Source organism: Cohaesibacter marisflavi, from assembly GCF_900115225.1.
Classification (GTDB): domain Bacteria; phylum Pseudomonadota; class Alphaproteobacteria; order Rhizobiales; family Cohaesibacteraceae; genus Cohaesibacter; species Cohaesibacter marisflavi.
Genome location: NZ_FOVR01000004.1, coordinates 1 through 57,671 on the forward strand (window position 1 = coordinate 1; position 57,671 = coordinate 57,671).

Consider the following 57,671-nt stretch of genomic DNA (forward strand, 5'->3'; position numbering starts at 1 on the left):
CCCAGCAGAACAGAGGCTTCCGATAAAAAATCTCGTTCCACAACCAATTGGCCGATCTTGGCATGCAGCCGGGCAATCTCGGCATCATTACCCTGATGCTCGGTTTCCTTGCCCTTTGAAAAGCCTGACGCCATATTCTCAATCGCAGTTCGCTTCCAAGCGCTGATCATGTTGGGATGGACATCATACTTCTTCGACAGCTCTGAAAGCGTCAATTCTTCGCGGATTGCTTCAAGCGTAACCTTGGCCTTGAAGTCGGCAGAGTAGCGTTTTCTCTTCGTCATTTCGGATCGTCTTTCTGTTCAGGCGATCCACCTTAACACATGGTCCAAATGCCTGGGACCAGCTCTGAATACTGCGCTCATCCGGCAAGCCGAAATCGAAAAGCAGGTTTCTGTCCATGACGCAAATATAGAAACTACGCAGAATAACTCACCCGTCTCCTTCGCGGGGTTGGCCGATGACCTGCAAGCTATCTGGAATGCACCAACCACAGACGCTCGGCTTAAAAAACGCATCGTGCGCACTGTCATTCATGAGGTTGTCGCCGATATTGACGATGATACTGTAGAGATTGTTCTCGTCATCCACTGGGTGGGGGGAGCCCATACCGAACTTCGCCTTCCTAAAAGGCGACGCGGGCAACGCAATAGCACGCCACTGGAAACCGTTGAAGCTGTCAAACAGCTCACTTTGATCGCCAAAGACGATCTGATCGCAGGCCTATTAAATAGAAATGGGCTACTCACCGGAAACGGCAATCGCTGGACACGGGAGCGTGTGTGCGCATTGCGCTCACACCGAAAAATCCCGGCATTCCACGCCGCGCAGAATGGTATGGAGCCTTGGCTTAATCTGACCAATGCAGCAAAATATTTGAACATAAGTCAGAAAACGCTCAAGCGGGCAGTCTTGGCCGGAGAAATAGCTGCCTTACATCCTCTTCCTGACGGTCCATGGATTTTTGAACGCTCTGATTTAGACAAACCTACAGGTCAAGCTATCGCTGAAAGGGTCAAAAACAAGGAAAACCACCCCGCAGGACACATAGTAGATCAACAAAACTTATTTACATCAACAACATAGAGAGATGGGCGTTATGGAACAGGATTGTACAATACCGAGCGGCCTCATTCCGCGCTTGATCGGCGAACCCCGGACGAAGCATACTGGGACGGTAGCGGAGAGCAAAAAGCAGCATGAAACCTAAACCCGATACACCTTAGAAACGCTGCAAACCTGTCCAAAAAACCGGGACCACCTCACATTTACGTACTCCCACTCTTCCTAACTCGTTATACAGCTGCAAATTGGCATTTCAAGAGATTGCGTTATAGGGAGTGACCAAATGAAACGAAGAAGCACATTGTAGATCCCAGCGAACTCTTAAATTCTGACGTTTTGAGTTCTGAGCGATGATCGCGCTCTGAGATTTTTTGAATGGCCGCTTCGGTTGGTAACATCTGAGATCTCGCATCTTCGGCAAATGGCTGCTTCCCGCCCAGTTTACCACTTAGGCTTTTTTTCATCAGAGAAAGTCGGTTCAGCCCTTCATCAGGGACAATGTAGGAGGCAGCTTGAAGTATCCAGAAATAGCAGACAGAATTTCTTTGATCTTACTGCGCTGCGCTTCCGACAAGCAAATCAAGCGAACTGTGTTAGCTAGTATCAAAAACTGTAGTTTGGCATCTGAAACCGCTCATTTTGACTACAAAACTACATGTAATTTTTACTCTTGTTAAAAATCCACATCTACGTCTTGCATAAATTATTGAATTAAATAAAAAAAATTTAAGTCAGTCAGTCAGTGAAGAAAATTTCAATGCGAGAAATAATACATTATGCGAATTATTGATATAAACAAACGGCGGTGTCATGGATGCCTCACACGCATCATCGTTTAAACGGCATTGGCTATAGCCCCTCCCTCGACATGATATAAAAAAGCCGCCAGAGCTCAAACGCTGGCGGCCTGTATGATTGCCTTGAACTGTAGCCCAGATTGCCGGCGCTTACTTCTGGCCCCAAGCTTTGCCATTGAGATGGCTTGACGCCTCAAAGGAGTCTGGTAGCTTCAATGTAGGCTCCAGCTTGGCAAGCCGCTCAACAGAAACCTGAGCGATGGCATGGGCCAAGCCAAAGCCAATCTTGAAACCACCTGTCGCAGCAAAGATGCTTTTCGAGCCCGGCAAGAAGCCAACCATTGGATCGCGCTTTGTGGCCTTGGGACGAATTCCGGCCCAGCGCTGCATGATTTCGGCCCCTTCTAACATCGGACACAGATTGAGCGCCTTGGCCCAGATTTCATCGCAGCGATCATCTGTGCTGTGTTCATCGTCCCATTCTTCCTCTGTGGTGCTACCAATGGCACAGACGCCATCATCATGCGGAACCACATAGACAGTACGGTCATACAAAACCGGCAGACCGGGTTTTTGTCCTACCTTGGCAATCAGCGCCTGCCCCTTAACGCCGATACCAAGATCCTCTTTGCCTGTCAGTGCCTCGATCATCGGGAAACTCTTATAGCCCGCAGACAGCACCACAAGACCAGCCGAGAGCGTTTCTCCGCTGGCGAGCGTCACCTGAGCGCCTTCGCCCAGATCTTTGATGTCGACCACTTCAGCATTCTCCATGACAACGCCACCGCGCTTGATGACAGACGCCCGAGCAGCCTCGCAATAAGCACGAGGATTGGCGCGCCCCGAGAAATTGTCAAACGCATATCCTTCCGGGCACAGCTCAGCATTAAGCCAACCGCCCAGATCATCCTGCGGGAAAACCTTGTGATAATAGCCGGTCTCGGCGCCATGCCAGAGCACTTCTGCTTCTTTGGATCGCACCTCATGGCGCTCTCTCAGCGCCTCGGTACCGAGCGGCACGACGCGTCCGCAGCGATCATAACCGATGGAAAGACCAGTCTCTTCTTCAAGTAATACTTTAACTTCAGAAAGATTTTTTAATGCATTGAATTGAAACTCTTTTTTCTCATTCCATCTCTCTGACATATGGGGCAAAAGTGCTCCCAGAAGACCATAGCTTGCGCCCTGCCCGATCTCTTGTTTATCGACCAGCGCAACGCTCATGCCTTCGCCCAAACAGGCTCTGGCAATGGAAAGACCAAACACGCCACCGCCGACAACGAGGCAATCATAATGAGTGGATGATGAGGAATTGAGAGGACTTGGCATAGCTCATATTTCTTCTTATGAAAGGAAGCGGCATGATGCCGGACACCACGCTCTAGGCTTCCACAGTTAAGGTTGCCGTACCCTAATCGATCGAACGGAAAATTGATATGGCGAAGCCTCCTGAACTCGTCTGGCTTGACAATTTGACCCCTAAATCCACACGCTTTGACGACACCTATTACACGCGGGAAAACGGCCTTGATGAAACGCGCTATGTTTTCATAGATGGCAACAGGCTGCCGGAGCGCTGGCTCAATGGACAATCCGTCACCATCGGCGAGCTCGGCTTTGGAACGGGACTCAATTTTCTAGCCACCTGGCAAGCGTGGCACGATACGTTGAACGACTGCACCATGTCGCAAGGAACCAATGCCCCATCACTCACTTACATCTCCTTTGAGAAATATCCGCTCGACCAAGAGAGCCTTGCCAAAGCACTTTCGCCCTGGCCGGATCTCGCTGAGCTCGCTAATAAACTGGTTGAAGAATGGAAGCCAAATAGTGAAGGCTGGCTAAAATTCGACTTTAACTCTGTCGCGCTTCATCTCTATATCGGAGATGCCGCCGATGGGATCAAGACGATCCCCTCTTCCATCGATGCGTGGTTTCTCGATGGATTCAACCCCAAGACCAATCCCGAACTTTGGTCCGAAACCCTGATGCAATCGGTCTATGATGCGTCCAACCCTGAAGCCACTCTCGCCAGCTACACGGCTGCAGGCTGGGTAAGGCGCAACCTGCAATCAGCAGGTTTCTCCATTGCAAAGCGCAAAGGCTTTGGGCATAAACGGGACATGATCACCGGCTCAAGGTGAGTCATTCCATACGCCACAAAAGGCGCCCCACCTCAAATAAGTCTTGAGTTCAAAAATGACAATTCAACCCTCACGCGACATAGCAACGCTTGTCGAAATCATGGCCCGCCTTCGTGACAAGGAGACTGGTTGCCCCTGGGACATCGAACAGGATTTCGCCTCCATCATCCCTTACACCATCGAAGAAGCGTATGAAGTGCAGGACGCCATCGAGCGGAACGACCTCTATGACATGCGTGATGAGTTGGGGGATCTTTTGTTGCAGGTTGTTTTCCACGCGCAGATGGCCAAGGAAATGGAAGACCACCCGGCCAGCTTCGATTTTGGCGACGTCGTTTTAGCCAGCACCAAGAAAATGATCCGGCGCCACCCGCACGTATTTGGCGACACAGACGCCCGTGACAAAGGCATGGTCCGCAAGGCATGGGAAGCCATCAAGGCCGAGGAAAAAGCCGAGCGCGCAAGTGAACGCCAGGCGCTGGGTTTGACTGACGAGGACAAAACCTTTCTTTCTGCTGTACCGCGCGGCATGCCAACCATGAAGGCGGCCGTCAAACTACAAAAGCAAGCCAGCAAGGTTGGCTTCGATTGGAACGATCCGCTGCTTGTTCTGGACAAGATTGCCGAAGAAGTGGAAGAAGTGCGCAACGAGCTCATCCTTCATGAAATGGATGAAAAGGCTGTACGCAACGAGATCGGCGACCTGCTTTTCGCAGTTGCCAACCTCGCCCGCCATCTCGATGTAGACCCGGATGAAGCGCTGGCTTATACGAACCAGAAATTCCGCGATCGCTTCGGCCATATCGAAAACGAACTTTCCGAGCGCGGAGGCAGTCTGGAAAATGCCAGCCTGGACGAAATGGAAGATCTCTGGCAGGAAGCCAAAAAAGAACGCGATTGAGCCCAACAAAAAGGCCCCGCCCAAAATGGACGAGGCCTTTTGAATTTCGTGACGATGCGGTATCTAAACAGCATCTTTGCCGGTAATCAATCGACGTCAAACCGGTTGCGCAGTTCGGCTTCCACCTTGTCTTGCGCCCGCACATGCAAATCAATGCCCTCTTCTCCATCCGATCGGTCCAGAACGTCGCAATGGCGATAGAGCCATGCCAGCCCCTCCCCATCTTCAAAGCCCAGATGCAGCGTGAGAATATTGTCATCCTCGCCGAGCTTGTCTTCAATCTCGGCTAACAGAACATCTGTCCCCTGCCCGGAAACAGCTGAAACGGCCACAGGCTGCAATTGCCCCGTTGCACGCGATGGCTGCTGAGAGGCTGCGCGCTCCATGACAGTTTGCCGTTCTTCCTCGGGCAACAGATCAATCTTATTCCAGACTTCAATCACGCGTGGATCTTCGTCGATCTCGATACCAAGATCATGCAAAACGTTGGCAACATCTTCCGCTTGCGCATTGGTGTCTTCATGCACGATATCGCGCACATGCAATATCACGTCCGCTTCGAGCACTTCTTCCAGCGTCGCGCGGAAGGCTGCAATCAGATGTGTTGGAAGATCGGAAATAAACCCGACCGTATCTGACAGGATAACCGGACGCCCGTGAGGCAGAACCATCGTGCGCAAGGTCGGGTCGAGCGTTGCAAACAACAGATCCTTGGCAAAGATGCCTGACCCGGTCAACAGATTGAACAATGTCGATTTGCCCGCGTTCGTATAGCCGACAAGCGCAACGATCGGATGCGGAACTTTCTGGCGATTGGATCGATGCAGCCCGCGCGTCCGGCGCACTTGCTCGAGATCCTTCTCCAGACGATTGATTTTTTCTTGCAGGGCTCTTCGGTCAGCCTCAATCTGCGTTTCACCGGGACCGCCCATGAAACCGATACCGCCGCGCTGTCTTTCAAGGTGGGTCCAGCTACGAACCAGCCGGCCTTTTTGATAATTGAGATGCGCAAGTTCGACCTGCAGCCGACCTTCTTTGGTCTGGGCGCGACGTCCGAAAATTTCGAGAATGAGCCCGGTTCTATCCAGAACCTTGGTATCCCATTCCTTTTCAAGGTTGCGCTGCTGAATAGGGGATAGTGGATGATCGATAATAATCAGATCAACCTTCTCCCTATCAATAATATCCCAGATATCTTCCAGCTTCCCCTTCCCGATCAGGGTCGAGGGGCGAATGGCATTGAGCGGTACGCGCAAAACATCGACAACATCCAGCTCGATGGCAGCAGCAAGTCCTGCCGCCTCTTCCAGACGTGACTCATCCGTCCGGCGGATAATACGCCCTTCGGAAGCAGCCTTATTCTGCAAATGTTGCGATAGAATGGGAACCAGAACGAGAGTACGCGTTGCCACGGCACCACGCTCGATCATCTTGCGCGGACCTTTACGCTCGTCCTGCCCTTCGAATTCACCTGAATCTGACAATCAGCCTTCAGCCTTTTCGCCAGTCTCACCGCCTTCAAACAGACTCAGCGGCCCATTCGGCATAATCGTCGAGATGGCATGCTTGTAAACCAGCTGAGAATGACCATCACGGCGCAGAAGTACGCAGAAATTATCAAACCAGGTTACAACGCCTTGCAGCTTGACCCCGTTGACCAGAAAAATAGTCAAAGGTGTCTTTGTTTTTCTGACATGATTGAGAAAGGTATCTTGGAGGTTCTGGGCTCGTTCTGCCATGTGTCCTGCCTTATTTTCTTTTAATTCAACACTCGGTCTTATTCCAACCTAGTTTGAACCATCACTATGACGTAGTCCGTAAGATTAAACCAGTCTGAGCATAACTCTTTTATTTAAGCAATGCCGCAAAGTCTGGATTGTCCACACATCTTGGGGGAAAATGATGAATGATTGCTAGACTGTCCCCCACAAACCGTCTTAACAACCGCGCCATTCAAACTCGAGAGTATCAAACGATAACGATTCTCAAGCCCTCAGTTTAAACAAAACCACCTGCTTGCCAAGTCGCAATCGCAACCAATTCATGCATTCCTACCAAAAACCAACCATTGTGTTGCGTTATAAAGCACTATCTGTACCAGAATTTGAAATTTAACGCCCCCAGCAGGACAACAATTTCCATCCGCCCGATAAGCATCGTCCCTGCCAGAACATATTTGACAAGCGGCGTCATTTCATAATAGCGCGGCCAATCAGCCGTCTGCGCCCAGCTCGTGCTGTAGAGCGGCCCGATATTGGCAAAGCTCGAAATCGTAGCGATGAGGCCACCTTCAAGATAGCCTGTGCTGGTCGTAACGACACCAGAGACGATGGCAATCAGAATGATAGAGAGCAGAAGCGATGTCCAAACGCCATTCATGAATTGGATTGTTGGTTTGGCATGACCGATCCAGCCCTTGCGGATTTTGTTGGGATGGAAAAGCCGGCTCACTTCGCTGACGAGTTGCATGAAGAGCGCAAACATACGGTAGATTTTCAGCCCCCCTGCCGTGGAAAAAGAAGTCGCGCCCATCATGGCAAGACTGATGACCAAAAGGCCAGGGAAGACTGTGACGTCCGCATGGCGCAACTCGAACCCTGTCGTTGATATCAACGAAATGGCGGCAAAGAAGCCCTGCCGCAAGGCCGCCCCCGGAGCCAGAACGCTAGCGCCACCGGCCAGTTGGAACAAGGTGATGGAGTAGACAAGCCCGGCGCCAAACATCAGAATGAAAAGAATATAGCTTTCTCTATGTTCAACCAGAAAACGCAGCTTATTCCGCACAGCCATGCGATGCCACACAATGCTCGACGCACCGGCCATCATCCCCATTGCGATGATGAACTCGGCCATTCGGTTGTTATAATGCTCACCGATAGCCCCATCCACGGGCAAAAAGCCTCCCGTTGAAATAGTCGAAAAGGCAATGCAGGTGGAATCAAAAGGCGGTATCCCCGCAACGACCAACAGAACCACAAGCGTAAGTGTTACCAGACCATACGCACTACCAACCTGCCTTAAAACGTTGAATGTCCAACCAATTTCATCGCCAAGGCTCTGCTCCATAAACTTGCTGTAGGTGTCTCGGATCACGCCCACGCCACTAGGGGCCAAAATCAGAAGAAAGCTCAACAGCGTGAGAAATCCACCAAACCATTGCAGAATGGCCCGCCAGAAGATAATCGCCTTTGGCACGCTCTCCAGCGTTTGCAATATGGTCGCACCCGTCGTACTGATGCCCGATGCCGCCTCGAAGAAGGCATCGACCCATTCCATTTGTCCGGTCAGAACGAAAGGAAAGGCGCCAGCAACAGGCAGCCCCAACCAGGCCAGAACGCAGAGAAGAAAGGTCTGCTGATTGAGCATCTCCCTTTCCTGCCCGCGCAAGGCAAAATAGACCCCGCCCGAGAGAAAGCCCGTCAGGCCGGATGTGAGCAAAAAGCCTTCCGCAAGTTCAGTATCACCAGCACTCAGTGCGACGAGCGCAGTGGGCAGCATTAGCCCACCGAGCGCACCAAGCAAAATGGAGAGGTAATAGAGAATAGCGGTCATCCGCGCACAGCCTCAATCAGAACTCAGAAAAATTCAAAGCTGACGCGGAACAGCAGTTCCACTTGTTTCACACGGTCGGCCAGCGCAAAGAGGATTACCCTGTCACCAGCCTGAATGGTGGTGTCACCATCCGGCATCAAAACCGCATTGCGCCGGAAAATGGCCCCCACGCGCACGCCATCCGGAAACTCGACGCTTCGCAATGGGCGCCCAACCAGTGGTGATGTTTCCAGCGCTTCAGCCTCAATGCCCTCGGCCGCCCCATCTTCAACCGCATGAACCCCGCGAATACGCCCGCGGCGCACATGCTGCAGGATCTTTGAAATGGTCACCGAGCGCGGATTAACGTTTGAATCGATGCCCAGATCATGCACCAGATCCGAATAGTGGGAATCGTTGAGCAGGGCCATAGTGCGTGCACAGCCCAACCTTTTGGCCATGGCACAGCTAAGAATATTGACCTGATCATTGTTCGTCAGCGCAATCATCGTATCGGTTTCGCGAATGTCGGCTTCTTTCAGGATGTCCTGATCAAGCGCGCTGCCCTGCAACACGATTGTGTCTTCGAAATCGTTGGCAATCTTGATCGCGCGATCCCGATCAAATTCGATGACCTTGGCGCGGGTGCGCTTTCTGCGCTCTTCAATGGCCAGCGCCACATAGCGTCCGATATTGCCACCACCAGCGATAACAACCTTGTTTGCCTGATCCTCATCATGACCAAAGATGCTCAGAGTACGCCAGACCTGCTCACGCGCCACAACCACATAAGCCAGATCGCCAGCTTGCAGATGATCCTCGGCATGAGGCACGTAAAGCTGCCCGTCCCGCCGGATGCCAACGACGACCGCTTTAAGGTCAGGGAAAAGCTCGGTCAGCTGACGCAATGGCGTATCGACAACAGGGCATTCTTCCTCGCAATCAATCGCGATCATCAGCACTTCACCATCGGCAAACCGCACGGTATCTTCCGCTCCTGGCATCGCCATGCGCGACAGCACCATTTCCCCCACTTCCACTTCTGGCGAAATGATCACGTCAATCGGCAGATGCTCGCGAGAGAACAGATCCGCATAATGCTTTTCAAGATAGGATTGCGCACGCACACGCGCCACTTTGGTTGGCACATTGAAAATGGAGTGCGCCACCTGACAGGCGACCATATTGACTTCATCATAAAGCGTGACAGCAATGATCATGTCAGCTTCTTTAGCGCCGGCTCGCGCCAGGATATCGGGATGAGCCCCATGGCCCACATAGCCACGCACATCCAGCGTGTCCCGAATGGCCGCAACCAGCCGCGGAGAACTATCAATCACCGTAACGTCATTCTGCTCCGATGACAGATGCTTGGCGATGCCGTAACCGACCTGTCCTGCGCCGCAAATCACCACTTTCATAACTGACCGCTTTCATTTATCGCCAGACCACCGCGCGCGGCAGGCAAAGGCGAATTGAACTCGATGCCCCAAGGCGCCGGCCCCAAAGGTCAGCTTCCATGAGAAATGTCATCCGGGCTTTATTGCATATTTTCACACCAAGCCCAATGAAAGAAACGCATAGCTCTCTTCATATAAGAAGGCAATAGGCGCAAACAGAGCCAAATCGAGCGCTGGTTGGCCACTTCTAGACCACACCGAGGCTCTTGAGTTTACGATGCAGCGCCGAGCGTTCCATGCCGACAAACTCAGCTGTACGCGAGACATTTCCGCCAAATCGAGCGATCTGCGCCTTGAGATATTCACGCTCGAACACCTCACGCGCCTTTTTGAGCGGTAGAGACATAATCTGCTCTCCAGCTTCTCCACCTCCAGGAATGCTCGGAACAGTTTCCCCCACCTCATTAGGCAGCAGATCAGCGGTGATCACCGCATTCTCATCCCCTTTGGTCAGAATCAGCAACCGTTCGATATTATTGCGCAACTGGCGAATATTGCCCGGCCAGTTATGCGCCTGCAAAATGGCCATGGCATCTTCGCCAATCTTGCGCGCAGGCAGGCCAGAGGTCGAGGAAAGCTGCTCCATAAAATGCAAAACGAGTTCAGGGATATCTTCGCGTCGCTCAGCCAGAGGCGGCACGGCAAGCGGCACCACACTCAGACGATGGAATAAATCTTCACGGAACACGCCTTCTGAAATAAGCCCCTCCATGTTACGCGACGTGGAAGAAATCACTCGCACATCAACCTGAACAGCTTTGCTGCCGCCAACACGAATGAACTTGCCGGTGGTCAATACCCGAGTCAGTTTGCTTTGCATTTCATGGGGCAGATCGGAAATCTCCTCCAGATAAAGAGTGCCGCCGTGAGCCTCTTCCAGAGCCCCCACCTTGCGCTGGGTTGCCCCATCGGCCTCTGTACCGAAAAGCTGAAACTCCAGATCATCCATAGCAAACTGAATGGAGGAAAAAATCACGAAAGGCGCTTCGGAGCGCGGCGATTGCTGGTGAATGCAACGTGCGACCAGTTCCTTGCCCGAACCGGACTGACCAGAGATCAATACGCGGCTGTTGGTCGGGCCAACGCGCTGAATCATCTGACGCAGATTGTTCATCGGGCTTGACGAGCCGACTAGCTTGGTCTCCCCGCCGCTGCGCGACTGCAGATCTTTCACCTTGCGCTTCAGGCTTGAGGCTTCCAGCGCCCGCTCGGCGACCAGAATGAGACGATCAGCCTTGAAGGGCTTTTCGATAAAGTCATAAGCACCACGCTTGATGGCAGCCACCGCCGTTTCGACACCACCATGACCGGAAATCATGACAACCGGCAGTTCGGGATGCTTTTGTTTGATGACCGCCAACAAGGCAAGCCCATCAAGGCGAGAGCCCTGCAGCCAGATATCAAGAAAGATCAGGGATGGTCGCCGCTGCTCGATCAGCTCCAACGCCTCATCGCTGTGTGACGCCATGCGTGTGTCATAGCCTTCATCTTCCAGAAGCCCTGCAACAAGCTCACGAATATCGACCTCGTCGTCGACTACGAGAATATCAGCCGCCATCTTCAGACCTCCGTTTCACTATTTGATTGATCGGAAAGAGCCAAACCGGAATTGTGATTCTGTTCAGCCCTCTCATCAGATTCACCGGACGTATCCTGCTCCACTCCCTCTTTGGGCAGGCGAATTTCGATGCATGCACCCTGCTCGAATTCAGTCACTTCGCTGGCATCTCTCAGTTGAATGCCGCCACCATGCTCGCGCAAGATCTTGCGAACGATAGCAAGCCCCAGACCGCTGCCTTTTTCTCGGGTCGTCATATAGGGCTCAAGCAGGCGCTGCCGGTTATTGGCGGGAAAGCCAATGCCATTATCTATAATACGGACGCAATAATTCACGCCTTCTTCTTCCGCCTTCACGATCACCTGACCATCAATATCCTGCCGATCTTCTCGTCCGGCAATCGCCTCGGTGGCATTCTTGATGATGTTGGCCATAGCCTGGGAAATGAGCCGATGATCAAAGGAAACCGGCATCTTTTCCGGAATATCGGTATCAAACTTGATGTCATGGTTGGCCACCTCAATCAAGAAGACCGATTCCTTGATGATCTCCGACAGATCCCCATGCTCGAACACCGGTTTGGGCATACGGGCAAAGGAGGAGAATTCATCGACCATGCGACCGATATCCCCCACCTGCCTGACGATGGTATTGACGCATTGCTCAAAGACCTTCTGATCATCTTCGGCGATTTTCTTGCCATAGCGCCGACGCAGGCGTTCCGCGGAAAGCTGGATCGGTGTCAGCGGGTTCTTGATTTCATGCGCAATGCGGCGTGCTACATCAGCCCATGCGGCAGAGCGCTGCGCGCTGACCAGTTCGGTAATATCATCCAGGGTGACAACATATGAGTGGCTTTCGTCCTCATTGCTACGCTCGAGGGTTACGCGCACACGCAAGGCATATTCGATACCATTCCGCACCAGCGTAATCTGGCCTTCCTTGTGTGCCTCGGTCAGATGATCTGCTTCGTCCACCAGCGACGCAATCTCGGGCAGCACATTGTCGAGATCTTCGCCTAGCAAATCCCGCTCTTTGAGACCGAGGATCTTCAACACAGACGGGTTGGCCAGCGTGATCTCTCCGGTCTCATCAACACCGATCACCCCGGCGCTGACACCCTGTAACATCGCTTCGGTAAAGCGCCGTCTGGCATCAATGGCATCGCGCGCCAGAATGAGTTCGTCCCGCTGGGACCGCAACTCTGTTGTCATGGTGTTGAAGGTCTCATTCAGATTTCCAAAATCAGACGAGCCCTTGTCTACCGGCAGACGCACATAGAGATCCCCATGTCGCACGCGCTCGGCCGCTCCGATCAACCGCCGGATGGGCGCGACCAGCCGATTGGAAAAACCGATAGCAAACCAAGTCGTCGAGAGCAGAACGATCAACCCTGCCCCTGTATAAAGCATGGCAAATGCAGCCTGAATATTGGATCGGCTATCAAAGAAGGCTCGATATTCCTGCGCATTCTCCGACGTCATCCGCAGAAAATTTGATACAACAGGGTCGATTACCCGCAAGACAAACAGATAGGCGTCGTTGAATTCCTCAAGCCGAGAAATACCGGCAACAAGGTTAGAGTCGCCGAGAGCAATGAAGACAGGCTGACTGTGGGCCTGTTCCAACAATTCCGGCCCGGGCATCTTGGGCGCAGGCTGATCAAGCCGGCTTGGCGACGCCATCAACTGCTCACCGGCCCCGTTGACCACAAAGGCCGCAGGAATGCCGCGAATGCGGGTCTGTCGCGAGAAGATGGCACGAAAGCGATCAGAATCAAGCAGAAAATAGGGTTCGGCCTCATTCAGTGCCTGCGAAATGCCCAGCAATTCATTGCGCAATACGCGGGCATGCTCCTTGGTATAGGCCGAGGCAACCGTTTGCGAGCTATTGATAATCGCCTGCGTACGCGAGGAAAACCAGCGATCCAAACCACGGTCCAGCGTAATGCTTGCAAAGATCGCCACAAGGATCGTTGGCACCGTTGCCACCAGAGCGAACAGCCCCATGACGCGAATATGCAACCGCGCGCCAGCCCGTCCCTTTTTGCGAGCCCGCAATACGGCACAGGCTTCCAGAAAAATGATCAGCGCCAGCATGAACAGCAGCACGCCATTCACGATCATCGCTATTCTGATGACATCATCGGTCGGCTCGATTGATGTCAATCCCAACAGGATGACAAAGGACGTCACGCCTGAAACAACCGAAAGCACAACGCTAATCAGGCCGATATAACGCAATCGGCTTCTTTTTTCTGGTTTCTCAGGGCCATATTTGGCAGCAGCTTCCTTGCCCCCGAGTTGGTCAAGGCCAGCCGGCCGTTTGGCGGACGCTTCAGACTCCGAAAGATATGACACGCGCAACAAATCCTAGCAAAAAGGGCTATCCCAATAGAGGGAATCGCCCCTTCTATTCAATGAAATTGTTGCCTAAATGTGACAGGTCTTTCAGAAACTGTCCATGCCAAACGGCACCTCTGTGTCAAAAAAGCCACAGAGCTATTGTAAATGGCGGATTCTTGGCGATCAGGCGCCCCTGACCACCTGAATATCAAGATCCTTGATTTTCTTGCGCAGAGTGTTCCGATTGAGCCCGAGCAATTCGGCGGTCTTGATCTGGTTGCCCTTGGTGGCAGCAAGAGAGGCACAAATCAATGGATACTCGATTTCTCTGAGTAGGCGGTGATAAAGCCCCGGAGGTGGTAGGCTGTCGCCAAATTCCTTGAACAGCTGTTCAAGATAAGACTCCATGGCCCCGGCAAGATTCTGGACTTTCTGCTCAGGTTGAACGTCTGTCGTCAGGCTGATCTGATTGAGCTCATTCTCAATCTGGTTGGCCGTGATTGTGTCCTGCGGATAAAGCGCCGCCAGACGCCGCACGAGGTTTTCCAACTCGCGGACGTTGCCCGGCCAGCGATAACGCAACATCACATCCAGAGCATCTGGCTGGATCTGCTTGACCGGCAAGCCTTCACGCTCACCAAGAGCAAAGAAGTGACGCACCAGATCCTTGATATCTTCGGCACGTTCCCGCAGAGGAGGAAGACGCATCGGCACGACATTGAGCCGGAAGAACAAATCCTCACGGAAAAGCCCCTGATGAATGAGTGACTGCAAATCCTTGTTGGTCGCAGCCACGATGCGCACATTCGTCTTTATCGGCGTGCGCCCGCCAACGGTGGTATATTCCCCCTGCTGCAAAACACGCAGCAAACGCGTCTGCGCTTCCATAGGCATATCACCGATTTCATCAAGAAACAGCGTGCCCCCTTCGGCCATTTCAAATTTGCCTGCCGAGCGCCCATGCGCACCGGTGAAAGAGCCCTTTTCATGGCCGAACAGTTCGGACTCAATCAGATCTTTCGGAATGGCCGCCATGTTGATGGCGACAAACGGGCCTTTGCGGCGCTTGCCATAATCATGCAGAGCCCGCGCGACAAGTTCCTTGCCGGTGCCGCTCTCGCCCGTGATCATGACCGTAAGGTCATTCTGCATCAGGCGCGCCAGCATGCGATAGATATCCTGCATGGCAGCAGAGCGGCCAATAAGCGGAATATCCGTTCCATCGTCATCCGCAGGCTGAAGACTCGGTCTTGGCTCTGAAAGAGCACGACCAGCAATATTGATCAGCTCCTTAAGGTCAAAAGGCTTGGGCAGATATTCATAAGCGCCCCGTTCTGATGCCTTGATCGCCGTCATGAAAGTGTTCTGCGCACTCATGACAATGACCGGCAAATGAGGCCGGGCCTTCTTGATACGCGGTAGAACATCAAAAATATTCTCGTCCGGCATCACGACGTCGGTAATGACCAGATCGCCTTCCCCTTGTGAAATCCAACTCCACAAGGTAGTGGCGTTCGAAGTCAGACGCACGGTGTATCCGGCACGAGACAGCGCCTGATTCAGCACCGTACGAATGGCGGTATCATCATCTGCAAGCAGGATTGTCCCTTTTGGCATAGTGGTCCGAACTCCTATATCTGATCCGAGGTGCTGGTGGGCAGCATCACCCGGAAAATGGTCTGGCGACCAGACCCGTCAAACTCAATGACGCCGCCATGATCCCCGATAATTTTGGCAACCAGTGCGAGCCCGAGACCGGATCCGTTGGTTTTGGACGTCACGAACGGATCAAACAGGCAGTCCTCAAGTTCCTTGGGAATGCCCGGTCCGTTGTCTTTTACGCAAATTTCCAGTGGCAGTGAGGTTTTCTCGCTCGAACCGGCCACCTGAATACGGATGCCGGGACGGAACGCTGTCGTCAAAACGATCTCGGGATCGGGCACCTCAATAACAGCCTCAGACGCGTTCTTGACCAAGTTCAGGAACACCTGAACCAATTGGTCTTGATTGGCGAAAACATGCGGCAAGGAAGGATCATACTCTTCAATGATGCGAATCCGGTCACCAAACTCGGCCTGTGCCAACTGTTTGACCCGATCAAGCACCACATGGATATTGACGGCCTCACGCTCTACCGGCCGCTGATCAGAGAAGACTTCCATCCGGTCAATCAATCGGACGATCCGGTCAGTTTCCTGCGTGATCAACTGCGTAAGGGCGCGATCTTCATCCGAGACGGAGCTTTCCAACAGCTGTGCTGCGCCCCGGATGCCAGAGAGAGGATTTTTCACTTCATGCCCAAGCATGGAAGCAAGCCCCGTCACCGAACGCGCTGCGTCGCGATGGGTCAGTTGACGATCCATCTTGTCAGCGATGGAACGCTCTTGCAGCATCACGGTCACAAACCCGGTCATGTCGGGTACGGGCGCAGCATAAACATCCACGACCTTTTCGACCCCAATGCGCGGGTTGGAAATGTCGATACGATATTCATTCACCGGCGCAAGCCGATCTCTAGCCTGATCGACAAGGGCCAGAACCGGACTGCCAAAGGGCAACAATTCGGCAAGCTTCTGTTTGCGCAAATGAGACGCGCTGGACTGGAAGAAGAACTGCGCCATATCATTTGCTGCAGCAACGAACCCCTCCTCATCAACCATCACGACCGGATGCGGCAAGGAACTCATCATTGCCTGATAGGGGTTGCTCGCCAAGCTGCCGCCTTTTTTGCTTTCAATCATGCTACGTGCCTCTCCGCAGCAACGCTGAAAAACTCGCGCAGCGCAATGCGCACAGTCTCAGGCTCTTCTGCGGTTAAAATTACTTTTCTAAGATTTGATAGTTCGGAGGAATTGGAAACGGGTGTCTGCAAAACCCCATCCATATACCAACCAAGATGCTTGCGAGCGCATCGCACCCCGACAATATCGGGATAATAGTCGATCATGGCGTCATAGTGCTCCAGCACGAGTGCCAGCAAATCCGCGCCAGCGGGCTCGTCCAGATACGCACCCGTTGCAAAGTAATGCGCAATGAAACCTGGCAACCATGGGCGACCATAAGCGCCTCGCCCGATCATCACCCCATCCGCACCCGATTGTTCAAGGCAGGTGATCGCATCGTCTTCACTCAGCACATCACCATTGGCAATCAGAGGCACGGACACGGCATCAGAAACCACCCGAATAGCGCGCCAATCGGCATTGCCTTTGTAAAACTGATTGCGCGTGCGTCCATGCACCGTCACCATGGAAACGCCGCTTTCCTCGGCCCGCCTGGCCAATTCAGCCGCATTGTGACTGTCATCATCCCAGCCCAACCGCATCTTGACGGTAACCGGCACAGAGACGGCACCAACCACCGCGTCAATCAAACGCAGGGCCTGATCAAGATCACGCATCAACGCAGAGCCGGAATAACCGGAAATAACTTTCTTGGCTGGACAGCCCATATTAATATCGACAAGCGCCGCCCCAGCCCCTTCAGACAGGCGCGCAGCTTCGGCCATCCATTCGGCCTGATTGCCAGCTAGTTGCACGGCATGCACATCCACGCCCTGCCCTTCGGCCCTCAGGCGCATTTCTTCCTTCCCTACAGCAAAGGCCTTGCTGGCCACCATCTCGGAAATAACGAGCCCTGCCCCGAACCGTTTGGCGAGCATGCGAAAAGGCAAATCCGTTATCCCCGACATTGGCGCAAGAAACACGCCGTTCGGCAACGAAACGGACCCTACAGTCAAGCTGTTTCCAGCCTTATGGAATGGAAGCGATGGCATAAAGAGATCAGCTTTCAAAACTCACAACACTAGACAGTATATCTGTGCCTAATAAATGTGCAAGCAAATTCGCTGATCAATTTTTGATCATTAACACCCTAAGTGAACAAGCAACCCAAAGATCACTTGACCGCAGCTTCTTTTTCATGAAAAGCCTTACTGCAAACGGGCGCAAATCCATTATTGCAACAATCCACCGGGCATTGCAAAAAGAAACAAGCGCGTGCGCCCGATATCACCCGAGTTTTCTCGCTTTTGGCGAATCAAAGCACCGCACGCACGTGACCGATCAGGAAACCAAGACAAAATGACATGCGCCGCCATTATCGTTGCCGCTGGATCAGGCAGTCGCGCCAGACGCGCATCCGACACCGTTGCCAAGCAATATCTCGAGATAGGCGGCAAAGCGGTCCTGCTCAGAACACTGGAACAGTTTCTCGCCAACGAAAAGATTGATCGAATACAGGTCGTCATCGGCTCGCAAGACAACGATCTTTACAATGAAGCGATCGCACCAACCTTGACGGGCCAGTTAGCCGAACAAGCCAAAGCAAAACTGCTTCCTCCCGTTCACGGCGGCGACACGCGTCAAATTTCCGTCCTCAATGGCCTCAAGGCAATCAAGACGGAAAATCCAAAGCATGTGCTGATCCACGACGCCGCCCGCCCCTTCATCACCGACGCCATTCTGGCGCGCTGTTTTGAAAGCCTCAAAGAGCACAAGGCCTGCCTCGTTGCCACTCCCGTTACGGACACCATCAAGAAAGTCGATGCCAAAGGCGCGATTCTGGAAACCATTGACCGCACGACACTCTGGTCTGCGCAGACGCCACAAGCCTTTGATTATGCCTTTATCCTGAACGCACATGAAAAAGCTTTTAACCAAACACTCCACGCGTTCACCGACGACGCCTCTGTGGCTGAATGGGTTGGCGAGCCGGTGCATATCGTCGAGGGCAGCCCCTCCAATCGCAAGCTTACCAGTCAGGAAGATCTCACCATGGCTGAAACCATGATCACCCCAACCGCCTCGCGCCCACTGACAGACATCAGAGTAGGCACTGGCTATGATGTTCATGCCTTTGATGAAGGAGATGCAGTCATCATCGGTGGCGTCTCCATTCCCCACACGCACAAGCTCAAGGGACATTCCGACGCCGACGTCGGCCTGCATGCCATTACAGATGCAATCCTTGGCGCCATTGCCGACGGCGACATTGGCACACATTTCCCGCCCTCCGACCCGCAATGGAAAGGCGCCGCCTCGGATTTGTTCTTAAAAGACGCCGTGAGGCGCGTAAAAGAGCGCGGCGGCAAGCTCTCCAACATCGACATGACCATCATCTGCGAAGCGCCCAAAATCGGCCCACACCGGCCGGATATGCGCACAGCAATCGCCCAGCTCTGCCAGATTTCCATTGACCGCATCAGCGTCAAGGCAACCACATCCGAGCGTCTGGGCTTTACGGGTCGCAAAGAAGGCATTGCAGCACTTGCTACAGCCACAGTACGCTTGCCTGAACAAGAAGACTGATTGTCACACTAACGAAAAGCCCATCAAACTGGCACAATTGAAGATCCGGGCAAGAGCACGCCTAGACGACAGCCCCTGAATGCCCTTCTTCAGGAAAGGATCAAACATGTATGTGACCATGGACACGATTGAACTGGCCAATCAGGTTTTAGAAATCGCCAGAGAGCATGACTACAAGCTGGCCACGGCAGAATCCTGTACATCTGGCATGATAAGCGCCACCCTGACTGAAATTCCCGGCGCGTCAGTTTCCTTTGACCGCGGCTTTGCCACCTATTCCAATGAAGCAAAATCAGAAGTCCTTGGCGTTCCTGCTGAAATGATCAAAGAATTTGGCGCTGTCAGCGAAGAGGTTGCTCGCGCCATGGCTGACGGCGCCCTTGCGCACTCCAACGCCGACTTCGCCGTATCCGTCACCGGCATTGCCGGCCCCGGCGGTGGCACGCAGGAAAAGCCCGTAGGTTTGGTTCATTTTGCCGTATCGTCAAAACAGTACACCCAAAGCCACAACAAAAAGATCTTTGCCGCAATGGATCGCGAGAATGTACGCGCAGCAACGGTCGAACACGCCATAATCATGCTCATCGAAGCGATGACGCAAAAACATTTCATTTCAACTGAATAGAATTCATTTCATCAGCAATAAAACAAAAAGCCACCATCTTTTGATAGTGGCTTTTTATAAATAAACACATTCTCGCTCCATGATTGAGCGAGATATCTAGCTCAGATATGGAACCGGATCGACCGGATCTCCCTTAATTCGCAGTTCGAAGTGCAACTGAGGAGCTCTCACGTTGCCAGACATCCCAGCCTCAGCAATAATCTGCCCACGCCGTACTATCTGACCCTTGGTGACAAGCAGCTTGTTGTTATGAGCATAGGCCGTAACCCAACCATTGGTATGGCGAACAAGAATAAAGTTGCCATACATCTTCAGGTCATCGCCCGCATAGATGACGGTCCCATTATCTGCCGCACGAATGGACGTCCCTTCCGGCACAGAGAGGTTAATCCCCTCATTACGAACTCCAGCATTCTCGCCACCAAATCCGGAAATGATGCGCCCACGAACAGGCCAACGGAATTTCGCAGCAGAAGCGGTGTCGTTTGACTGATTGGACACAGGTGTTACCGGTGCTGCGTTTACTTGGGAAGGCGCAGAACTGGAAGCCTCATCTGGCAACCCAACAGCATTTTTCAGAGACGCAACGCGCTGCTTCTTCGGCTGGCTTGAAGGTGATGAATGGGCGCTTGACGCCATTTCACGCACCCAACGTGGCTTTGCCTTCGGAACCGCTGCAATCACTGGCGCAGATACTTGACGGCTGTCCTGTTGCGTCGTCGATACGCCACCGGCATTGCGATTGATCGATGCCGTTGTCGTATAATCGATCGCAGGCTGCTGATTTCTCTGCGGAATATGCAAGCGCTGCCCCATTCTCAGAGGTGCACTGACCGACATATTGTTGGCCTGAGCAAGCTCACGCGTTGACACGCCATAACGGCTCGCTATGCCACTCAGTGTCTCACCGGGATTGACCATATGACGGTTTTGGGCATTTGCATTCTGCTGAAGTTGCACAACTTCGCGCCCATAAGCGGACTGACCGCGCAAACGCAGAGGGTTACCCTTTGGCACACGCATCACATAAGGCAACTGCACCGAGCTGGAACTGATGGACGCCAGCTGCATGGGCTGCGACGATTGGGCATTCCGGTTTTGCTGAACAGGCTGCTGTGGTCGCTGTGTCTGGGCTGCATAGCTTCTATAGCCTTGCTGTTGGAACACAGGAATCAAAACCTGCTGACCCGGCACCACATAATTCCGTCCGTTGATATCAGCAATGGCTTTTTCCGGCACACCGTAGCGGCGCGAAAGAGACTGAATATCTTCACCCTGATCGACCGTCACCATAGTGCCGCCGACACTGGTCCACTGACCACTCGTTCGGGCGTGATTCTGTGCCGATGCAGAAGGCGCAGACATGGCACGCACTTGATCTGAATAGCTATTACCAACTTGTCCGCCCGTCGGAATAGGGTTCGGCGGAGCGATCGAAGCCGTTGAAGTATAATCTATCCCTTTGGACTTAGGCGCGTTCTTTGGCAGTGAGAATATCCTAGCCAGACTGAAACGAGATTGCTGCGTTTCCTGCTGCGGAGCCGTCGCTGAAGAAGCCGCTGGCATAGAAACAGGTACGCGCCGATACTGATTGTTAGGCGCAGGATTATAGGAAGCGACCTGGGATTTCGGGCGCGGTGCAGCGTGCGGCAGGCTATCGAAGCGCGACACAACAACCGGCGGCCCATTCAGAACAGCAGCATTGGAGGAAGGCGCCCTAGAAGGATACCCACTAGAATTGGAAGCACTGGCCACATCAACATAGACAGGACCGGCAGACGCTTGACGATTCCCCGAAGGCATCGGCGGCATGGGCTGCGACGGATATGACTGATAGGTATTTGATGCTGAGCGATTAATAGACCCAGTTGTCAAAGCGACAGGAGCTGCCTGTTGAGACACTGGAACAGACTGACTGACAGAAGAAGCCTGTGCAACGGGTGCAGGAGACGCAGGAGCCGAATAAACGGGAGCATTATAAGAAGGTTGCTTGGTGGCATTTGCCTGATAGGCAGGATCACGATAAATAGGCTGCGCGCTACTGCTCCCCACAGGCACGACAGCTGGCATAGGCTGATTCACCGGCGCCACACTGGGTTGAGAACGAACCGAGCTGGTAAAAATCTCATTCTGATTGGAAGTATATCCTGAGCCAGGAGTTCCAAAACGTTCAACTTCACCGCTGCAGGCTGCAAGGGTGGCAGCCATCGCCAGCAATGAGGTCGTTGACAGAAGCTTACGCAATACTAAATAGTCCATACCAACACCGGTTCTACGCACAACACCCTACAAGTTGATACCAATTTAATCCAAGTATCCTTTCCAAACCTTTAAAACAGGCATTAAAATGGGCATCGAAACCACTACCCTGTGTTTACTTTCCCATTTGAGCAAATGAATACAAAAAAGGCCGCAACGCGCTCGCGTTACGGCCTTCTGATGAGAAAAATCCAACCCCTCTCTGACATTAAGAGGCTGGTATTAATAGGGTAATTCCCCCTATGCCTTCATCATTTTATCGAGTGTGCTATTGTCTGTCATGTCCAGATGCAGCGGCGTAACCGAGATTTTCTTATGCATCACAGCGTGCAGGTCAGTTCCTTCGGCCGGGTCGGACTTGCGATCTTCAAAACCAAGCCAGAAATAGGAAAGCCCACGCGTATCAACGCGCGGAACCACGCTCAAATGCGCCTGATCGCGCTTGCCTTGACGGGTATAGACAACCTCTTCCACTTCACTTGCCGGACATGCCGGGAAGTTCACGTTGAGCAAGGTCTGTCTTGGCAATTCATGATCGAGCAGATCCTTGACAACTCGAGCGCCATGCTCTTCGGCAGCACTCCAGTCAAATGGCTCGCAGCTCTCCCAGCTATAGGACTGGCTAAGAGCAATGGATCGAATACCGAGTACAACGCCTTCCATTGCACCGGCTACAGTGCCCGAATAGGTCACGTCTTCAGCCATATTCTGACCGCGGTTGACACCTGACAAAACAAGATCCGGACGCCCGTCCAGAATATGATCAACCCCCATGATGACACAGTCTGTTGGGGTGCCGTGTACGGCAAATTTTTTGTCACCCAGTTTCCGCATCCGGAGCGGATCATGCAGCGTAAGGGAATGCGCCATGCCGGATTGTTCGGTTTCCGGCGCAACAATCCAGACATCGTCAGAGAGCGCACGCGCAATCTTCTCTAGCACCACAAGACCGGGTGCGTTAATACCATCGTCATTGGTCAGAAGAATTCGCATTGCATTGCCTCATCAGTCAAAGTTTCAAAAAGCCAAGCGCAGCGATCCGCGTTTGGAAAACAGGAATACCGCCTGCGGGCGATCAGAACGCGCACCCACAAGCCAAAAGTCATGAACTGAAGCATCTGATGCTTCAGGCGGAAATCTTTTCCAATCCGCCCATATAAGGACGCAGAACTTCCGGAATCACGATGGAGCCATCTTCAGTCTGATAATTTTCCATGACAGCAATCAGACAACGGCCAACGGCGACGCCGGAACCATTGAGCGTGTGCACATATTTGACGCTCTTGTCAGAGGCATCACGATAGCGCGCATTCATGCGGCGCGCCTGAAAATCACCACAGGTGGAAACAGAGGAAATTTCGCGGTAGGTCTTCTGGCCCGGCAGCCAAGCTTCGATGTCGAACGTGCGCCGTGCAGAAAAGCCCATATCACCGATACACAGCGTAACAACACGGTAAGGAATGCCAAGTTTCTGCAAAATGGCTTCCGCACAGCCAAGCATACGCTCCTGTTCGGCAACTGAGCTGTTCTCGTCCGTTACAGAAACCATTTCAACCTTGGTGAACTGGTGCTGGCGCAGCATACCACGCGTGTCACGCCCAGCAGATCCGGCTTCGGAACGATAGCAGTGAGACAGTGCCGTTACGCGCATCGGCAGCTTTTCACCATCTACAATGCTTTCACGCACCAGGTTGGTCAGCGGAACCTCGGAAGTCGGAATCAGCCAGCGATCATCATCGGTATGAAAGGCATCTTCGGCAAATTTCGGCAACTGGCCAGTACCAAACATCACTTCAGAACGCACCAATGTCGGCACGGACACTTCATCATAGCCATGCTCATTGATGTGGGTATCGATCATGAACTGACCGATGGCCCGTTCAAGACGCGCCAACTGACCTTTCAGCACAACAAAGCGCGAACCGGACAGTTTTGCTGCGCTTTCAAAGTCCATCTGACCAAGCGCTTCACCCAGCTCAAAATGCTCTTTTGGCTCGAAGCTGAGCTCCGGCTTGTCACCCCAAGTGTGATGCAGGACATTGTCGTCCTCATCCTTGCCAGCAGGCACATCATCCAGCGGAATGTTCGGCAGGCTCGACAGAGCCGCGTTGAGCGCATCTTGCAACTCACGAGTTTTGGCTTCGCCATTCTGAATGGCGCTTTTGAGCTGACCCACTTCGGCCATCAGAGCCTGCGCCTTTTCTTCGTCGCCCGACCCTTTGGCCTTGCCAATTTCCTTTGAGGCAGCATTGCGGCGCTGCTGAGCTTCCTGCAATTTCTGCACTTCAACGACCCGCTCCTCATCCAGCGCGATCAGCCGGGATGACGATGCTTCAGCTCCGCGTGCAATTTGAGCCTTGTCGAATGCCTCGGCATTCTCGCGAATCCATTTGATATCGAACATGTCAGTAATCCCGAATCTAGCTTTGGTGGGAGGGTTGAAAAATTAAGACGGGCGAAAAATAGGCAAGCCCCAAGCATGAAGCAAGCATAATGCCACTTAGTCACCGCAAAGAATGCAGAAAACCCACAAACAATGGCCCGAAAGACAAACAATTTCCTTCAGGCCATGGTGCAAGTTTGCGAAAATCTCTAGGACGCCTCTTCTTCGGCGTCTCGTTCTGCCCGCTTTTTCTCCACGGATTTGACCGAGAGAATGGACAATTCATAAAGCAGCAGCGTTGGCAGCGCCAACCCCATCTGGCTGATCGGGTCTGGCGGCGTCAAAATAGCAGCCATGATAAAGGCAACCACAACAGCATATTTGCGCTTTGACTTGAGAAAAGCAGAATCCACGATACCGGCACGCGCCAACAGCGTCAGAACCACCGGCAGCTGGAACACAAGGCCGAAGGCGAAAATCAGGGTCATGATCAGACCGAGATACTCACTCACCTTGGGCAGATGGCGAATTTCAACCGGTCCCTCGCCCACCTGCTCCATGGAAAGGAAGAATTGCATCGCCAGAGGCATGACGACGAAAAAGACAAGGCAGGCGCCAAGCAGAAACAAGATTGGCGTCGCAATCAGAAAAGGCCGGAAGGCCTCTCGCTCATGTTTGTAGAGCCCCGGCGCCATGAACATGTAGATCTGACTGGCGATCACCGGAAAGGCAATGAACAGCGCGCCGAAAAGCGCGATCTTAAGCTGGGTGAAGAAATATTCCTGCGGCGCGGTGAAAATCATCTCCACCTGATGCGTTCCGCCAACGGCACGTTCATAAGGGATGACAAGAATATTGAAAATATCGCTGGCAAAATAGAAGCAGAATAAAAAGGCAATCGCAATCGCAATCACCGTCTTGAGCAGGCGACTGCGAAGCTCCACCAAATGCTCGATCAAAGGAGCCTTGCTCTCTTCAATCTCGTCTTTTTCATTGTCACTCATCAGTCAGCCTTCTTGGTCACACCGGCTTCCGGTTCTGCGCTATCCTTGGCTGCATCACCATCCAGAATTTCGGTATCCTGATTTTCTTCGGCAAAAGCCTCTTCTACTTCAACCGCTTGAGAAGGCTCATCCGCCGTTTTGGAAGAGAGTTCGGCGGGCTTGTCATTCAGCGACGAATTGATCTCGTCGGTGCTTTCCTTCATGCTCTTGGAGACATCATCCGTCACATCGCTGATGTCACCCAACTGCTTGGTGACAGCATTCTTGACCGCATTGCGCGGATTGAGATTGCGGACATCATTCAAGGTATCAGCAACACCATCAAGCTCCGCTTCCCGCAGGGCTTGGTTGAACTGATTTTGGAAATCGCCGGCCATACGTCGAACATTGCCAACGGTTTTGCCAACAGTTCTGAGCAATCCGGGCAGTTCCTTGGGCCCTACCACCAGAATCGTGATGATAACCACCACGATGATTTCGCTCCAACCGATATCAAACATCGAAATGCACCGGACACGCTAGAATACAGGAAAAACAAATAGATAACAAAAGTGCGCTAACAGCTTAGTTCACTTTGTCTTTCTCTTCGCTACTTGCAGAAACCTGTTCAGACTGCTTGCTTTCCAGAGCCTGTTGGTCGTTTTCTTCCTTGTCCTCTTCCTTGAGGCCCTTCTTGAAGCTGTTGATGCCCTTTGCGACATCACCCATCAGGTCGGAAATCTTGCCACGACCAAAAAGAAGAACAACAACGACAGCAATAATTGCGACCTGCCAGATACCAATCTGCATACTGAAATCCCTTTATTTTCTGCTTCGCGTCGCAAAGAGCCTCTCCGCGCACGCTCGAACACACGAGAGCCTTTTGCCAGCTTTGAGCTTACTTTGTCAAAGAAATAAGCAATCTAGGACGATTTGGCAAATATCAGTACATCCTTTTTACGAAACGATACACCGATATTCTCTCCTGGCACAAAAATATGTCCAGAACCAGATCGGACAAAGAAAGGATTGTCGCAATCCTTGATTGTTACTTCATATAAATCAATCTCTCCAAGAAACATACGTCTCTTCACGCGTGCAGGCAGAGCGGACACATATTCCTCATTGATCGCCTTATGCAGCTTAACGCCCTGCTGGCGGATACAGACCAGCGCGTCTTGCCCGTCTTCAAAGCCGTCAGCTGCAAAAACACCGATTGGCGTATGCACGGCACCCGCCTTGACGACGCCCTCCACCTCGTTAAGGTCGGAGAAAAACCGTGCCGCCCAATAATCAACTGGATTAAAATACAAGTCTTCCGGTTTCGCATATTGCACAATATGCCCATTCTTCAAAAGCAAGATGCGATCACTCACCCGCAGAGCTTCCTCCGGATCATGAGTGACGATGACGCACGTTGCCCCCATTTCACGCAACACCGCAATGGTTTCATCGCGCACCCGATCCCGAAGGCGATTATCAAGACCGGAAAAAGGCTCATCCATGAGCAGAACACTGGGCCGAGGCGCAATGGCACGCGCCAGCGCCACGCGCTGCTGCTGCCCACCAGAAAGCATATGCGGGAAATGATCCGCATACTCTTCAAGACCGACACGCTTGAGCGCTGCCCTCGCTTCTATATCGGCAGATTTTAGCGGCAAATCCTTAAGCCCGAACATCACGTTCTTGAGGATCGAGAGATGCGGAAACAGGGCATAATCCTGAAACATCAACCCGACATTACGCGCCTCGGGTGGCACGAATACCCCCTCGCCAGCAACGACCTTGCCATTAAGCCGCAGTTTTCCGGAAGTCGGGCTTTCGATACCGGCCGCGATCCGCAATAGCGTAGTCTTGCCAGCACCCGATGCACCAAGCAGGGACACGATCTGCCCCGGCTCAATGGAAAAAGAGATATCACGCAGTACTTCATGCCCATCGAACGAGCACTCAATCGCCTCAAAATCAAGTCCGGCAGCGATGGCTGCCCGCGCCGTGCCTCGACTTCCCCAACGATTGCGGCCCTCATGCATATTCAATGATACTCTCCGTTAAATGGGCTGACTATATCCAGTCTCAGACGTCTTATGCATTGGCCAATTCCAAAACACAACTTTTATACTCATAATATAGACATCAAGACAGGCAAACTTTGGTCTCTCAAGGAAGGCCAATCAGGACTCATCGGTATCTTGCTTGTCGTCTTCTTCCATCGCTTCAAGCGCGAGCTCGTAATTATCTTCAAGCGGCTCCTCGTCATCGGCCAAATCTTCGGTGTCATCAGGTGACGGCATGGAGAAAGCCGGCGGCAAGGCAGAATCCAGCATGCCAGTCCCCTTGAGCTCTTCCAACCCCGGCAGATCCTGAATGGATGCCAGATCGAAATGCATAAGAAATTTCTCGCTGGTGCCATAGGTAACCGGACGCCCGGGAACGCGCCGGCGCCCCCTTACCCGCACCCATTCGGTCTGCAGCAGTACATCCAAAGTGCCGCGCGCAACGGAAACGCCGCGGATCTGTTCGATATCGGCGCGCGTGACGGGTTGATGATAGGCGATAATGGCCAGTGTTTCCAAAGCCGCACGCGAGAGCTTGCGCGGCTCGATCGCCTCGGCCTGCATCATGAAAGAAAGATCCTTGGCCGTGCGAAACAGCCATTTGTCATTCACCACAATCAGATTGACGCCGCGATTTTTATAATCCTCTTTCAGTTGAGCAAGAATGGCCGGCACATCGACCGAATCCGGCAAACGGACAGCGATATCGGCCGTACTCAGCGGCTCCGAACTGGCAAAGAGCAGGGCCTCCACCATCCGCTTGAGCTGCAAGCGCGCTTCCTTGGCCAACGCCTCATACTCTCCCCCCAAGGGCTGTTCTATTTCTTCCATCATTGGCCCTTCCCTTGTTTGCCGCGCACATAGATTGTCCCGAATGCATCGGTCTGCCGGATCTCCAGATGCCCCTCCCGCACCAGCTCCAATGAAGCGGCAAAAGAGCTGGCCAAAGCCGTTGTACGAATATCCGAGAGCTTGAGATAGGTCTGCAAAATCGTCTCAACGGGCGTCCAGTCATGAACGCCGCCGATCAGCCGCATCAAAACATCCCGGGCCTCGGGTAGGGACCAGACCTCGCGCTTGCGCACATGCACCAGCGACACAGATTGTCTCTGCCGCAAAGAGGCATAGCCGGTCAGCAGATCATAGAGCGAGGCGGAAAATTGGGGCTTGCGGATAAGGGACATATCTTCAGGCTGCCCTTTGATGAAAAAATCCCGTCCAAGGCAGGGGCGATCCATAAGCTTGCCCGCAGCCTCGCGCATGGCTTCAAGCTTGCGCAGACGAAAGGCCAGCATGGCTGCGAGTTCCTCACCGCTCGGCTCATCTTCATCAGGCATCTCGGGGATGAGCAATCTGGACTTGAGATAAGCCAGCCAGGCCGCCATGACCAGATAGTCCGCTGCCAGTTCCAGCCTCAGCTTGCGGGCGCGCTCAATGAATTGCAAATACTGCTCGGCCAGCGCCAGAATTGAGATCTTGGTCAGATCGAGCTTTTGCTTTCTGGCCAGCGCCAAAAGGAAATCCAGAGGCCCTTCAAAGCCATCGACATCAACAATCAGCGATGGCTCGCCAACGCCTGCCTTGGGCACCAGATTGAGATCAGAAAATTCACCCCAATCCGCACTTGCCTCTGAAGATGAGGCATTTTCGTCAGCTTTGGCGCTATCGCCTTGCCCCCCGGACACATCGCTTTCGCTCGTCAATGCAAAGGGCAAAGTGGCATCCTCGGCAGCAGTGGACAATTGATCCACATCGGAGGTCTCGCCAACAACCGCCTTGCCTTGCCCGCGCCCCTTACGTTCTTCGCTAGATGCCATGCTCCGCCAGATCTCACTATACAGAAAGGTCTCGCCCCAGACCCGCTATCGGTTACCCTTATAAGGAAAGACTATCGTTCTTTCTGAGCCAAACCAAGCGCACAAAAAGAAAATCCGGCCACTAAGCCGGATTTTCGCATTCATATATGAGTATTGAGCTTACTGACGTGCAACCAGACAGTCACCACCGGCAGCCTTGATCCGGTTACAGAAGTTGATCGCGCCACCCTGATCAGCAAAGGAACCAACGCGGACACGGTAATAGATGCCCCGTGCGCCAAGGTCGGCTTGCTTGATATCCGGCTGATACCCGGCAAGCACGCTGCTCAACTGGGCCTGAATGTTGGCATAGCTGGCCCGTGCCTGCTCAGGTGTGCGCTGAGACGTCACCTGTACAGTGTAGCCACCATTCCCGCTCGGAGCGGCAATGGACTGTGGCGGAACAGGATTGGGCGCAGGAGCCGCCGCCGGGGCGGTTGGCGTCAGAACCAACGGAGCCTGGCTGCTCGGCTGCGGTGCAGCTGGTGCAAGCTGAGGTGCACTGCTCTGGTTAGCCGCCTGAAGCGCCGCCAACTCGGCAGGCTTGGACTTCGGCAACGGCATATCTTCTTCATCAACAACTGGCTGCACGGCATTCGCCCCGCCTCCATTGAGCTGATTGCCATTGATATCCGTATTGTTGGTTTGCGAAATGGCCTGTTCGGAAGGCGTCGCATTCAACAATTGCTGATCGACACTGGAGAGCTGCGTATTCTGGTTCTGATTGGCGCCAGAATCTGCAGGTTCTTCAGAGGTCACAAATGTGCCATCAGGCCGCACAACCACGGTACGAACCTTTTTCGGAGCCACTGCACCGCTGACGGAATCGCCATCACCCGTAGACTGGGACACGGAAGATTCGCCACCAGACAATGGAATGACCCGCGGCGACTGTCCGTTGGCTGTGATATCCATCGGTGTCTCGGTTGCCGGCATCATGTTGGACGGCCCTTCATCGCTTTCGGTGCCATCAATACGGTCATAAACCGTCTGGTCCTGATGCGGAACAACCTTGCCACCCGGATCTTCAGGCGTTTCCTTCACCGGATCATTATTGGCCTCAATGACCGGTGTTTCGGTGCTGCCACCGCCGCTCTGCCCGAAACCCCAAGCCAGCAGGCCGCCAACAACCACAACACCAGCCGCAGCAGCGGCCATGTAGAGCCCCTTGCGGGACCTGCGTTTTGGCTGAGGAGCGGCCATGGCTGCGGCCGTTTCAAGAGTGGTGTAGTCTTCATCCTGATAATTGGGCGCACTCTCTGCGGCTGCCTGAGCAATCGTCGGATCAGCATATGACCCATATACAGGCGCATCCGCAGCAGAAAAGTCATCCCCGACAGGATCCTGATAGCCACCCTGCCCCGGCGCATATCCCTGATCATAGGATTGGGTGCCCGGATCACGGTAAGATGGGTCTGTGCCATAGTTGGCATAATCATCATGCTGCCCGGCAACATTTACGTCAGGAGCTGGCGTTGGATTTGGTTCAGGTGCCCTATACGGCATATAGGGTTCGCTTGCCTGCTGCGCAGACGGATCATTGAAGACCGCAAACGGGTCCTGACGCAGACCACGCGACTGAGCTGGTGCCATCGGTTCTTCAACAGGCCGCCGCTGTCCGTAGCTATCGGACGGGCTCTGTTGAGATCGCGAATAGGTGCCATATGGCTCAGGCTCGGATGCAGGCGCTGGCGTAGGATCCGGCGCATACCGCGGGGATTGACCACCGCCATAAGGAACATCAGATACCCCGGCAGCTGGATCATTCGGACGGTAGTCCTGCATAGGATCGGCAACAGGCTCAGCCTGCCGACGATCTCTCCAACTGGATGGCATGACGGGTTCGGGAGCAGGCTCCACTGGCGCGTCTGCCGCTTCAGGCTGATACCCGCCAAGCGGATCGACCCGAGGCGCACGCGGAGCGGTTGGCTCAGCTTGGCGACCATATTGAGGACCGGCTGCACCTTCATCATAGGACCGGCCACCTCGAAGGGACGGACCTCGTTGCTCTCCAAGAGACACTTCCGGCGCATGAGGGCTTGCCTCAGGTTGCTCTGGCTGAGAGCGGAAATCGTCCTGTTCGCGCGTAGCCCGCAAACCGGTGAAGAAGGAATCTTCCTTCTCTGCGGCAGAACGGCGGCTCAATTGACCATAGCTTCCACTGGTAGCCACCGGCGGCTCATCATCGGCAGTCTCGACAGGCTGACGCGTGTGCTCCGACTCGACTGCAGGAGCAGTGGGAGCTGGAGAAGATGGCGCCGAAGAAGATGGCGCGATGTCATCAAAAAGTGAGCTCCAGTCATCCAGCCCGGGTCCGCCTTCTGCTGGGCGATCAGCAGAGGGCAGCGGAGCCTGAGAAACTTCTGGTTCCTGAGCATACGCTCCAGGATCCTGCGAAATCGGAGTTTCAGGCACTGCATATCCGGGATCAAATCTGGGATCTATGGCGTCCCGCGGATCAGGCGCAGGGCTATTCTGCACCGGCTGCTGAGGCCTGCCTTGCGCCATTGGACGAGCCTGTGGCACCGGATCATGCTCTCGCATGTCCGCACGTGTTACCTCGCCTTGAGGCGCAGCTGGCTGACCACCTGGAGCCGGCGGCACATAGCCAGATTCATCATGTTGTCCGCGCAACTCTTTTATTAATTCTTGTTCCAGAATCCGCAAATCATCTTCAGAAACAGTAGAACCACCACGTTGGCCGGAACCTGAACCAAAGTCGCCACTTGAGACGATTCGGTCCAATTCGGCCAATGGATCTTCCATAACCGGAGCCGCATCTTTGTTTTCACGAGCCTGACGTTCAAAATCGGACCAGTTGGATGCGGGTGATTGCGGCTTCTTGTCATTGGGATCAGACATGGCGATTTGCCTTTTCATTCATACACTTAACTCGTACTGCCTGGCAAAGCTTTGTCTTGAGAAATGACTGGTAACCAACTATCGCATTTCTTCAGGTGCATTTACACCAAGCAGACCGAGGCCAGAACTGATTACCGTGGCCACTGCCTGAACAAGAGCCAAGCGCGCTAGAGTCATTTTCTCATCTTTAACGTTAATAAAGCGTAATTGCGGCATTTCCTTGCCTTTGTTCCACACAGCGTGGAAATATCCAGCAAGATCATAAAGGTAAAACGCAACCCTGTGGGGCTCTTGTGTTTCGGCCGCACCCTCTACTATTCGCGGATATTCTGACAGCTTTCTGATTAACGCCAGTTCCAGTTCATCATTTATAGCACTCAGATCGGCATTTGCTAGATCTTCGAGCCCGACAGACAGATGCGGCACTTCATTTGCAGCCTGGCGGAAAATGGAAGCGGTCCGGGCATGCGCATATTGCACATAGAAGACCGGATTATCTTTGCTCTGTTCGGTGACCTTTGCAAAATCGAAGTCAATCGTGACCTCGGACTTGCGATACATCATCATGAAGCGTACGGCATCAACGCCCACTTCTTCCACCACATCACGCAGCGTGATGAAGTTACCTGCGCGCTTGGACATCTTGAGCTGTTCGCCATTGCGCATCAGATTGACCAGCTGACAAATCTTGACTTCCAGACCACCCTCACCCTGTGTGATGGCTGCAACAGCAGATTTCAGCCGTTTGACATAGCCACCATGGTCAGCACCGAGAATATCGACCTGTTTTGAATAGCCCCGTTTGAACTTGTCAAAGTGATAGGCAATGTCATTGGCGAAATATGTGTTGCTACCGTCAGACTTCTTCAAAGGACGGTCAATATCGTCGCCAAACTCAGTTGACCGGAACAGTGTCTGTTCACGATCTTCCCAATCATCGGGAAGCTGCCCCTTGGGTGGTGGCAAAGTGCCCACATAGACATGTCCCTTGTCAGACAGCCATTCGATGGCTTCCTTTACCCGATCCTTCTCGCCATAGATAAGGCTGCGTTCGGAGAAGAAGACATCATGATTGACATTGAGGGCGGCAAGGTCACCCCGGATCATCTCCATCATCGCATCAACAGCATAGGCCCGCACCAGAGGCAACCATTCCTCTTCGCTTGCCTTTTTCAGCTTGTCGCCATGTTCCTTGGCCAGCGCCTCGCCAACAGGCACGAGATAATCGCCCGGATAAAGACCATCTGGAATGGTGCCGATATCATCGCCCAGCGCCTCGCAATACCGAAGGAAGGCAGACCGTGCCAAAACATCCACCTGCGCCCCCGCATCGTTGATGTAATATTCGCGGCAAACGTCATAGCCTGCAAAATCCAACAGATTGGCAATGCAATCCCCCAGCACGGCGCCACGCGTGTGGCCCACATGCATGGGGCCGGTCGGGTTGGCGGACACATATTCGACATTGATCTTCGAGCCAGCCCCGAGATCGCAACGACCGAACGCCTCACCGGCCTTGACGATCGTCTTCACCAGACCCCGCCAGAAATCATCGGACAGCGCCATATTGATAAAGCCCGGACCGGCGACATCCACCTTGGCCACATCCCTGTCCTCAGCGAGCGCTTCAGCGATTTTGTCAGCAACATCGCGCGGCTTCATGCCAACCTGTTTGGACAGGACCATCGCAGCATTGGTGGCCAGATCACCATGGGCCGCATCGCGTGGAGGCTCGACAATCACACGGGACAGGTCAAGCTCTGAGCCATCGCGTGCCGTCAATCCGATCTCGCTGATTGCAGCCTTGACCCGGTCGGTAAAAATAGTAAAGACGTTCATCTTCAATCCTGTATGATCGTCGGCCAGTGGCGGGGCGGTTCTTGTTGAAACTCGCCTCAAGTAGCGCGCATCTGGCACTGATTGCTAGCAGTGTAGAGGGTCAGGACACCCGGACGCCATCGCTTTCGTCTATTCTCAAGCGACAAAGCATCACATGGAGCCCCAACCCGCAAAAATCCATATGTTCGGGGATAGGATCTAACCCAAATCCGGGGTGACGTCAAACAGACGTTGATGTTCCTGAATGGCAAAACGGTCTGTCATACCAGCCACATAGTCAGCAACGCGACGAGCAACGAGTTTCCGTGGCGCTCCATCAAGGTCAAACTGCCAGTTTAGCGGCATCATATCAGGTGCATTAAAGTGATAGACAAAGAGATCTTCAAGCACCTTCTCCGCACCACGCATGATGCGCATGACATGGTCTTCCCGATAAACATTATGAAAAAGAAACTGTCTGATTCCCGTCACGGCAGCGGTCATTTCGCTGGAAAAGTGAACAATCGTCTCCGACGCATTGCGCACATCCTCGACCGATTGCGGAGCCAGCCTCTTGAGATTGTCCATCGACGTATTGATGACATCCTCAACCATCCGCGTGATCAGCCTGCGAACAATTTCATGGGCCGTGCGTTCTTCAGACAGCCCCGGATAGGTTGCCTCCACCTCTTTGAGCAAGTCGCAGACCAGAGGCACATCCCGCAATTGATCCAGAGAGATCAGCATCGCACGCAAGCCATCGTCAATATCATGGGAATTATAGGCGATATCGTCCGCAATGGCAGCCGCCTGCGCTTCGATGCTGGCATAGGACCAGAGCATCAGGTCCTGTTGCTCGGCATAAACGCGAATGGCATAGGGAAGTCCGCCTTCATAATGCCCGATCCCCTTCCCGTCCCGGTCGGTCAGCGGTCCATTATGCTTGACGAGCCCCTCGAGGGTTTCCCAACTCAGATTGAGGCCATCATGTTCTGCATAGCATTGCTCTAGCGCAGTCACGGCCCGCAAGGACTGGGCATTGTGATCAAACCCGCCATAAGGCTGCATCACCTTGTTGAGCGCCCGCTCCCCCGCATGGCCAAACGGCGTGTGTCCCAGATCATGCGAAAGTGCCAGCGCTTCAGCCAGATCTTCATCAACAGACAAAGCCCGCGCAATGGAACGGGCGATTTGTGAAACCTCCAGCGTGTGGGTCAGGCGCGTTCGGAACATGTCCCCTTCGTGATAGAGAAAGACCTGCGTCTTTGCCTGCAAGCGCCGGAAGGCCGAGGAATGAATGATACGATCCCTATCTCGCTGGAAGGGGGTGCGCGTGGGACTGGCAGCTTCTTCAAACAAACGCCCTTTGCTTTCATGAGGCAAAACAGCATAGCGGGCGCGCGGCTGCGCACCAAATCCGATCGCTGACACCATTATTCTTCCATTCCAAGTTCAAGAATTTTAACACGCACCGCCAAAATGGTTGACTTGCGCTCTTTCGATCTTAACTATCATGAGAAAGAGTAGGCTTTGTGAAGCCCCATTTATAGGTGTAATTCTCCATTTTTCAGGCAAAACCGGCCTGTATCAAGCACTTCTGGCCAAAATAGGGGCCTTAGTAGAAGCGCGGATGGGAAATGAGACAGGAATATCCAAATGTCAAACCCGATCACAGTGACAGATAGTGCCATCAAACGAATCGCCACCATCCTTTCCAAGGAAAAGGATGGTTCCATGCTGCGCATCTCCGTGAGTGGTGGTGGCTGCTCCGGTTTCCAGTATAATTATGACATTGTGACGAGCAGCGAGGACGATGATCTGGTCATCAACAAGGATGGCGCAACGATCCTTTTCGATCCGCTCTCTTTGCAATATATGGAAGGGGCTGAAGTTGATTTCGTCAGCGACCTGATGGGCCAGTCCTTCCAGATCCACAACCCGATCGCCAGCGCATCTTGCGGCTGCGGTACGAGCTTCTCGATCTGACCGGCTGCCCACACGCCGCGGGCATGACAACTCACACTTGACCATAAATGCCCATCAGCAAAGAGGCCACCCATGCGCATCGCCACTTGGAACATCAACGGCATCAAGGCTCGTCATCCCAACCTACTAAGGTGGCTGGAAGAAGAAAAGCCGGACATTGCCTGCCTGCAGGAAATCAAGTCCGTCGATGAAGCCTTTCCGCGCGCGGACATTGAAGCACTGGGCTATAACGTGGAAACCCACGGCCAGAAGAGCTTTAATGGTGTGGCCCTTCTATCCCGTCTGCCCTTTGAAGAGGTCAATCGCGGCCTGCCCGGCGACGATGAAGACGAGCAGGCCCGTTTTATCGAGGGTATCTTCTCAACCGACAAGGGGCCACTGCGCGTCGTGAGCCTCTATCTGCCGAACGGCAATCCGGTGGAGACAGAAAAATATCCCTACAAGCTGAACTGGATGCGCAGGCTCATCGCTTGGTCAAAAGACCGTCTCACACTTGAGGAAGCCTTTGTTCTTTCCGGCGACTATAATGTCATCCCGACGGCAGATGATGTGCATGATCATGATGCCTGGTGGGGCGATGCCCTATATCGCACAGAGACGCTTGAACTGTTCAGGGAGTTAAAGGCCCTCGGCCTTACCGAAGCCTTCCGCGCCTGTAATGGCACGCCACACCAATATTCCTTCTGGGATTATCAAGCCGGCGCCTGGCCGCGCAATCACGGCATTCGCATCGACCATCATCTGCTCTCGCCAGAGGCGGCAGACATGCTGAAGGCGTGCGAAATCCAGAAAGACACCCGTGATTGGGAAAAACCGTCTGACCATGTGCCGGTCATGATGACGCTCAGCTGTTCACAGTCATAGGCGTTGCCTAAAACAGAGATGAAAGCCAAAGCGGCGGACAATCAGTTTGCCGCCGCTATCCAACCATTCATTCGTTATCCAACCATTCATTGGCAAGAGATACGGCCTTTTTGCGCGTGGAATCATCGGCCAAAGCAAAAGCGGCTTCCTGACGGTCCAGCACTTCGGGATTGGTTGCATCCAGCATCCGAGCAATTGTCAGCCACTTGAGCCCGTTGACCGGTTGCTGCGGCAGAATGCTGCCTTCAAGAAGCAACTCACCCAATTCCAGCTGGGCACCAATATGCCCCTTGCGGGCGGCCTTGCTCAGCCAGCGTGCAGCCATTTTGGGCTCTATCTTGCCATCGGATTTGTCCAGATAAGACATTGCCAGATGATATTGTGCATCCGGATCGCGGAAATAAGACGCAGCATATTGCAGAAAATCACGCGCTTTTCCTGGATTGGGATCCAGTTTACCCTTGATTCCTGAGCGCACGAATGCACTCAGCTTCACAATGGCGTTTGAAACATAGCGCGCTTCAACAGACCCCGGCTGCGCATCCCCATAGCGTCGCACAATACCATTGAACAGATCGAAGGCTTGGCTGGGATCCTTGACGACCCCGTCCCCTTCTTCATACATCCGCCCCAGCTTCCACTGAGACGCCATATGCCCATTGTGCGCAGCATAGGTCAAAGCCTGCACAGCGGTGGACTTGTTGCCAAATTTGTAGGCTTGCGCGCCGAAGCGAAACGCTTCATCGGGGCTGGCTTGCCCTTCTTCGATCGTGCGAGGATCGAAGGCATGGGCAGGCAAACTCCCCACGGCTCCAAATAAGCCGATCAGGGTCAAAGTCTGCAATAGATTTACCGCAAAACTTGTTTGACGCTTCATGAAATACCACTTGTCTGCTCAGCACAAAGACCCTTACGTCTCAACGCCTCACAGCCCCAGTCTCCTGTTTACCCGGCAGCATCGCTCCCAATCGCCGGGCGCCGTTTGAATATCGCTCTTCCCCGAGTGACTTGTTTTAATGAGATTTCTTGAAACCTATCAAAACCTCAAAAATGTCACTTCTGTGACGGGTTTTCATTAACTTTTATCTCTGCCCCGTTCAACTGTCTCGAAGCTGACTCCATAATGTGGCTGAACACGGGCATAAGGCGTTAAGCGTTATGGTTAACGAAACCTTTTTCATTCTGGCGTGTCTTTTCTGCAACGCCCTTGGCCCCCGATTCCTGCGCAATCCCGTAGCATAAGTAATTTTAACCATATTCCAATTTTCTGTAACGGGGGCTCATTTGAGGTTAATCTAATTGGCATAGTTTGAAATAAAGCCAACCAGGGGAGGAAAAAATGCCTAAACCAGCCATAAAAGCCAAGGATGCCTCTCTCGACGAGACAGACGGCAAAACTGAAGATCTGGCAAAACTGGAAGAGGTGCTGGTACAAAGCCAGCCGGACGAACGCTTAGCCACAGCAGCATCAATAGCGCCATCATCCCCTGACACCCCGCAAGAAGAACAAAAGCCGCGCCCTTCCCTTTATGAAATGCGCCACGATCCAAGTGAAATTCGCCGTGTCTTCGAGCATGGGGTCTATCCCTACAAGACGAAGATGAAACGCCAGACCTACGAAAAACAGAAGAGCCTCTTGCAGGTAGAGCTCCTCAAGGCACAAAAATGGGTCGAAGAATCCGGCGAAAAAATTGTTCTTCTTTTTGAAGGACGAGATGCCGCAGGCAAGGGCGGCACCATTAAGCGGTTTATGGAACATCTCAATCCACGCACAGTAAGCGTTGTGGCGCTGAACAAACCAACAGATAGAGAACGGACCCAATGGTACTATCAGCGCTATGTGGAGCATCTGCCCGCTGCTGGCGAAATGGTGCTGTTTGACCGCTCTTGGTATAACCGCGCAGGCGTTGAGCGTGTCATGGGGTTCTGCTCACCGAGCGAATATCTCGAATTCATGCGCCAGACGCCGGAATTCGAACGCATGATCCGCCGCTCGGGTATCCGTTTGTTCAAATACTGGTTCTCGGTAACGCAGGAAGAACAGCGCCGCAGATTTGCATCAAGGGAGACCGACCCGCTCAAACAGTGGAAGCTCTCCCCGGTCGACAAGGCGTCTCTGGACAAATGGGATCAGTATACTGAAGCCAAGGAAGCCATGTTTTTCTACACCGATACGGCAGACGCTCCCTGGACGATCATCAAGTCCAATGACAAGAAGCGCGCGCGTCTCAACTGTATGCAGCATTTTCTGGCGTCCCTGCCCTACCCCAACAAGGATCGTCACATCGTCCACGGCCCTGATCCGCTGATTGTTGGAAGCTCGGGGCAAGTGATCGGCAATGACGAACATATTCTGGGCAAGAGCCTCAGCCCCACAGACTGAGTTCTGCAGGCACTCACATGCCAAGCTGATGGCTGACACCGAACACACAAAAGGCTGCATCATGCGGCCTTTTTCATACCCACCCGGTTCCTCTAGGCAGCTGTTCCGTAGATTAGATCGGCGCGCTGCTCAAAGGCAGACGAAAACTTTTTGAAAGCCTTGTCAAACATCGTTCCCATTAAACCAGAGAGCATCCGGCTACGGAATTCATAATCGATGTAAAAAACCACATGACAGGCCCCGGGCTCTCCCTCGATGGGCTCGAAGGTCCAACGGTTTTCCATATGCTTGAAAGGCCCGTCCAGATATTCGGCAACAATCTGGTTCTGATCCGGCAGAAGTGTCACCTTGGAGGTAAAGCTCTCGCTGATCATCTTGTAGGCCACAACCATGTCCGCGACAAGGATCGCTCCTTGGGGCGTTTCCTTGCGGCCCCGAATATGGAGCGATTTGCAAAGCGGCACAAACTCGGGATAACGCTCGACATCGGCCACCAGCTTGAACATCGCTTCGGCGGAATGCTTCACTTTATGACGGGTCTGGAATTTTGGCATATGGGCAAGGATCTCCAATCACTGACCAAGCTTGGCGCGACGAGCAGCCTTCAGCTTTTCGAAATCTTCCCCTGCATGATGGGAAGACCGCGTGAGTGGATTGGCCGAAACCATCAGGAAACCTTTAGTGTAGGCAATCGTCTCATAGCCTTTGAATTCCTGCGGCGTCACGAATTTGATCACCGGATGATGCTTCTTGCTCGGCTGCAGATACTGCCCGATGGTCAGGAAGTCCACATCGGCAACGCGCAGGTCATCCATCAACTGGAGCACTTCGTTACGCTCTTCGCCAAGGCCAACCATAATGCCCGATTTGGTGAACATAGTCGGGTCCAGTTCCTTAACGCGCTGAAGCAGGCGAATGGAATGGAAGTAGCGTGCGCCCGGACGCACCTTGAGATAATTGGATGGAACCGTTTCCAGATTGTGGTTGAACACATCAGGCTTCGCCGCCACAACGGTTTCCAGCGCGCCTTCCTTACGCAGGAAGTCCGGCGTCAGAACCTCGATGGTCGTTTCCGGTGAAGCATCGCGGATAGCGAGGATCACGTCAGCAAAATGCTGTGCGCCCCCATCTTCCAGATCGTCACGGTCAACAGACGTGATCACTACATGCTTGAGGCCCATCTGAGCCACCGCACGGCCGGTATTTTCAGGCTCGTTTGGATCAAGAGCATTGGGCATGCCGGTTGAAACATTGCAGAACGCGCAGGCACGGGTGCAGATCTCGCCCATGATCATGAAGCTGGCATGCTTGTGCGACCAGCATTCACCCATATTGGGGCAACCGGCTTCTTCGCAGACTGTTACAAGCTTGTTGCCGCGAACGATGTCGAGGGTTTCCTTGTAGGCCTTGGAGCCAGGAGCCTTGACGCGGATCCAGTCCGGCTTTCTCTGGATCGGATTATCAGGCCGATGGGCCTTTTCGGGATGGCGGGGTTTGGCAACCACCTTGCTCACAGTGTCTGCCTTGTTTGAAACGGTATCAATGATCGTAACCATTCAGGTTCCTCGTCATCCCTATAAAGTCTGGTTGATCAGCAATATCCAACCTTTAGCAGGCGGTCAAGCCGATCAGGATCGAACTTTCTGATAGACAAACAGCACCAGAATTGCGCCGAGTGTCGCAATGATCGTGGTATCCAGAAACGCATTATTGACGAAATGGACACCGAACTTTCCAGCAATAAAACCACCGACAAATGCCCCGATCAGCCCCACAACAAGGTTTGTGAGCAAGCCATGATCGGAATCTGTCACTTTTTCAGCAATGAAGCCGGCGATAATGCCGACAATAATCCAACCGATAAACCCCATGTTCCTACCTCTTGATTAAAATATGCAAGCGGACCCCATATCCGTCCTCTTACATACATAGCATCTGTGAGAGGGCAATCAAGTTCCCTACGCGGGGCAGACGATGATACGCCTGCCCCGCAACGCTCACCACGTAGTTTTAAATTGGAGGATCATTGGCCTATACGGCTCATAATCACGTCTGGATCACACGACCATAAGCGTCACGAACCGATTCCGGCATCATTTCCGAAAGAGTCGGATGCGGGAAGATGGTTTCCATCAGCTCTTCTTCGGTGGTCTCCAGCCCCATCGCAACACAGAAGCCCTGAATAAGCTCGGTCACTTCAGCACCAATCATGTGGGCGCCGAGCAACTGGCCGGTCTTCTTGTCAAAGATGGTCTTGATCATGCCTTCCGGTTCACCAAGCGCAATGGCCTTGCCGTTGGCGATGAATGGGAAGCGACCAACGCGAACGTCGAGCCCTTTTTCCTTGCAGGCCTGTTCGGTGAGGCCAACTGAGGAAACCTGCGGATGGCAATAGGTGCAACCCGGGATCGTGCTCTTGTTCATTGGATGAGGTTTGAGTCCTGCGATTTTCTCAACGCAAATGGTGCCTTCATGCTCGGCTTTATGGGCCAGCATCGGAGGACCAGCAACGTCGCCAATCGCATAGACACCTTCAACATTGGTGCGGCCATATTCGTCAATCACGATGCAGCCACGATCGGTTTTGATGCCGAGCTTTTCAAGGCCGAGATTCTCGATATTGCCCTGAACACCGACAGCGGAAATGATACGGTCAGCCTTGATGACTTCGGTCTTGCCACCTTTCTTCTCGATGGTAGCCTCGACATTGTTGCCGCCCTTCTTGACGCCCGTCACCTTGGCTTCGGTCAGGATCTTGATACCCTGCTTTTCAAGGGACTTGCGCGCCATACCGGAGATTTCATCATCTTCAACCGGCAGGATCTTCGGCATCATTTCCACGACCGTTACATCAGCACCCATGGTGTTGAAGAAGCTGGCAAATTCGATACCGATCGCGCCGGAACCGACAACCAGCAGGCTTTTCGGCATGATGTCCGGCTTGAGAGCGTTGAAATAGGTCCAGATCAGTTTCTGGTCCGGCTCAAGACCCGGAAGAACGCGCGGGCGAGCACCGGTTGCCAGAATGATGTGCTTGGCCTTGTAGGTTCCAGCGTCATCACCAGAAACAGTGATCGAGTTTTTGCCTTCAAGAACAGCTTCACCCTTGATCACGGTGACCTTGTTCTTCTTCATCAGGAAGCCAACGCCTGTGTTCAGTTGCTTGGAAACGCCACGGGAGCGCTCGACAACCTTCTGCAGGTCAAAGCTTACGCCTTCAGCAGAAAGGCCATAATCCTTGGCATTCTGCATGAAGTGATAGATTTCTGCGGAACGAAGCAGAGCCTTGGTCGGGATGCAGCCCCAGTTAAGGCAGATGCCGCCCAGTTCGTTCTTTTCAACGATTGCCGTTTTGAGACCAAGCTGCGCCGAGCGAATGGCAGTCACATAACCACCGGGTCCAGAACCGACTATAATTACGTCAAATTCAGTCTGTGCCATTTTGAAAATTCCTCTAAATCACCTCAGACCCCTCACCGGACTTGCTAGGTATCCCTCTCTTCCCTGAAAAAAGAAAAGCTGGAAAAACCGATTGTCCGGGAGCCGATCGCGCCATCGGCGCGACCGGAAAAGTCAGGAGGCCGTCGGGATTAGACCAACATGCTCATCGGGTTTTCGATATAACCCTTGAATGCCTTGAGCAGCTCAGCGCCCAGAGCACCATCCACGGTGCGGTGGTCGGTAGAGAGGGTAACGGTCATCACGGTCGCAACCTTGATTTCGTCACCTTCAATCACCGGACGTTTCTCACCAGCACCCACGGCCAGAATGGTCGAATGCGGCGGGTTCACCACAGCAGAGAAGCTCTTGACGCCCATCATGCCCATGTTGGACACAGCGGTCGTTCCACCCTGATATTCTTCAGGTTTAAGCTTGCGTTCCTTAGCGCGCTTGCCCATGTCTTTCATCTCGTTTGAGATGGTGGACAGGGCTTTTTCCTCAGCCTTACGGATGATCGGCGTGATCAGACCACCTTCGATGGAAACAGCAACACCCACGTCAACATGCTTATGCTTGACCATGTTGTCAGACGTCCAGGAGACGTTGGCATCAGGCACATCACGCAGAGCAAGAGCCAGAGCCTTGATCACCATGTCGTTGACAGACAGCTTGTAGGTCGGCTTGTCGTCTTTGCGCGGAGCCGAATTGTTCAGCTGGCTACGCAGAGCGAGCAGGTCGTCCAGTTGGCAGTCAACCGACACATAGAAGTGCGGAATGGTCTGCTTGGCTTCGGTCAGACGCTTTGCAATGGTCTTGCGCATGCCATCGTGCGGAACCAATTCGTAAGAGCCTTCAGCGAAGTTCTTGAGAACCTGTTCGTCGGACGGACCGGCAGAAGCAGCAGCGGCAGGCGCCGGAGCGGCAGCTGCTTTTGGTGCGTCTGCAGCAGCCGGAGCACCGGCTTTGGCAGTGCCCGCTTCAATCGCAGCATCCACATCGCGCTTGACGATACGGCCACGCGGGCCGGTGCCGGAGATCTTGGCCAGATCCAGATCATTGAGTTTGGCCAGACGGCGAGCAAGCGGAGAAGAGAAGATGCGGTTGCCATCAGCAGCCGTTGGCGCAGGGCCAGCAGCCACATTGGCTTCGGGAGCAGCAGCTGCAGGAGCAGCCTCTTCCTTGGCCGGAGCCGCATCAGCAGCAGGTGCAGCAGCCGGAGCACCAGCGTCAAAGCCGTCCAGTGCAGAGGCGTCTTCACCTTCTTCCAGAAGCAGGGCAATCGGAGCATTCACAGCAACGTCAGCGGTACCAGACTCGACAAGAATCTTGCCGATGGTGCCTTCGTCAACAGCTTCCACTTCCATGGTTGCCTTGTCGGTTTCGATTTCAGCAATGACATCACCGGAAGTGATCTCGTCGCCTTCTTTCACCAGCCATTTGGCAAGCGTACCGCTCTCCATGGTTGGAGAAAGGGCCGGCATCGTAATTGTTACAGGCATAATCTCTCTCCTTTAAGCGGTGTAGGTGACAGCTTTAACGGCACCAATCACCTCGGCAACGGTTGGCAGAGCCAGCTTTTCGAGGTTTGACGCGTAAGGCATCGGAACATCCTTGCCGCAAACGCGAGCAACCGGTGCGTCCAGATAATCGAACGCCTGATCCATGACGCGGAAAGCAACTTCCGAAGACGTAGAAGCCTGTGGCCAGCCTTCTTCGACAACAACACAGCGACCGGTCTTGATAACCGAGCGGATGATTGTTTCAGTGTCCAGCGGACGGATCGTGCGCAGGTCGATGACCTCGGCTTCGATGCCTTCCTTGGCCAGCTCTTCAGCTGCATTGAGAGAATGCTGCATGCCCATGCCGAAGGAAACGATGGTCACATCCTTACCCTTACGAGCAATCTTGGCCTTGCCGAGAGGAACAATAAAATCATCAACATCAGGCACATCGAAGCTGTGACCATAGAGGATTTCGTTCTCAAGGAAGACAACAGGGTTGTCAGACCGGATCGCAGACTTGATGAGGCCCTTATAGTCAGCAGCGCTGTAAGGATGCACAACAACAAGGCCAGGAACCTGGCTGTACCATGCGGTGTAATCCTGAGAGTGCTGGGCAGCCACGCGGGCAGCAGCGCCGTTCGGACCACGGAACACGATCGGGTTGTGAATCTGGCCACCAGACATATAGAGCGTCTTGGCGGACGAGTTGATGATGTGGTCAATCGCCTGCATGGCGAAGTTGAAGGTCATGAACTCGACGATCGGACGCAGACCAGCCATAGCAGCACCGGCAGCAAGACCGGTAAAGCCATGCTCGGTGATTGGCGTATCGATCACGCGGCGCTCACCGAACTCGTCCAGCATGCCCTGAGAAATCTTGTAGGCACCCTGATATTGAGCCACTTCTTCACCCATCAGGAAGACGTCGTCATCGCGGCGCATTTCCTCGACCATGCCGTCACGCAAAGCTTCACGAACGGTTTGGGTCTTCATCGGTGTGCCTTCCGGCACTTCCGGCTCGTCTTCAACATCGGGCAACGTTACCGGTGCTTCGGATTTTGGCTCGGCAGGAACCGAAGCAGGAGCCGCTGGCGCTTCTTCAGCAGCAGGTGCAGCATCGGTGGAGACATTGTCCAGAGCGGAAGCATCTTCGCCTTCTTCGAGGATCAGGGCGATCAGTTCATTGACTTTGACACCCTGGGCGCCTTCAGCAACGACGATTTTGCCAAGAGTGCCCTCTTCGACAGACTCAACTTCCATGGTGGCTTTGTCGGTTTCGATTTCCGCGATCACGTCGCCGATTTCGACCTTGTCACCTTCTTGCTTGACCCACTTGGCCAGATTGCCTTCTTCCATGGTTGGGGAGAGGGCCGGCATAAGTACTTTAATTGGCATAATTCAATCCCTTCACCTTACAGAGGCATATAAATATCGGTCCAGAGTTCGGATTCATCCGGCTCAGGATTGGACTGTGCAAAGTCGGCAGCGTTGGAGACGACGGCGCGAATATCCTTATCGATGGACTTCAGCTCGTCTTCGGAAGCAAAACCACCATCAATCAGACGCTGACGCACCTGCTCGATCGGATCATGCTCATTACGCATTTTCTGCACTTCTTCCTTGGAACGATATTTCGCCGGGTCGGACATGGAGTGTCCGCGGTAGCGGTAGGTGATCATTTCGAGGATATAAGGCCCCTTGCCCTCGCGTGCCCATTCAATGGCGCGTTCAGCAGCAGCCATAACAGCGCGTACGTCCATGCCATCAACCTGCTCACCAGGAATGCCGAATGAAATACCGCGCTGGGAAAGATCTGTGTTGGATGAAGAACGCTCAACCGAGGTTCCCATGCCATATTTGTTGTTTTCGATCACGTAGATCGCCGGCAGGTTCCACAGCTTCGCCATGTTGAAGCTTTCATAAACCTGGCCTTGGTTGGATGCGCCGTCGCCCATATAGATAAAGGAGACATTGTCATTGCCACGATACTGGTTAGCAAAAGCAAGGCCGGTGCCGATGGAGACCTGAGCCCCTACGATGCCGTGACCGCCGAAGAAATTCTTCTCGCGGCTGAACATATGCATCGAGCCGCCTTTACCCTTGGAGTAACCGTCTTTACGGCCGGTCAATTCGGCCATCACCCCTTTGGGGTCCATATCACAGGCCAACATATGCCCGTGGTCACGATAAGAGGTTACCACCTGATCGCCGTCTTTGGATGCCATCTGCATGCCAACGACAACTGCTTCCTGTCCAATATAAAGGTGACAGAAGCCGCCGATCATACCCATGCCATAAAGCTGGCCGGCTTTCTCTTCGAAACGGCGGATCAAAAGCATTTCACGATATGCGTGAAGTTCCTGATCCTTATCAAATTCTACAATTGTGCGATTCACCGGGGTGCGGGATGCCCCCTTCGCCGCCTTCTTGGCGGCGCTAGACGCGGATGCTGCCATGTTGCTGCTCCCTAAAGCGTTTCCATGTATGTAAGATAATTTAGGAAGCTCTAATCTGCAATTGAAGATCGCGCGAGTAATCCACCGAAAAATAATCGCTAAGCCATTGTTTTTTATAAATAAAATACACTTAACCGGATTTCGGTTAAAATAAATCTGTCACCCATATTTCAGTTAATTATTGAAAATAACGATCTCATTCGGATCAGCGAGATCAAGATAGGCGCGAGCCCGTTCGTCCATCATGTCAGGATCAAGAGTATCCTTACGGAACAAAGCGATACGATGTTCGGCGGCTTCACGCTGATACCGCAAGGAAAGCAAATCAGCCTCCAAAGCGTCAGCCTGCACCTTCATGCCTGCAAGCGCATACACGCCATAGCCGCCATGCAGCGTATGATACACGAAATAAGCGATAACAAACAGGAAAAAGAAGGGCAGCACCAATTGGCGCAATACAGAATTTTTTCGTTGGCGTGTTGCCATACCGTACACCCTACACAACTCGGTTATCAGGCAGTACGCAAAACCTTTTCTGCCTGACACGGTTACCATTTAGCCCCCTTAGCGTTAACAAACGCTTTCCAAAAACCCACCAAACACGAAATTTGCATATTTTTTTGGTTTATAAAAAGTTAATCAATTCAATAAGTTAATAAATTACTTACAAATCACTTCGAGCCGACCCATTCATTTCCTTGAGTGTGTCAAAATGAAGCTGCACTCCTTTTTAGGACAGGAATAACAAGCATTTGACCTTGATCCCGAGAGAGGATCAGCTCACAAGTAACTACAGCCTATGCCGCAAGGAGAAGAGCAGGCACATTATCGTCTCATGTGCTTTCAAACTTGCTGACAGCCAAGCCAACGATCGGGGCCAACACATGCATATCCATAGCAGACGCCTTCCTGTTTTTACGGACCTGCGCGATTTCATTAAATTCTGCGAGGAGCAGGGTGAGCTGATCCGCATTTCAGAGCCGGTCAGCATGAAGCTTCAGGCAACGGAATTGCAGCGCCGCGTCATGACAAAGAACGGCCCTGCCCTGCTGATAGAAAACCCGATCAAATCCGATGGTACACTCAGCGCCATGCCGGCATTGATCAATCTGTTTGGCACGGTCAAGCGAGTCGCTTGGTCTCTCGGCTGCAACGAAGAGGAACTCATCGCCTTTGGTGAATTCCTGGCCTATTTGCGCCAGCCTCAACCACCCGAACGCTCGGAGATTCTTCCTGCCATTGGCCCACTACTGAAGGCAGCCACCAGCCTTAGAGGCAAAGTACAAAGCCGAGCGCAATGTCAGCAAGTGATCCATACCGGTGAGGATATCGATCTGGATACCCTCCCCATCCAGACCTGCTGGCCTGAAGAGCCAGCGCCGCTTATTACATGGCCCATTGTCATCACAAAGCCTGCCGCAAGTGACGAAATCAAGAGTTATAACTGGGGTGTCTATCGCATCCAGCAGGCCAGCAAGAACACGCTTATCATGCGCTGGCTGGAAAATCGCGGCGGAGCGGCACACTTCAGGCAATGGAAAGCGCAAGGGCAAGACATGCCCATCGCCATTGCGATTGGCAGCGACCCGGCAACGATCATGGGGGCAGTCACCCCTATTCCGGAAACCCTGAGCGAAGCACAATTCTCAGGCCTGTTCCGGGGCAAACCGACTCAGCTGGTCAAAGCCAAGACCCAGCCGCTGCTCGTGCCAGCCAATGCCGAAATCGTCATTGAGGGCACGGTATCGGCCACTGAGACTCTACCCGAAGGTCCATACGGCGATCACACCGGCTACTATAATGCCGTGGAGCAGTTCCCCAAGGTGACCGTCACCGGCATCACCCATCGCAAGGATCCGATCTACCTGTCGACCTACACAGGCCGCGCCCCCGATGAACCCTCGGTGATTTCAGAAGCCCTCAACGATGTCTTCATGCCGCTGGTGCGACAGGCCTTCCCTGAAGTCGTCGATTGCTGGCTGCCACCAGAAACGGCCTCCTACCGCGTCGCCGTCATTTCCATTGACAAACGCTACGCCGGACAGGCCCGCCGTGTCATGATGGGCATGTGGTCGATGCTGCCGCAATTCAACATGACCAAGCTGATCATCATCGTTGATTCTCACATCAACGCCCGAAGCTGGGAAGATGTCATGTGGGCCGTTGCCACCAAGGCAGACCCTGCCCGCGATCTCTTGCGCGTGGACAACACCCCCATCGACTATCTCGACTTTGCCTCCCCCTTAGAAGGGCTCGGCGGCAAGCTGGGGATTGACGCAACTGACAAGATCGGGTCGGAGACGAGCCGCGAATGGGGCCGCGAATTGAAAATGGACCCGAAAACCATTCACGAGGTCGACGATCTGGTCGCCAAGCTCAAACTCTAAAACCAGAGGGCAGGACACGCTTCACCATGCAGGACAGAAAAAAGATCGGCCTTGTTGTCACCGGCGCATCCGGCTCGCTTCTGGGCTTTCACGCCATGAAATTGATGAAAGCACTGAAAGAAAGCGGCCAGCCACTAGAGCTTCATCTGCTCATAACGTCTGGCGGAGAGACAACGGCGAAGCTTGAACTAACCGAAGGGCAAATCGAAGAACTCAAGGAATGCGCCGACCATTGCCATGATGATCACAATCTGGCCGCGTCCATCGCTTCTGGCTCCAATCCTCTTGATGGCCTGCTTTTTGCTCCCTGCTCCATTCGCAGCCTTGCCGCCATTGCCTATTGCCAGACCGACAGGCTATCGATACGAGCGGCAGACGTGATGTTGAAGGAGCGCCGCAAACTTGTGCTGGCCGTTCGGGAAACCCCGCTGCATCTGGGACACATTCAGGCCATGGAGCAAGTAACCCGCATGGGCGGGATCATAGCTCCGCCGGTTCCGGCCTTCTATCTCAAACCAGAAAGCATTGACGCCATGCTTGAGCAAAGCGCCGCGCGCCTGCTCTCCCAGCTTGATATCGACGCCTCCTCCATTTTGCAGCGCTGGAGCTAGAGAAACAAATCGCAACCGGCACCCGCGATTGCCTCTTCGGGATAAAAACGGAACAAACGCAGCAAGAGACCTGACAGACGACACCCCATTGGCTAAAGTCCCTTGAGGCAAACGCAATCACAGGGGGATAAAATGCTGCTTTTGCGTTTATTCGGGGTCACACTGATCGGCTTCTGGCGACTTATCATTGGCATCATTCTTGGTACGATCCTCTATATCTACTGCTTTCTTTATCAGGAGCAGATCTATACGAGCGTGCATACCGCATCTCGCATTGTTATCGATTGGATCGACCACCAACCCTATATCCTCGCCTATGCCAAATGGTTTGAGCTTCTCAAGATAGACGACAAGCTCGCCTTTGCGCTCTATGTGCTATTCGGACGCCTCGCCTGGATGCTTATTGAAAGCAGCTGGCATTTCCTCCTGCGCAAAAGCACGCGATAACTTCAAAACATCACCAATCAGCGAAACCTGCAGCCCTTGAGCCGCCAATCTCGTTCACAGATACACCGACGGGCGCTTTCATTGTCTCTCGCCAAGGACTAACACAAATAGAGGCTCGTGATAGCCACGAGCCATTATCCTCTTTAAAACAGTACTTTCTTTAAATTATATTTCATACCCAATGAAATTATATTATTTCATTTCCAATGCAATATATTTCAAGAAACAACGTGAGATTGCTCTTGAAATAATCACGCTTTTGAGATAAATACACCCACGGTCGGCAGTTCACCAAGGCGTCACTACTTCTTTGAAGAGCTAAACCTGCCACCATAATGACCCGACACTTATCCCCGTGCCGCGTCGCAAGAGTGACCACGACTGACAATGATCGGCACAAGTCGAGGATAAGTCATGTCTAAACAAACGATTCCCTTTCAGGTCGACGATATTTCTGCGCTTGCCAAATCCCTTAAAATGGCAGCCGGACAAGCCAACATTGCACCCAGTCATGTTGAATGGCTCAATGTTTTGGCGCGGGCGGCCGGTTATAAGAATTTCCAACATTTCAGAGCCAATCACGCAGCAGAGCAACGGCTAGCAAAGCCCTCTGGACCGATTGAGGCAATTGATCATCATCTCATCGAACAAACCTTGCGCCATATAAGCTCGGAAGCAACCTTACTCCGTTGGCCAAGCAGGAAGGCGCAAAAAGACTTGTGCCTCTGGTGGCTCTGGTCTCTGTTCCCCGCTCATGCCTCTCTCACAGAAGGTGAGGTCAACACCTTGTTGAAGAGCAAGAATGGCTTTGAGGATCACGCGATCCTGCGCCGTGCTTTGGTGGACCTACAATATCTCACACGCACAGCAAACGGCGCCGAGTATCGACGCAAGGAAATGCCGCCGCCAGCAACGGCCCGCACCTTCATACAGCTGATGAAGGCCCGCAAGGAACAGACAGGCACACCATCCAGAACCTGATTGCCCGCCGCCAGTCTGAACGACCGTTCGAATTCCCTTTGAAATCCATCGTGGCACATGCAGAGAAATGCCCTGACTTGAAAAAGCTTGGCAAAACTGCCCCACGGGAAAGCGAGATAGTATGCCCGCTTCACTGCACAAAATCATGGCCAGGAGCCAGACCATTCATACCAGCAAAGGCCCCATCGAATATGCATGCAATGGAAACAGCCAAGCTCCAGCCTGCCTTCTCATTCACGGAGGCATGGGCGGCATCGACCAAAGCGCCTTACTTGGCATCGCCACACTTGGTTCGTGCCCCGCAATCAGAACAATCCCCCTATCCCGACCGGGCTATCTTGGCTCACCCCTCTCTGGCCGGAAATCTCCAAAAGAACAGGCCGACCTCTTTGCCGGCCTGCTGGATGAATTGCAGATAGACCGTGCGGCGATCATGGCCATATCAGCAGGAGGCCCATCAGCGATCGAGTTTGCGGCGCGATATCAAGACAGATGCGCCGCACTCATACTTGTTTCATGCTGCACCACGCTTTTACCAGTCAAACGAGCTATTCGTATGAGGCTTGGCCTGATGAGTTTGCTATCGAAGTCCGAGAGCGCGATCGCATGGTTACAAAAGCGCGCCAGACAGAATCCGGCCAAAACGGCAAGCCGATCCATCTCAGATCCGGCATTGCTAAAGCAGGTAAAAGCCGACACGGAGGCATGGCCCCTAATGCAAGCCCTACAAGACAGTCTCTTTGACAGGATGCCGCAACGGCTCCCTGGCACCATCAATGACACACAGCAGCTTAGCAAAGAAAGAGATAGTCCCTTTGCTTGCATCCAGTGCCCAACCCTGATCATTCACGGAGAGAGAGATCCCGTCGTGCCATTCGACCACGCCTTGATCGCACAACAGACGATCAAGACTGCCGAGCTTCACCCCGTTAAGAACGCAGAGCATGTTGCATTGTTTACGCATCTCGAAGAGATACGCAGCTTGGTCGGCTCTTTTCTTAAAGCGCATCAAGCAGACACAGCAAAGACATAGCATCTCCCGGCTCCAACGAGGCGGGCCGGAACCCCTATTTCTGCCCTGCCCGTTATTCCGCCGGTACAGAACTCGTGTTGACTGGCAAGAAGACCGAAGAATTGATCAACTTACGAACCACTGCAAACCAATAGAAGATATAGGCAATGCCGCAGGTAATTATGCTCAGAATGAACCAAAGCACAGCATGGCCAATAATCTGCCCCAGATTGAAGTCGACATGCAGGCGCGCCAGTTTGCCACCATGCTGGTCAACGAGGAATGTCTGGTTCAACGGTGCTTTTGCCAGATAATAGGGCGCGATCACGGCACCAAACCCCAAAGTAATAACGCTGAGAAAAAACCAGAGAATAATCAGTCCCAGAGCTTCCAGCAATTGAAACTCACATTTGAAACCACTCATTTATCAAAGTCCTTATCTTGATATTCAAGCATCGCCAAGGGCCTGTCAGCCCCTGAAGAATCCGGCCACACAACGGGCATTTCATATAATTAATCACACATACCGATAATTGCACAACTTATAGTAAAGGCCAGTTTTACTCAATCAAGTCTCTGCTATTACAAACAAAAACCGGCGCGCCCAATGGACGCGCCGGTCAAAAATTCAAGTTTCAAGCTCGAACCGAATGGTCCTACAGCCTGATATTAGCCCTTCAGGATAGAGCGGCCAGCAAACTTAGCCATTGGGCCAAGCTCTTCTTCGATGCGGATCAGCTGGTTGTATTTTGCCAGACGGTCGGAACGGGAAAGAGAACCGGTTTTGATCTGACCGCAGTTGGTAGCAACAGCAAGGTCAGCAATGGTTGCATCTTCGGTTTCACCAGAACGGTGGGACATAACAGCGGTGTAGGATGCTTTATGTGCCATTTCAACAGCTTCCATGGTCTCGGTCAGGGAACCAATCTGGTTCACTTTAACGAGGATGGAGTTGCCAACGCCCATTTTGATGCCGTCTTTGAGGCGGGCGGTGTTGGTTACGAACAGATCGTCGCCAACCAGCTGGCATTTGTCGCCGATTTTGGCGGTCAGCAGTTTCCAGCCTTCCCAATCGTCTTCGTCCATGCCGTCTTCGATGGAGATGATCGGATAGGAAGCAACGAGGTCAGCGAGGTAATCAGCCATGCCGGCAGAATCGAGAACCTTGCCTTCGCCTTTGAGGTTGTATTTGCCATCTTCGTAGAATTCGGAAGAAGCGCAGTCCAGAGCGAGGTAAACGTCTTCGCCCGGTTTGAAGCCAGCGTCCTTGATGGACTGCATGATGAAGTCCAGAGCAGCTTTGGTGGATTCAAGGTTCGGTGCGAAACCGCCTTCATCACCAACAGCGGTGTTGTGACCAGCTTTGGAGAGGTTCTTTTTCAGAGCGTGGAAAACTTCTGCGCCCATGCGAACAGCTTCTTTGATGCTGTCAGCGCCAACCGGCATGATCATGAATTCCTGAACATCGATTGGGTTGTCAGCATGCTCACCGCCGTTGATGATGTTCATCATCGGAACTGGCAGGGTGCAAGCGTTCATGCCGCCAACATAGCGGTAGAGCGGCAGACCGGCAGCAGCAGCAGCAGCCTTGGCAACAGCCATGGAGGTGCCCAGAATGGCGTTTGCGCCAATGCGGCCTTTGTTTTCGGTGCCGTCAAGCTCAATCATGACCTTGTCAAGCTGGATCTGGTTTTCAGCGTCCAGACCTACCAGAGCATCAAAGATTTCGTCATTGACGGCTTCGACAGCTTTGGTGACACCTTTGCCGCCGTAACGTTCTTCGCCATCGCGCAGCTCGTGCGCTTCGTGAACGCCGGTAGACGCGCCTGATGGAACGGCAGCGCGGCCCATGGAGCCATCTTCGAGAACAACGTCAACTTCAACGGTAGGGTTACCGCGGCTGTCAAGGATCTCGCGACCCACGATGTCAATAATTGCGGTCATGATCGTACCTCAATTTGCATGATTTGGTTAAAGTCAGATGCTCGATTATCTATCGAAATTTGCGAGAGAATCATAGAGCAAGAAACAGTTTTTATGCACAAATGAACCCTAGGGGAGCATTTTGTCAGTCCGATTACAGCCATTTGCGATCCGGCGCTTTGATCTGTGTAAAATTAGGCTTTAGTATTAAGCGAAATTGCTCAAATTCTCGCATCCACGAATCGTACTTGTGCATTTTAGGACTTGCGTAAGGATAGCAACGCTCCAAATGCCTCAAATGCAATCAGAAAATTCCTCCGGCATCATTTATGCGCTTATGATTGCTAATCCCCGATTGTGCGTTTTTTATGGACAATTCCTGTAAGTCCCTTCCCATGGGCGACCATAATGAAAAGAATGGTCGAGCACGCGAGACATACGGACAGAAGAATCCTCAACCAGCCAACAAACGAGGCCCTCAAGTGACTGAACTGATTATCACCAACGGCGATCAGGCCGCAGATCTTCTCACACAGGCGGGCATTGGCGATACTGTATTGCCATGGCGGGATGTTTTGCATGAAGGCCCTGTGCCGGATGCAGATGACACGATCTTTGCAACCCTGCGAGCGCAGACACTTGCGGATGGCCATGTCGTAACCCGGGAAAAGGTTCAGGAAGATTTCAAAGCGCGGCTCGAGCTGCTGCGCAATCATCAGAAGTATGAGAAGATCGAACTCTGGTTCGAGCATGATCTCTATGACCAGCTTCAAATTTTGCAGATCCTCGACATGTTGAGTCGGTTTGGCCGGATAAACAACGTCACGATCGTTCAGTCACCGGCTTATCTGGGCATGCAAACCGCCGACAGGATCGGCAGGCTGCAAGAGTTGTCTCTGCCGGTTCTTGATCGCATGTTTGCCTTCGCCTCACGCACGTGGAAAGCCTATGTATCCGGAGGACCGGAAGCCATAAATGAAATCAGGCGAGATGGGATTCCCGGCTTTCCTTTCATGGCGCAAGCCTTGCTGCGCCTTTTACAGGAATTGCCCGGACCGGACGGCCTTTCGCGTACCGAGCGGCAGGTCCTTTATCGCCTCAATCGCGGCGTCAATCGCCCCGGCATGTTGTTTGCGCAAGTACTCAATATGGAAGAAGCGGCCTTTCTGGGAGACTGGAGTTTTTTCCGGATTCTCTCGGCCTTGCAATTCTGCACACGCCCGGCCCTCACCGGCCTGCCGCAGGAGTTCCAGCCGCGCATTTTCGAAGATGGCGCCCAGCGCAAGGAATTCATCACCGCTCAGCTTCACATTACAGAATTTGGCAAAAGCCTGCTTGATGGCAAGGCCGACTTCATTTCTGAAAATGCACTGCATCGCTGGTGGGGTGGCACGGAACTCACAACCACCGACCATTGGCGCTGGCAGGATGAAGGAGAAGTCCTTAGGCATCACCGCGCCGCTTGATGGCTCTGCAACTGCGGGTGAAAGAAAAGAAAAAAGGTGCCAGGACTTGATCCCGACACCTTTTCTCACCACCGTTTATTCTAAAAGTCAGCCTCTGGTCACGAAGACCAGGGCGACAAGGGATGCAAAGGTCAGGAAAAGCGCAGGCATAATAATCGCGGCATATCCCCATGAAGCGATCGCAAAGCCCCAGGCAACAAGCAGCAGAATAAGGCCCAAAAGCAGGATCGTGCTCAGCTTGGTATCTGACATTTTTACTTCGCTCATAAATCGCCTCCAAAACATTGCCAAGACGCGTTCGCCACGCTCTTTCTAACTCACTGTTTGTCTCTTGCAGTGCGTATATATGAACTAATACGTATTAGTCCAGATCCGTATATTGCATGAGGCAATTTGACGCAGATCAAATCACAGGACGAGACGATCTCATGCTTTTGCAAGCTCTTGCCCCTGCCCTTAAACACAAAAAGCCGGAGCACATGCTCCGGCCTTGTACATTCTGATGACGATAGTGCCAGAAGTGAAAAGGCGATCAGGCCTTTGCAATTGCATCAAATTTTTGCAGCTGCGCCAATAGCTTCTCCAGTTCCTTGATCGGAACCATGTTGGGGCCATCGCTCGGTGCGCTGTCTGGATCTTCATGTGTTTCGATAAAGAGGCCAGCAACGCCCACCGCAACCGCTGCTCTGGCAAGAACCGGCACAAATTCACGTTGACCACCAGATGTCTCGCCCTGCCCGCCCGGCTGCTGCACCGAATGGGTCGCATCGAAAATCACCGGAGCACCGGTCTGAGCCATGATAGGCAGACCACGCATGTCGGTAACCAGAGTGTTATAGCCAAAGGACGTGCCACGATCGGTCAGCATGACGTTGGCATTGCCACTATCCACGATCTTTGCTGCAACATTGCGCATGTCCCAAGGTGCCAAAAACTGCCCCTTCTTGACATTGATCACGGCACCGGTTTTGGCTGCCGCCACCAAAAGATCCGTCTGACGGCAAAGAAACGCCGGAATCTGAAGAATATCCGCCACTTCAGCCACGGCCGCGCATTGCTCCGTCTCGTGAATATCCGTCACGATTGGCAGGCCATAAGTTTCCTTAATCTCGACGAAGATTGGCAATGCCTTATCGAGCCCGATCCCGCGTTGAGACTTGAGGCTTGTGCGGTTGGCCTTGTCGAAAGACGACTTGTAGACAATGCCGATATTGAGATTGTCTGAAATCTCCTTCAGTGCAGCGGCCATTTCCAGCGCGTGATCGCGGCTTTCCATCTGGCAAGGCCCCGCCATCACAGCCAGTGGCAGATTGTTGCCAAATTGCACAGCACCAGCAGACACAACAGGATTGGGTACAGTCATCGATTTATCTCACTCTCATTAAGGGCGATCAGTCAGACGCTTCGCATAGCACAAGTCCAACGCCACCGGTTGCTTCTGCTTGCAGAATATACTGACCATTATGGATAGAATAGGGAATATGAGCCTCATCAAGCACAGCCTTGGCGCGCGCCATATCAACTCTGATGCGCACGCCCAGAACGCCGCCTTCTTCAGGCAAATCGTGTGGCACGTCAAGATCATAAAAGGCCTTGCAGGCCGATGGCGTCAGCACCTGCAAGTCGCTGCCATCCATGTCCATCACGACTCCGGCACTGGACGAGCGCATGACACGCTGACCGGTAAACCCTCCCAGAAATTCATGATGATCGGACGGATTATGTGCAACAAACAGAACGGAGGCAATGGAGTCCGCACCATTGCGATGTGTCTGGAATTCTTCTTTCCAGAACAGCTCGGGCTGATGCTTATGCTGACAGACGAAAAAGCCGGTTTCCTTCATCAGCGGGTTCTCGACGAAGCCGAGAGCAAACCCAACTTCTGCCGCGCTACCGTCCGGCAATGTGGCCTTACGGCCAAAGTCAAACGGAGGAAAGGTGCGCAGCCCTAGCGCCTTGAAAGCGTCCAGATCCGCAGTCCTGTCAAGAGAGCGCAAAACGAGCATGGAAGCCCCCTGCCGCTTTTCCAAAAAGGCCAGATTGAAGCGCGGAAAGGAAAGGTCTCCCTCCGCTTGCGGTGGCATAAGGCTCTCATCTTCAATAGCCAACAGCTCCAGAAAGCTTCTGTCCAGTTGAACATGAGCACTCATGGTTCCGAAGGGATGATGAAAGGTCGGGGTAACCGTAAAGCCAAGCGCGGTATAGAGCGCGCGTGCCGCTTCAAGATCCTTGACCGCCACTACGATATGATCCACGCCG

General features: G+C 53.1%; 51 protein-coding genes (1 of these 51 running past the window's edge). 14 read left to right on the forward strand and 37 right to left on the reverse strand.

Annotation, left to right across the window (positions count from 1 at the left end):
* Window positions 1–284 (reverse strand): transposase (locus BM258_RS24265; protein ID WP_139229173.1); only part of this gene is annotated, 284 nt, incomplete at its 3' end.
* Window positions 285–519: 235 nt separating this feature from the next.
* Between BM258_RS24265 and BM258_RS09010 the strand changes: the two genes are divergently transcribed.
* On the forward strand, window positions 520–1,086 hold the full coding sequence (locus tag BM258_RS09010; protein WP_139229244.1) for a helix-turn-helix domain-containing protein: 567 nt from the start codon (window positions 520–522) through the stop codon (window positions 1,084–1,086).
* Window positions 1,087–2,012: 926 nt separating this feature from the next.
* Here BM258_RS09010 and BM258_RS09015 read toward each other — a convergent pair.
* A complete protein-coding gene (locus BM258_RS09015) occupies window positions 2,013–3,191 on the reverse strand; it encodes an NAD(P)/FAD-dependent oxidoreductase (RefSeq protein ID WP_090071360.1) in 1,179 nt (392 codons plus the stop codon).
* A 107-nt stretch (window positions 3,192–3,298) separates the two neighbouring features.
* On the opposite strand from BM258_RS09015, the gene mnmD reads away from it, so the two are divergent.
* Together mnmD and mazG are read left to right on the forward strand one after the other, a co-directional pair.
* Window positions 3,299–4,006, forward strand: a complete 708-nt coding sequence (gene mnmD, locus BM258_RS09020; RefSeq protein WP_090071362.1) for a tRNA (5-methylaminomethyl-2-thiouridine)(34)-methyltransferase MnmC2 — start codon at window positions 3,299–3,301, stop codon at window positions 4,004–4,006.
* Window positions 4,007–4,067: 61 nt separating this feature from the next.
* Window positions 4,068–4,907 (forward strand): nucleoside triphosphate pyrophosphohydrolase, encoded by an 840-nt coding sequence (mazG, locus tag BM258_RS09025; protein WP_090072147.1) that lies wholly within the window; start codon window positions 4,068–4,070, stop codon window positions 4,905–4,907.
* 86 nt (window positions 4,908–4,993) lie between these two features.
* On the opposite strand, the gene hflX is transcribed toward mazG, so the two are convergent.
* The 9 genes from hflX to dusB form a co-directional block, all read right to left on the reverse strand.
* Window positions 4,994–6,337, reverse strand: a complete 1,344-nt coding sequence (gene hflX / locus BM258_RS09030) for a GTPase HflX (RefSeq protein ID WP_090072149.1) — start codon at window positions 6,335–6,337, stop codon at window positions 4,994–4,996.
* Between the two features lie 54 nt (window positions 6,338–6,391).
* Window positions 6,392–6,646, reverse strand: coding sequence for an RNA chaperone Hfq (gene hfq, locus BM258_RS09035; RefSeq protein ID WP_090071364.1), 255 nt, complete (start codon window positions 6,644–6,646; stop codon window positions 6,392–6,394).
* A 349-nt stretch (window positions 6,647–6,995) separates the two neighbouring features.
* On the reverse strand, window positions 6,996–8,459 hold the full coding sequence (locus tag BM258_RS09040; RefSeq protein WP_090071367.1) for a TrkH family potassium uptake protein: 1,464 nt from the start codon (window positions 8,457–8,459) through the stop codon (window positions 6,996–6,998).
* 23 nt (window positions 8,460–8,482) lie between these two features.
* Window positions 8,483–9,859 (reverse strand): Trk system potassium transporter TrkA, encoded by a 1,377-nt coding sequence (trkA, locus tag BM258_RS09045; protein WP_090071369.1) that lies wholly within the window; start codon window positions 9,857–9,859, stop codon window positions 8,483–8,485.
* A 226-nt stretch (window positions 9,860–10,085) separates the two neighbouring features.
* Entirely contained in the window at window positions 10,086–11,456 is a 1,371-nt protein-coding gene (gene ntrX / locus BM258_RS09050; RefSeq protein ID WP_090071372.1) for a nitrogen assimilation response regulator NtrX, read from the reverse strand.
* Window positions 11,457–11,458: 2 nt separating this feature from the next.
* Window positions 11,459–13,816 (reverse strand): sensor histidine kinase NtrY-like, encoded by a 2,358-nt coding sequence (locus BM258_RS09055; RefSeq protein ID WP_139229245.1) that lies wholly within the window; start codon window positions 13,814–13,816, stop codon window positions 11,459–11,461.
* Window positions 13,817–13,984: 168 nt separating this feature from the next.
* Entirely contained in the window at window positions 13,985–15,418 is a 1,434-nt protein-coding gene (gene ntrC / locus BM258_RS09060; RefSeq protein ID WP_090071376.1) for a nitrogen regulation protein NR(I), read from the reverse strand.
* 14 nt (window positions 15,419–15,432) lie between these two features.
* A complete protein-coding gene (locus BM258_RS09065) occupies window positions 15,433–16,542 on the reverse strand; it encodes a two-component system sensor histidine kinase NtrB (RefSeq protein ID WP_090071378.1) in 1,110 nt (369 codons plus the stop codon).
* Window positions 16,539–17,576, reverse strand: a complete 1,038-nt coding sequence (gene dusB / locus BM258_RS09070) for a tRNA dihydrouridine synthase DusB (RefSeq protein ID WP_090071380.1) — start codon at window positions 17,574–17,576, stop codon at window positions 16,539–16,541. Before dusB ends, BM258_RS09065 begins: the two co-directional genes overlap by 4 nt.
* A gap of 307 nt (window positions 17,577–17,883) precedes the next feature.
* Between dusB and BM258_RS09075 the strand changes: the two genes are divergently transcribed.
* Both BM258_RS09075 and BM258_RS09080 read left to right on the forward strand, forming a co-directional pair.
* Window positions 17,884–19,110 (forward strand): bifunctional 2-C-methyl-D-erythritol 4-phosphate cytidylyltransferase/2-C-methyl-D-erythritol 2,4-cyclodiphosphate synthase, encoded by a 1,227-nt coding sequence (locus tag BM258_RS09075; protein ID WP_090071382.1) that lies wholly within the window; start codon window positions 17,884–17,886, stop codon window positions 19,108–19,110.
* A 106-nt stretch (window positions 19,111–19,216) separates the two neighbouring features.
* The gene (locus tag BM258_RS09080) at window positions 19,217–19,735 is read left to right on the forward strand and encodes a CinA family protein (protein ID WP_090071384.1); all 519 of its coding nucleotides are present in this window, start codon (window positions 19,217–19,219) and stop codon (window positions 19,733–19,735) included.
* Window positions 19,736–19,831: 96 nt separating this feature from the next.
* Here BM258_RS09080 and BM258_RS24460 read toward each other — a convergent pair whose 3' ends face one another.
* The 12 genes from BM258_RS24460 to BM258_RS09140 form a co-directional block, all read right to left on the reverse strand.
* On the reverse strand, window positions 19,832–21,100 hold the full coding sequence (locus BM258_RS24460) for a peptidoglycan DD-metalloendopeptidase family protein (protein ID WP_175528014.1): 1,269 nt from the start codon (window positions 21,098–21,100) through the stop codon (window positions 19,832–19,834).
* A 1,134-nt stretch (window positions 21,101–22,234) separates the two neighbouring features.
* Window positions 22,235–22,987 (reverse strand): 5'/3'-nucleotidase SurE, encoded by a 753-nt coding sequence (surE, locus tag BM258_RS09090; protein WP_090071388.1) that lies wholly within the window; start codon window positions 22,985–22,987, stop codon window positions 22,235–22,237.
* 133 nt (window positions 22,988–23,120) lie between these two features.
* Window positions 23,121–24,398, reverse strand: coding sequence for a serine--tRNA ligase (serS, locus tag BM258_RS09095; protein ID WP_090071390.1), 1,278 nt, complete (start codon window positions 24,396–24,398; stop codon window positions 23,121–23,123).
* A 188-nt stretch (window positions 24,399–24,586) separates the two neighbouring features.
* Window positions 24,587–25,381 (reverse strand): twin-arginine translocase subunit TatC, encoded by a 795-nt coding sequence (tatC, locus tag BM258_RS09100; protein WP_090071392.1) that lies wholly within the window; start codon window positions 25,379–25,381, stop codon window positions 24,587–24,589.
* Window positions 25,381–25,881 carry a Sec-independent protein translocase protein TatB gene (gene tatB, locus BM258_RS09105; protein ID WP_090071394.1) on the reverse strand — a complete coding sequence of 167 codons (501 nt, stop codon included), beginning with the start codon at window positions 25,879–25,881 and terminating at the stop codon, window positions 25,381–25,383. The genes tatC and tatB overlap by 1 nt, the downstream gene beginning before the upstream one ends.
* A gap of 64 nt (window positions 25,882–25,945) precedes the next feature.
* Window positions 25,946–26,170 (reverse strand): twin-arginine translocase TatA/TatE family subunit, encoded by a 225-nt coding sequence (locus BM258_RS09110; protein WP_090071396.1) that lies wholly within the window; start codon window positions 26,168–26,170, stop codon window positions 25,946–25,948.
* A gap of 113 nt (window positions 26,171–26,283) precedes the next feature.
* Complete coding sequence (locus tag BM258_RS09115) at window positions 26,284–27,393, reverse strand: ABC transporter ATP-binding protein (RefSeq protein ID WP_090071398.1); 1,110 nt, start codon at window positions 27,391–27,393, stop codon at window positions 26,284–26,286.
* Window positions 27,394–27,534: 141 nt separating this feature from the next.
* Window positions 27,535–28,248, reverse strand: coding sequence for an SMC-Scp complex subunit ScpB (gene scpB / locus BM258_RS09120; protein WP_407062714.1), 714 nt, complete (start codon window positions 28,246–28,248; stop codon window positions 27,535–27,537).
* Entirely contained in the window at window positions 28,248–29,234 is a 987-nt protein-coding gene (locus BM258_RS09125; RefSeq protein ID WP_090071402.1) for a segregation and condensation protein A, read from the reverse strand. The genes scpB and BM258_RS09125 overlap by 1 nt, the downstream gene beginning before the upstream one ends.
* Before the next feature lie 159 nt (window positions 29,235–29,393).
* Window positions 29,394–32,135 carry an SPOR domain-containing protein gene (locus tag BM258_RS09130; RefSeq protein ID WP_175528015.1) on the reverse strand — a complete coding sequence of 914 codons (2,742 nt, stop codon included), beginning with the start codon at window positions 32,133–32,135 and terminating at the stop codon, window positions 29,394–29,396.
* 78 nt (window positions 32,136–32,213) lie between these two features.
* Complete coding sequence (gene argS / locus BM258_RS09135) at window positions 32,214–33,974, reverse strand: arginine--tRNA ligase (RefSeq protein ID WP_090071406.1); 1,761 nt, start codon at window positions 33,972–33,974, stop codon at window positions 32,214–32,216.
* A 198-nt stretch (window positions 33,975–34,172) separates the two neighbouring features.
* Window positions 34,173–35,387, reverse strand: coding sequence for a deoxyguanosinetriphosphate triphosphohydrolase (locus BM258_RS09140; RefSeq protein WP_090071408.1), 1,215 nt, complete (start codon window positions 35,385–35,387; stop codon window positions 34,173–34,175).
* Window positions 35,388–35,609: 222 nt separating this feature from the next.
* On the opposite strand from BM258_RS09140, the gene erpA reads away from it, so the two are divergent.
* Complete coding sequence (gene erpA / locus BM258_RS09145) at window positions 35,610–35,939, forward strand: iron-sulfur cluster insertion protein ErpA (protein ID WP_090071410.1); 330 nt, start codon at window positions 35,610–35,612, stop codon at window positions 35,937–35,939.
* 72 nt (window positions 35,940–36,011) lie between these two features.
* On the forward strand, window positions 36,012–36,803 hold the full coding sequence (gene xth, locus BM258_RS09150; protein WP_090071411.1) for an exodeoxyribonuclease III: 792 nt from the start codon (window positions 36,012–36,014) through the stop codon (window positions 36,801–36,803).
* Between the two features lie 67 nt (window positions 36,804–36,870).
* On the opposite strand, the gene BM258_RS09155 is transcribed toward xth, so the two are convergent.
* Window positions 36,871–37,680: a tetratricopeptide repeat protein gene (locus BM258_RS09155; RefSeq protein ID WP_090071415.1), complete on the reverse strand. Its 810-nt coding sequence runs from the start codon at window positions 37,678–37,680 to the stop codon at window positions 36,871–36,873.
* Between the two features lie 462 nt (window positions 37,681–38,142).
* On the opposite strand from BM258_RS09155, the gene ppk2 reads away from it, so the two are divergent.
* Window positions 38,143–39,186, forward strand: coding sequence for a polyphosphate kinase 2 (ppk2, locus tag BM258_RS09160; RefSeq protein ID WP_090071417.1), 1,044 nt, complete (start codon window positions 38,143–38,145; stop codon window positions 39,184–39,186).
* A gap of 92 nt (window positions 39,187–39,278) precedes the next feature.
* Here the strand turns inward: ppk2 and BM258_RS09165 are convergent, their stop codons facing one another.
* The 8 genes from BM258_RS09165 to BM258_RS09200 all read right to left on the reverse strand — a co-directional run bounded on the left by BM258_RS09165 (window position 39,279) and on the right by BM258_RS09200 (window position 47,071).
* The gene (locus BM258_RS09165) at window positions 39,279–39,740 is read right to left on the reverse strand and encodes a type II toxin-antitoxin system RatA family toxin (RefSeq protein ID WP_090072151.1); all 462 of its coding nucleotides are present in this window, start codon (window positions 39,738–39,740) and stop codon (window positions 39,279–39,281) included.
* A gap of 18 nt (window positions 39,741–39,758) precedes the next feature.
* Window positions 39,759–40,742 carry a lipoyl synthase gene (gene lipA / locus BM258_RS09170; protein WP_090071419.1) on the reverse strand — a complete coding sequence of 328 codons (984 nt, stop codon included), beginning with the start codon at window positions 40,740–40,742 and terminating at the stop codon, window positions 39,759–39,761.
* 72 nt (window positions 40,743–40,814) lie between these two features.
* A complete protein-coding gene (locus tag BM258_RS09175; RefSeq protein WP_090071421.1) occupies window positions 40,815–41,057 on the reverse strand; it encodes a GlsB/YeaQ/YmgE family stress response membrane protein in 243 nt (80 codons plus the stop codon).
* A 175-nt stretch (window positions 41,058–41,232) separates the two neighbouring features.
* Complete coding sequence (gene lpdA / locus BM258_RS09180; protein ID WP_090071423.1) at window positions 41,233–42,627, reverse strand: dihydrolipoyl dehydrogenase; 1,395 nt, start codon at window positions 42,625–42,627, stop codon at window positions 41,233–41,235.
* 149 nt (window positions 42,628–42,776) lie between these two features.
* A complete protein-coding gene (locus BM258_RS09185) occupies window positions 42,777–44,126 on the reverse strand; it encodes a pyruvate dehydrogenase complex dihydrolipoamide acetyltransferase (RefSeq protein ID WP_090071425.1) in 1,350 nt (449 codons plus the stop codon).
* A gap of 12 nt (window positions 44,127–44,138) precedes the next feature.
* A complete protein-coding gene (locus BM258_RS09190; RefSeq protein WP_090071427.1) occupies window positions 44,139–45,524 on the reverse strand; it encodes a pyruvate dehydrogenase complex E1 component subunit beta in 1,386 nt (461 codons plus the stop codon).
* A 17-nt stretch (window positions 45,525–45,541) separates the two neighbouring features.
* Complete coding sequence (gene pdhA, locus BM258_RS09195; RefSeq protein ID WP_090071429.1) at window positions 45,542–46,585, reverse strand: pyruvate dehydrogenase (acetyl-transferring) E1 component subunit alpha; 1,044 nt, start codon at window positions 46,583–46,585, stop codon at window positions 45,542–45,544.
* Between the two features lie 174 nt (window positions 46,586–46,759).
* The gene (locus BM258_RS09200; RefSeq protein WP_175528016.1) at window positions 46,760–47,071 is read right to left on the reverse strand and encodes an FtsB family cell division protein; all 312 of its coding nucleotides are present in this window, start codon (window positions 47,069–47,071) and stop codon (window positions 46,760–46,762) included.
* A gap of 398 nt (window positions 47,072–47,469) precedes the next feature.
* Here BM258_RS09200 and BM258_RS09205 point away from each other — a divergent pair, with 398 nt between their 5' ends.
* From BM258_RS09205 to BM258_RS09225, 5 genes are all read left to right on the forward strand, one after another.
* Window positions 47,470–48,972, forward strand: coding sequence for a UbiD family decarboxylase (locus tag BM258_RS09205; protein WP_090071433.1), 1,503 nt, complete (start codon window positions 47,470–47,472; stop codon window positions 48,970–48,972).
* Between the two features lie 26 nt (window positions 48,973–48,998).
* Window positions 48,999–49,583, forward strand: a complete 585-nt coding sequence (locus BM258_RS09210; protein ID WP_090071435.1) for a UbiX family flavin prenyltransferase — start codon at window positions 48,999–49,001, stop codon at window positions 49,581–49,583.
* A gap of 132 nt (window positions 49,584–49,715) precedes the next feature.
* Entirely contained in the window at window positions 49,716–50,030 is a 315-nt protein-coding gene (locus BM258_RS09215) for a hypothetical protein (RefSeq protein ID WP_090071437.1), read from the forward strand.
* Between the two features lie 414 nt (window positions 50,031–50,444).
* Window positions 50,445–51,011, forward strand: coding sequence for a DUF2087 domain-containing protein (locus tag BM258_RS09220; protein ID WP_090071439.1), 567 nt, complete (start codon window positions 50,445–50,447; stop codon window positions 51,009–51,011).
* A gap of 121 nt (window positions 51,012–51,132) precedes the next feature.
* Window positions 51,133–52,044, forward strand: a complete 912-nt coding sequence (locus BM258_RS09225) for an alpha/beta fold hydrolase (RefSeq protein ID WP_090071440.1) — start codon at window positions 51,133–51,135, stop codon at window positions 52,042–52,044.
* Window positions 52,045–52,096: 52 nt separating this feature from the next.
* Here the strand turns inward: BM258_RS09225 and BM258_RS09230 are convergent, their stop codons facing one another.
* Window positions 52,097–52,447, reverse strand: a complete 351-nt coding sequence (locus BM258_RS09230) for a DUF6693 family protein (protein WP_090071442.1) — start codon at window positions 52,445–52,447, stop codon at window positions 52,097–52,099.
* Between the two features lie 245 nt (window positions 52,448–52,692).
* A complete protein-coding gene (gene eno / locus BM258_RS09235) occupies window positions 52,693–53,967 on the reverse strand; it encodes a phosphopyruvate hydratase (RefSeq protein WP_090071444.1) in 1,275 nt (424 codons plus the stop codon).
* A gap of 461 nt (window positions 53,968–54,428) precedes the next feature.
* Between eno and BM258_RS09240 the strand changes: the two genes are divergently transcribed.
* Window positions 54,429–55,412, forward strand: coding sequence for a DUF1835 domain-containing protein (locus BM258_RS09240; RefSeq protein ID WP_175528017.1), 984 nt, complete (start codon window positions 54,429–54,431; stop codon window positions 55,410–55,412).
* Between the two features lie 87 nt (window positions 55,413–55,499).
* Here the strand turns inward: BM258_RS09240 and BM258_RS09245 are convergent, their stop codons facing one another.
* The 3 genes from BM258_RS09245 to BM258_RS09255 all read right to left on the reverse strand — a co-directional run.
* Entirely contained in the window at window positions 55,500–55,679 is a 180-nt protein-coding gene (locus BM258_RS09245) for a hypothetical protein (protein WP_090071448.1), read from the reverse strand.
* Between the two features lie 265 nt (window positions 55,680–55,944).
* A complete protein-coding gene (gene kdsA, locus BM258_RS09250; RefSeq protein WP_090071450.1) occupies window positions 55,945–56,775 on the reverse strand; it encodes a 3-deoxy-8-phosphooctulonate synthase in 831 nt (276 codons plus the stop codon).
* Window positions 56,776–56,803: 28 nt separating this feature from the next.
* Window positions 56,804–57,671, reverse strand: partial view of a VOC family protein gene (locus BM258_RS09255; RefSeq protein ID WP_090071452.1) — the 3' portion only. The gene runs 8 nt beyond the window's last position; 868 of the gene's 876 nt are visible here — the last part of the coding sequence; its start codon lies off the right edge, out of view; its stop codon occupies window positions 56,804–56,806.

What these genes read in the sequence shown, in the direction of transcription:
- BM258_RS09015 (WP_090071360.1), bottom strand. Translation starts at nt 3,191, where the DNA reads ATGCCAAGTCCTCTCAATTCCTCATCATCCACTCATTATGATTGCCTC.
- mnmD (WP_090071362.1), top strand. Translation starts at nt 3,299, where the DNA reads ATGGCGAAGCCTCCTGAACTCGTCTGGCTTGACAATTTGACCCCTAAA.
- hflX (WP_090072149.1), bottom strand. Translation starts at nt 6,337, where the DNA reads ATGATCGAGCGTGGTGCCGTGGCAACGCGTACTCTCGTTCTGGTTCCC.
- hfq (WP_090071364.1), bottom strand. Translation starts at nt 6,646, where the DNA reads ATGGCAGAACGAGCCCAGAACCTCCAAGATACCTTTCTCAATCATGTC.
- BM258_RS09040 (WP_090071367.1), bottom strand. Translation starts at nt 8,459, where the DNA reads ATGACCGCTATTCTCTATTACCTCTCCATTTTGCTTGGTGCGCTCGGT.
- trkA (WP_090071369.1), bottom strand. Translation starts at nt 9,859, where the DNA reads ATGAAAGTGGTGATTTGCGGCGCAGGACAGGTCGGTTACGGCATCGCC.
- ntrX (WP_090071372.1), bottom strand. Translation starts at nt 11,456, where the DNA reads ATGGCGGCTGATATTCTCGTAGTCGACGACGAGGTCGATATTCGTGAG.
- ntrC (WP_090071376.1), bottom strand. Translation starts at nt 15,418, where the DNA reads ATGCCAAAAGGGACAATCCTGCTTGCAGATGATGATACCGCCATTCGT.
- BM258_RS09065 (WP_090071378.1), bottom strand. Translation starts at nt 16,542, where the DNA reads ATGATTGAAAGCAAAAAAGGCGGCAGCTTGGCGAGCAACCCCTATCAG.
- dusB (WP_090071380.1), bottom strand. Translation starts at nt 17,576, where the DNA reads ATGCCATCGCTTCCATTCCATAAGGCTGGAAACAGCTTGACTGTAGGG.
- BM258_RS09075 (WP_090071382.1), top strand. Translation starts at nt 17,884, where the DNA reads ATGACATGCGCCGCCATTATCGTTGCCGCTGGATCAGGCAGTCGCGCC.
- BM258_RS09080 (WP_090071384.1), top strand. Translation starts at nt 19,217, where the DNA reads ATGTATGTGACCATGGACACGATTGAACTGGCCAATCAGGTTTTAGAA.
- BM258_RS24460 (WP_175528014.1), bottom strand. Translation starts at nt 21,100, where the DNA reads ATGTCTGCGCCTTCTGCATCGGCACAGAATCACGCCCGAACGAGTGGT.
- surE (WP_090071388.1), bottom strand. Translation starts at nt 22,987, where the DNA reads ATGCGAATTCTTCTGACCAATGACGATGGTATTAACGCACCCGGTCTT.
- serS (WP_090071390.1), bottom strand. Translation starts at nt 24,398, where the DNA reads ATGTTCGATATCAAATGGATTCGCGAGAATGCCGAGGCATTCGACAAG.
- tatC (WP_090071392.1), bottom strand. Translation starts at nt 25,381, where the DNA reads ATGAGTGACAATGAAAAAGACGAGATTGAAGAGAGCAAGGCTCCTTTG.
- tatB (WP_090071394.1), bottom strand. Translation starts at nt 25,881, where the DNA reads ATGTTTGATATCGGTTGGAGCGAAATCATCGTGGTGGTTATCATCACG.
- BM258_RS09110 (WP_090071396.1), bottom strand. Translation starts at nt 26,170, where the DNA reads ATGCAGATTGGTATCTGGCAGGTCGCAATTATTGCTGTCGTTGTTGTT.
- BM258_RS09115 (WP_090071398.1), bottom strand. Translation starts at nt 27,393, where the DNA reads ATGCATGAGGGCCGCAATCGTTGGGGAAGTCGAGGCACGGCGCGGGCA.
- scpB (WP_407062714.1), bottom strand. Translation starts at nt 28,248, where the DNA reads ATGGAAGAAATAGAACAGCCCTTGGGGGGAGAGTATGAGGCGTTGGCC.
- BM258_RS09125 (WP_090071402.1), bottom strand. Translation starts at nt 29,234, where the DNA reads ATGGCATCTAGCGAAGAACGTAAGGGGCGCGGGCAAGGCAAGGCGGTT.
- BM258_RS09130 (WP_175528015.1), bottom strand. Translation starts at nt 32,135, where the DNA reads ATGTCTGATCCCAATGACAAGAAGCCGCAATCACCCGCATCCAACTGG.
- argS (WP_090071406.1), bottom strand. Translation starts at nt 33,974, where the DNA reads ATGAACGTCTTTACTATTTTTACCGACCGGGTCAAGGCTGCAATCAGC.
- BM258_RS09140 (WP_090071408.1), bottom strand. Translation starts at nt 35,387, where the DNA reads ATGGTGTCAGCGATCGGATTTGGTGCGCAGCCGCGCGCCCGCTATGCT.
- erpA (WP_090071410.1), top strand. Translation starts at nt 35,610, where the DNA reads ATGTCAAACCCGATCACAGTGACAGATAGTGCCATCAAACGAATCGCC.
- xth (WP_090071411.1), top strand. Translation starts at nt 36,012, where the DNA reads ATGCGCATCGCCACTTGGAACATCAACGGCATCAAGGCTCGTCATCCC.
- BM258_RS09155 (WP_090071415.1), bottom strand. Translation starts at nt 37,680, where the DNA reads ATGAAGCGTCAAACAAGTTTTGCGGTAAATCTATTGCAGACTTTGACC.
- ppk2 (WP_090071417.1), top strand. Translation starts at nt 38,143, where the DNA reads ATGCCTAAACCAGCCATAAAAGCCAAGGATGCCTCTCTCGACGAGACA.
- BM258_RS09165 (WP_090072151.1), bottom strand. Translation starts at nt 39,740, where the DNA reads ATGCCAAAATTCCAGACCCGTCATAAAGTGAAGCATTCCGCCGAAGCG.
- lipA (WP_090071419.1), bottom strand. Translation starts at nt 40,742, where the DNA reads ATGGTTACGATCATTGATACCGTTTCAAACAAGGCAGACACTGTGAGC.
- BM258_RS09175 (WP_090071421.1), bottom strand. Translation starts at nt 41,057, where the DNA reads ATGGGGTTTATCGGTTGGATTATTGTCGGCATTATCGCCGGCTTCATT.
- lpdA (WP_090071423.1), bottom strand. Translation starts at nt 42,627, where the DNA reads ATGGCACAGACTGAATTTGACGTAATTATAGTCGGTTCTGGACCCGGT.
- BM258_RS09185 (WP_090071425.1), bottom strand. Translation starts at nt 44,126, where the DNA reads ATGCCTGTAACAATTACGATGCCGGCCCTTTCTCCAACCATGGAGAGC.
- BM258_RS09190 (WP_090071427.1), bottom strand. Translation starts at nt 45,524, where the DNA reads ATGCCAATTAAAGTACTTATGCCGGCCCTCTCCCCAACCATGGAAGAA.
- pdhA (WP_090071429.1), bottom strand. Translation starts at nt 46,585, where the DNA reads ATGGCAGCATCCGCGTCTAGCGCCGCCAAGAAGGCGGCGAAGGGGGCA.
- BM258_RS09200 (WP_175528016.1), bottom strand. Translation starts at nt 47,071, where the DNA reads ATGGCAACACGCCAACGAAAAAATTCTGTATTGCGCCAATTGGTGCTG.
- BM258_RS09205 (WP_090071433.1), top strand. Translation starts at nt 47,470, where the DNA reads ATGCATATCCATAGCAGACGCCTTCCTGTTTTTACGGACCTGCGCGAT.
- BM258_RS09210 (WP_090071435.1), top strand. Translation starts at nt 48,999, where the DNA reads ATGCAGGACAGAAAAAAGATCGGCCTTGTTGTCACCGGCGCATCCGGC.
- BM258_RS09215 (WP_090071437.1), top strand. Translation starts at nt 49,716, where the DNA reads ATGCTGCTTTTGCGTTTATTCGGGGTCACACTGATCGGCTTCTGGCGA.
- BM258_RS09220 (WP_090071439.1), top strand. Translation starts at nt 50,445, where the DNA reads ATGTCTAAACAAACGATTCCCTTTCAGGTCGACGATATTTCTGCGCTT.
- BM258_RS09225 (WP_090071440.1), top strand. Translation starts at nt 51,133, where the DNA reads ATGCCCGCTTCACTGCACAAAATCATGGCCAGGAGCCAGACCATTCAT.
- BM258_RS09230 (WP_090071442.1), bottom strand. Translation starts at nt 52,447, where the DNA reads ATGAGTGGTTTCAAATGTGAGTTTCAATTGCTGGAAGCTCTGGGACTG.
- eno (WP_090071444.1), bottom strand. Translation starts at nt 53,967, where the DNA reads ATGACCGCAATTATTGACATCGTGGGTCGCGAGATCCTTGACAGCCGC.
- BM258_RS09245 (WP_090071448.1), bottom strand. Translation starts at nt 55,679, where the DNA reads ATGAGCGAAGTAAAAATGTCAGATACCAAGCTGAGCACGATCCTGCTT.
- kdsA (WP_090071450.1), bottom strand. Translation starts at nt 56,775, where the DNA reads ATGACTGTACCCAATCCTGTTGTGTCTGCTGGTGCTGTGCAATTTGGC.